The following is a 57,671-nucleotide window of genomic DNA, read 5'->3' on the forward strand; positions in this document are numbered from 1 at the left end:
CCCCGTGCCCGGCCCGCAGGACTCCCCTCGCCCGCGCGCAAAGAACCCGCTGGCGGAGGGCGTCACCGCCACGGATTCCCAGCTCACCTTCGACAGCTTCGTTGAGGGCGAGGAAAACCAGCTGGCGCTCCAGGCCTGCAAGGCCGTAGCCAACGGCAGTCACGGCTACAACCCGCTGTTCATCTACGGCAAGAGCGGCCTAGGCAAGACCCACCTGCTCAAGGCCATCCAGAACTACCTGGCCACGAACGACCCCGAGCGCATCTGCGTCTACCGCCAGGCACGCGACTTCGTGGGCGACTACACGAGCGCCATGCTCGACACTTCGCGCGGGGTCAAGGAGGCGCTCGAGCAGAACTACCACGACATCGACGTCCTCATCATCGACGACATCCAGGGCTTTCGTGGCGCTGCCAAGTCCGTTGACTTCTTCTTCGACACCTTCAACTACCTCACGAGCCACGGCAAGCAGATTGTGCTGGCGGCAGACGAGAGCCCGAGCGAGCTGGGCCTGGCCGAACGCGTGGCGAGCCGTCTGGACTCCGGCGTGACGCTGGCCGTGCAGGTGCCCAACTACGAGCTCAAGTACGGCCTCATCAAGGCCTTCTACGAGCGCATGAAGGCCGATGCCGTGGAGGACGGCCTCGCGGGGTTCGACGGCGTCATCGACGAGGACAACCTCGAGTTCATGGCGTCTCGCGCAGGCACCAACATCCGCATGATCAAGGCGTTTTGCCAGTCATGCCTGCTCTCCGCCACCACGCGCCAGCACCGGGGCGAGAAGTTCACCCGCGAGGACGTGGCGCAAATCGCAGAGACCAAGTGGGGGCGCGAGCAGCGCACCTTTACCATCGAGCAGATTCAGAACTTCATCGAGCGACGCTACGACATCAGCCACGCGGAGCTCGTGAGCAGCAAGCGCAACAAGGGCCTCATGGAGCCGCGCCACGTGGCTATCTGGCTCGCGCGCGAGCTCACGGACTCCACGCTCGCCCAGATAGGAGAGAAGTTCGGCGGCCGCACGCACGCCACTGTCAAGCACAGCATCAAGTGGGTGGAGGACCGCCGCTCGGACGACCGCATCATCCATGACAAGACATCGCGGATGAAGGAGGACCTCATGACGAGCTCATGAGGAGGGGCGCGCACGCGCCCGATTAGTTTTCCCCACGGACTGTCGAAAAGCTTTCGATAGGAGGGGAAAACCCCGCCCCCGGTGTCGAAAGACTCGTCAACAGGCTTTCAACGTTGACGAACAGGCTCGGTTCTCTTCAAGGAAATCTGCGAAGAACTGGGCTCTGAGCGGCAGGTTCTCTCGCTTCTCAACATTTCGACACGGCTTACTAATACCACTAGCCTTTTATATATCTATATAAGAACAGATAGAGGAGAACCCATGCGCTTCACCGTCAGCCAGTCCTCGCTTGCCAAGGCACTGTCCGTGGTCTCCAAGGGCATAGCCACGCACTCCACCATCCCCGTGCTCGGAGGCATCCTCATGCGCGCGGTCAACGGCACCCTTGAGATGCAGGCGACGGACCTGGACACCTCCATCCGTCACAAGATCGCCGCCAACGTCGAGGAGGAGGGTGAGACGGTCATCTCCGGCAAGATGCTCTCCGGCATCGTCAAGAACCTCTCAGACGCTTCGGTGACCTTTGACGGCGGCGAGGGCACCATCCAGCTTTCGTGCGACAAGAGCTCCTTCCACCTCAACACGCTGAACCCGGGAGAGTTCCCGAGCTTTCCCGAGGTTGCCATGGAGCGTAACGTTGAGCTGCCGAGCGAGCTTCTCTCCGAGATGGTGAACAAGGTCTATAAGGTGACCTCTCGCGACGCCTCTCGCCCCATCCTGGCCGGCATCCTGCTCAATGTGGAGCAGAACCTCGTGAGACTCGTGGCCACGGACTCCTACCGCCTTGTGGTCTGCGACACGAACGTCGACACGCCGGACCTCGCCGAGACCTTCGAAATGATCATCCCCGGCGGTGTGTTCCACGATGTCCTCTCGCTGCCGAGCGAGTCCGGCACCATCATTATCGGAGCCACGGCCAACCAGGTGGTCTTCGTCTTTGGCAACACCACCTACGTCTCGCGCCGCATCGAGGGCAACTTCCCCAACTACAAGCAGCTGCTGCCGAGCTCGTGCCTCACGTCCGTGAAGATGCGGGTGGCAGACCTCTCGGGCGCCCTTCGCCGCGTGAGTTCCATCGCCACGTCCAACTCCTCGGTGCGCATTGACGTGGACCCGGACGGCCAGCAGATTACCCTGTCCTCCACCTCGCCGGACCAGGGTGACGCGCGCGAGGTGGTTGGCGTGGCCGTTGAGGGCCAGCCCAACTCGATCTGCATGAACTATCGCTACGTGGGTGACTGCGTGGGCGCCCTCAAGGAGGGCTCTGAGGTGACGCTGGAGCTGCAGGAGTCCATGCGCCCCGGCGTCTTCAAGAGCTACGACAAGATCAACTACCTCTACCTGCTCATGCCGGTGAGGATGTAACCGCCGTGTCGCTTACCGTCCGAAACGTCAGCTTCAGCGGCTACCGCAACCTGGGCGAGCGAGAGCTTGCGCTCGACGAGGGTGTGACGGTGCTCGTGGGGCCCAACGCCGTTGGCAAGACCAACACGGTGGAGGCGCTCGAGTATCTCACGGCCGGCCAGTCGTTCCGCAAGCCCTCGCCGGCCGAGCTGCTGGCCCCCGGTGCCGCCGAGGCGCGCGTGGCGGCACGGCTCGAGGGAGACGGCCGCGTCATAGACGTGGAGTTGCGCGTGACGCCCGAGAAGCGGCGCTTTTTGCGCAACGGCAAGCCGTGCCAGGCACGCGACCTGCCCGGCACGCTGCTCTCCGTGCTGTTCTGCCCGGACGATCTTTCGCTTGTGAAGGGCTCCGCCTCGCGGCGCCGCACGGAGCTTGATGCGTTTGGCGCCCAGGCAAACGCGGGCTATCGCAAGGTGCTCGCCACCTACACGCGCACGGTGGAGCAGAGGAACCGTCTGCTGCGCGACGGCGTGGGCGGCGCTCTGCTGGACGCTTGGGACGAGAGCGTGGCCATTGGCGGCGCCACGCTGCTCTACCATCGCCTGAGCCTATTCGCGCGCCTCTCGGCGCTTGTGAGCGAGGTGTACGGCGAGGTTGTGCCCACGGAGCGGTTGGCGTGCCGCTACAAGGCCAGCGTGGACGAGGCAGGCCCTGACGGCGTTCCCGTGGCTCCAGACGGCCGGCCACTTGCGGAGCTTGGACGAGGCGAGCTGACCGAGGTGCTTCGCGAGCGACTCGCGGCGGCACGCCCGGACGACGTGCGTCGGTGCCAGACCACGGTGGGCCCGCACCGCGACGACGTGCAGTTTGCCATCGACGGACGCGACGCCCGCACCTTTGGCAGCCAAGGCCAGCAGCGTACGGTGGCGCTTGCCTGGAAGATGGCCGAGGTTAGGCTCTGCGAGCGCCTGCTGGGCGAGCGGCCGCTACTGCTGCTCGACGATGTGATGAGCGAGCTCGACGAGAGCCGTCGCGCCTGTGTGACGCGCTTCGTGGAGGGTGGTATCCAAACGGTGATTACCACCACCAACCTGGGCTACTTCACTCCGGAGCTCCTCGAGCGCATGAGGGTCGTCCATTACGGGCAATGACGTGTGGGATTGGGGGCAGGGTCTTCTCCAGCTTTTCCTGAAAACCGCGGGGTTGGTGACAGGCCTCTTCCCGGCTTTCAGGAAAGCTTGAAAGGGCCTGCCCCAAAGTGGGGGGGGGTCGAGATGAGGGTTAGGTCGAAGCGAGGGCTCGAGCGGGCGGAGTATGACCCGCTTGACCCGGCCAAGCAGCATGCGGTGGTCTCTGCCGGAGCGCTCGTGTCCGGCTACCTCGACGGCAAGATGCTCGCCGGTGCCTCGGACGCCTCGCGTGCGCTCGTGACCTGGCGTCGCATCGCGGGGCGCCGTGCCGCCAAGCACACCATGGCCGTGTGGCTCAACCGGCCCAAGACGGGCGAGGGGCTGCCGGAGATGGTTGTCTACCTCGATGGAAACGCCCTCATGCAAGATCTCACCACCAACGCCGAGCTCTACGTGGAGCGCCTTGCCTACGCGGGCCTGCCCGTGGCGCGCGTGCGCTTCAGGCTCTCGCGCAAGGCGGGCCAGCGCCCCGCGGAGCCGCAGGCGGGAGCCGAGTGCGAGCCGCGGGCCCAAGACCTGCCGCCTCTCACCGCGCTCGAGCGCGCGCAGGTGAAGCAGGCCTGCGCCAACCTTCCGGACCGTTTGCGCGCAAGCGCGTCTGAGGCCATGAGTCTGTCACTCCGGCGCAGAAAGGCCGAAGATACCGGAGACAAGCAGATGCCGCCCCAGAGTGGCCGATAGGGCCTAATCGGGCCAAACCGCCTTTCCCATACGTCCTTTCTGTACTTGGGCTGTAACAAATTGAGCCTATCAACTAGAATTAGAAGGCTAAGCAAATCCGCGTCGGGCGGAGGCGCGCCTGGGGCCGTTGCCCAGGCGACGGTTCGGCCGCTCTCGTCGCGGGCAAACGCGAGGGAAGGGAAACGGGTGGCATCCAAGAAAGAGGAGCACGCCTACGACGGTAGCGAGATCAAGGTTCTCGAGGGCCTTGACCCGGTTCGCAAGCGTCCTGGCATGTACATCGGCTCGACGAGCGCGAGCGGCCTGCACCACCTGGTCTATGAGATCGTCGACAACTCCGTCGACGAGGCGCTTGCCGGCTTCTGCAGCGAGATTGCCGTGACCATCCACGCAGACAACTCGATCACCGTTGCCGACAACGGCCGAGGCATCCCGGTCGACAAGCACCCCACCAAGAAGATCCCGACGCTTGAGGTCGTCCTCACGGTCCTGCACGCCGGCGGCAAGTTCGACAACGCGGCCTACAAGGTCTCCGGCGGCCTCCATGGCGTGGGCAGCTCCGTCGTGAACGCCCTCTCCAGCAAGCTCGTGGTGCAGGTACGCCGCGACGGCAACATCTACGAGATGGCCTTTGCCCGTGGCAAGACCACCGAGAAGATGAAGATCGTGGGCGAGTCCAAGACCACAGGCACCACGATCACCTTCTGGCCCGACGCCGACATCTTCGAGACCACGGTCTACGACTATGACACCCTGCACGACCGCTTCCAGGAGATGGCGTTCCTGAACCGCGGCCTCAAGATCACCCTCACCGACGAGCGCGAGCTCACCCCGCGCGTGGACGAGTTCTGCTACACCGGCGGCATCATCGACTTCGTCCAGTTCCTGAACGAGGGCAAGGAGGTCGCCGACGGCCTCAAGAAGCCCATCTACCTCGAGGGCAAAAACGATGCCTCCGACGCGGCAAAGATGGGCGAGGTTGAGGTGGCCATCCAGTGGAACACCTCCTACTCCGAGACCGTCATGAGCTTCGCCAACAACATCTTCACCCCCGAGGGCGGCACCCACATGGAGGGCTTCCGCACGGCGCTCACCCGTGTCGTGAACGACTACGCGCGCAAGCAGAACATCCTCAAGGAGAAGGACGCCAACCTCACGGGTGACGACATCCGCGAGGGCCTCACGGCTGTCATCTCCGTCAAGTTGGGCGACCCGCAGTTCGAGGGCCAGACCAAGGCCAAGCTCGGCAGCTCCTTCATGCGCCCGCTCGTGATGAAGGTGGTGTCCGAGGGCCTCTCCGAGTACCTCGAGGAGCACCCCAAGCAGGGCCGCACCATCGTGAACAAGGCCGTCCAGGCGTCCAAGGCCCGCACCGCGGCCCGCAAGGCCCGCGAGGCCACGCGCCGCAAGAGCCTGCTCGAGACCGCGAGCCTGCCCGGCAAGCTCGCCGACTGCTCCGTGCGCGACGCCGAGCTCACCGAGCTCTTCATCGTGGAGGGCGACTCCGCAGGCGGCTCGGCCAAGGACGGCCGTCGGCGTGACATCCAGGCCATTCTGCCCCTGCGCGGCAAGATCTTGAACGTGGAGCGCGTGGGCGACCACCGCGCCTTCTCGTCCGACACGATTCAGTCGCTCATCACGGCCATCGGCACGGGCGTGACCACGGCCTCCGGAGACGGCGGAGACTTCGACATCTCCAAGGCCCGCTACCACAAGATCATCATCATGACGGACGCCGACGTTGACGGTGCGCACATCCGCATCTTGCTGCTGACATTCTTCTACAAGTACATGCGCCCGCTCATCGACGCCGGCTACATCTACTCCGCCTGCCCGCCGATCTTTGGGATCAAGGTTGGCAAGAAGATCCACTACGTCTACCCCAACGGACGCCAGGCGGAAGACGAGATTCTCCGCGACGCCATCCAGGGCCTGGGCTTCACGTACGACGAGGACGAGGCCGGGGAGAAGGACGCCTCCGGCAAGCTCAAGAAGAAGAAGCGCGGCTACACCGTCCAGCGTTACAAGGGTCTGGGCGAGATGGACCCCAAACAGCTGGCGAGCACCACGATGGACCCCAAGACCCGCATCCTGCAGCGCGTCACCATCGATGACGCCGCCATGGCCGACAAGGCCGTGCGCGAGCTCATGGGCTCGCAGGTGGAGTATCGCCGAGACTATATCGAGCGGCATGCACATGACGCTCGATTCTTGGACGCCTAGGGCGGCCCCCCGGCGCCCCATCCTGTCCTCAGGCCTTCGCTTGTGTACCTCGCTACTCGGCGCTCGGCCTTCGTGACAGTCTGGGGCAAGGGAAGCCCTCGCCGACCTGAAGGGGCCGGGCGAGGTGGGGTTCCGTCGCCTGGTTCGTCGCTTGCGTGCCTCGGTACGCGGTGCTCCTCTTCTGGGCCAGCCTCCGGAGCCTCAGAAACCCTCGCCGAGCTGAGGGGATGCAGGCAAGGGTGACAGAAGCGCCCTGTTCGATGGGGCGACAACGGGAACTCCTGGCACTTTGAGCGTTGCACGTGAAACACCGCAGATGGCCGTACGGCTGGCTGCGTAGCGAGAAAGGCCACATGTGGCAGACGACAACAACAAGAACGACGACGGCCTGATGCCGCCCGCCGCGGGGGCTGGCAACACCTCTGACCTCCCCGAGGACCTGAGGCGCCTGCTCGACCGCGCCCAGGCCGACGACGAGGGCGCCGACGTCTACGTCGAGGGCGACGATGACGAGGACGACGACGATGACGGCGAGCTCGAGGAGGAGTTTGGCCAGGCCGGCACCGGCACCGACTCCGGCGAGACCGACCAGTTTGGTGGCGCCCTCCAGATCAAGGAGTTCGGCCACGAGATGCGCCAGTCCTTCATCGAGTATTCGATGTCGGTCATCACGGCTCGCGCCCTCCCGGACGTCCGAGACGGCCTGAAGCCAGTTCATCGCCGCATTCTCTACGCGATGAACGAGTCCGGCATCTTCCCCAACCGTCCGCACAAGAAGTCTGCGTGGACGGTCGGCGAAGTTATCGGTAAGTACCACCCGCACGGCGACTCCGCGGTGTACGAGACAATGGTCCGTCTCGCCCAGTGGTTCAGCCTGCGCACGCCGCTGATCGACGGCCACGGCAACTTCGGCAACATCGACGGCGACTCCGCGGCAGCCATGCGTTACACCGAGTCCCGCCTCGCCAAGCCCGCCATGGAGCTGCTGCGCGACCTTCAGAAGGACACGGTGGACTGGCAGCCCAACTACGATGAATCGCTCTCCGAGCCCTCCGTCTTGCCGGCGCGCTTCCCCAACCTGCTGGTGAACGGCTGCAACGGCATCGCCGTGGGTATGGCCACGAACATCCCGCCGCACAACCTCGGCGAGGCCATCGAGGCCACCTGCATGCTCATTGACAACCCCGACGCCACCACCGACGAGCTCATGACGGTGCTGCCCGGTCCGGACTTCCCCACCGGCGCCATCATCATGGGCACCGACGGCATCCACGACGCCTACGAGACCGGCCGTGGCTCCATCACGGTTCGCGCCAAGGCCCACGTGGAGACCACCAAGACCGGGCGCAGCCGCCTCGTCTTCACCGAGGTGCCGTACCAGGTCAACAAGGGCACGCTGCAGGAAAAGATTGCCCAGCTCGTGAACGAGAAGCGCATCGAGGGCATCTCCGACATGCGCGACGAGTCCAACCAGAAGGGCATCCGCCTCGTCATCGAGCTCAAGAAGGACGTCATCCCGCAGGTCGTCCTCAACAACCTCTACAAGTTCACGCAGCTCCAGACCACGTTCGGCGTCATCAATCTCGCCCTCGTGAATGGCGTGCCCAAGCTGCTGACCCTGCGCGAGATGCTGCAGCACTACATCGACCACCAGGTTGACGTGGTGACTCGCCGCACGCGCTTTGACCTCAAGAAGGCCCAGGCCCGCGCCCACATCCTCGAGGGCTACCTCATGGCCCTCGACCACATCGACGAGGTCATCAGCATCATCCGCTCGAGCCGCACGGACTCCGAGGCCAGCGCCCGCCTCATCGAGCGCTTTGGCTTCTCGCCTGAGCAGACCCAGGCCATCCTCGAGATGCGCCTGCGCCGCCTGACCGGCCTCTCCCGCGACCAGATCGAGGAAGAGCTGGCGGGGCTGCGCAAGGCCATCGCCTACTACGAGGACCTGCTGGCCAACCCGGTCAAGATTCTGGGTGTCATCAAGGACGAGATGCGCGAGATCGAGCGCAAGTTCGCCGACAAGCGCCGCACCAAGATCTCGGCCGAGGGCACCAAGGAGCTCAACGTCGAGGACCTTATCGCCGACGAGGACATGGTCGTGACCGTGACTCACGCCGGCTACGTGAAGCGCACGCCGGTGGACACCTACCGCTCCCAGAAGCGCGGCGGCAAGGGCGTTCAGGGCGTGAACCTCAAGGAAGAGGACTTCGTCGAGGAGCTGTTCGTGGCGAGCACGCACGACTACGTGCTGTTCTTCTCGAACAAGGGCAAGGTCTACCGCCTCAAGGTGCATGAGCTGCCTATTGGCCAGCGTACTGCGCGCGGCAGCCACATCTCCAACCTGGTGCCCTTCAGCGAGGGCGAGCACTCGGCGGCTGTCATCACCTGCCGCTCGTTCCCCGAGGATGACTTCCTCATGTTCGCAACCAAGAACGGCACCGTGAAGAAGACGGCCATGAGCGCCTACGACCGCACACGCAAGGATGGCATCATCGCCATCAACCTGCGCGACAACGACGAGCTCGTGAACGTGCGCCGCGTGCGAGAGGGCGAGAAGGTCATCCTCGTCTCCACGGATGGCAAGGCCATCATGTTCCCCGAGAGCGACGTGCGCCCGATGGGCCGCGACACGAGTGGCGTCCGCGGCATCACGCTCAAGGGCGACGCCACGATGCTTGGCATGGAGATCACCAACGGCAAGGGAGACCTCTTTATCATCACGGAGAAGGGGTACGGCAAGCGCACGCCGGTTGCCGAGTATCCCGAGCACAAGCGTGGTGGCCAGGGCGTCTACACCATCACGATGACGGCCAAGAAGGGCCAGCTCGCAGCCTGCCGCGTGGTTGGTCCGCAGCACGAGCTCATGATCGTGTCCGGCGACGGCGTCGTCATTCGCGTTAAGGTGAACGACATCTCCAAGCTTGGGCGCTCCACCCAGGGCGTCAAGATCATGAGCGTGGCTGACAATGACAGCGTCTGCGCGATTGCCCGCATGGTGGCCGCGAGGCCTGATGCGAAGCCCGCCGACCCGAACCCGGCCCAGCCGGACCACGGTGTTGCCACGGCGCCGAGCGGCGATGATCCGGTGGACATTGGTGGGGACGAGCAGTTTGACGAGTCCGTGATCGACGAGTAGCGCCATCTTGTAGACGCCTGACGACCGAGCGGCCGACCCCTGCGCTCAGGGTCACTTGCCTCGCAAGTCCCTTTGCCCCTTGCTTCGGGGTTGGTCGCTCGGCCTGTTGGTGACGCTGTAGAGGCTGCTCGCCGAGAGTAGCGATTCTAGCTTGATGAAAAAAGGGGACTGCCGGGTGGCAGTCCCCTATTTACTTTTGGCCGGCGGTGTTGAAATCGGCGGGTGAGAGGTTTTCGACGAAGTCGTGGAAGTCCTGTTCCTCACGGGCTTGCTCGTCGCGCTTGATTGCGTCGAAGTCGGGCATGCCGGCGGATTCGAGCACATCCTCGGCCGCATAGACGGGAACTTCGGCCCGAACGGCGAGCGCGATGGCGTCCGATGGGCGGGCGTCGATGTGGTGCTCGGCTCCGCTCGCGTCAAAAACGTTGAGCGAGGCGTAGAAGGTAGCACCCTCCACGCGGTTGATGCTCGCGGACTCGAGCTTGCCGCCCAGCACATCGATGACGGTGCGCAAGAGCTCGTGGGTCATCGGGCGCGGCCGCTCGACGCCATCGATGCCGCGGGCGATGCAGGCTGCCTCGACCGTGCCCACGCTGAGGGGCAGCACGTTGAGGGACGCCTGCTCACGGTCCTGCTCGTCAGCCACCTCCACCTCAAGGCTGTCCTTGTCGTAGCGATTGCCCTCGCCGGCCTCGGCGGGGCGCAGCACGACGGCGGACGGGAGGGGACCCGCGCCCACGATGACGTTCTTGATGCGCATACGAATCATGGAGTCTCCTCTCGTCTCATAGTCCTTGCCGCGTGCGGGGTCACCATCCTGGCGGGACATGGCTCCGGGCCCTTTGGCATCGTCTCCTGCGGCGCCTCAGGTCTCATGGACGCCTCATGAAGGCGCTCAGTACGTAGTGCTCAATACTACCCGTTGGCGGCGTGCAGCTTACCGTTCGCCGGTAGCGGTGCCAAGAAATCGGGATTTCAGCTGGTCACGGGCATATAAAAAAATTCTCAAAAAAGTTGTTGACCTTTTGGAAGGGCTTCGGGTACTATAGCGGAGCGCGATGTGGAACACGCACCGCACAGGGGCCCGTAGCTCAGTTGGTCAGAGCGTCCGGCTGATAACCGGGAGGTCACAAGTTCGAACCTTGTCGGGCCCACCACCTTTTGTCAATAAACACCCCAGCGTGAGCCGAGTCGCCGCTGGGGTGTTTATTACTTTCTAGCGAGAGTTGCGCGCACGCGGAGCGCTCGAGCGGAGGTTGCCGACGGGTTCCGTCTGGCAGACATCGCAATGCCGAGTTCTTGTGATGGGGCCTTTTGGATGCGTCTCTGGTTTTGACGCGCCAGAAAATGCTTTATCATGTTCTGGCACCTGCGGGGACGTAGCTCAGTTGGGAGAGCGCGGGCTTTGCAAGCCTGAGGTCGTGGGTTCGATCCCCATCGTCTCCACCATGAACGTTGCAGCCGGCGACTTAGTTCGCCGGCTTTTTTGTATCTCCTACCCCGGCCGCTCGGCGATAAGCCTTCTCGGCTCCCGGCGCGAACCCTGGTTTCCCGTTTTTGGGCTCACGGGCCTATGCCCAGGGGGCTTCTAGGAAGTGCCGCGTCTGCCCGGCGGCTCTTGTGTGGAGATGAACAGCCGGGTCGTTTTGTGTGAGGGGTGGGCCAATCGTCTACCATGGACGAAGCCTTTACGAGGGCCTACGCGGTTCTTGCGCATGAGGCCTATCGACAACACCCCTAGAAAGGACGCCCATGCCCATCTCCAAGGAACTCGACCAACTGTCCTGCGAGCTCATGGGCGAGGCTCTTGACATGCTTGCCGAGGGAACCCCCATCGCCGCGGTCGCCAGCGTCATGGATGCGTCGGGGGACCGTCTCACCTGTGCCTTCGAGGAAGACTCGCCCGAGATGTGCCTCGAGGCGGCGCGCACATGGGTGCACTCTGGTGGCAAGGCTTCGGGCACGGCCTCCAAGGCTGGGAAGTCCTTGGCGGGCAAGGCCTGCTACTACGCTATTGCCTACGAGGGTGCCATTGATGATCCCGAGACGGGCGACACCTTCAACGATGCCCTCATCCTTGAGTTTGGCGAGCGTGAGGCCGAGACGGCCTATTCCGCCTATGTGCTCGTGGATGGCATTGGTGCGGGCGATGAGTTCCGCTATACGGACCCCGAGCCTGCGGGCGAGCTTCCCTGCCTGCTGTAGGGTGGGCGCTCTGCGGCGGACCCGCGGCGACGTTCGCAGTCCCTCGCACACCAGACGTCCGGTCCGTATCACGTGGTTTTATGTATCGGCCGTGTGAGCTGCCAAGACTCCGCTCGCCGCGCTAAACTGTACCGTTGGCCGAGAAGCCGGGGCTATGACGCCCGGCTTGGTATCGGCATTCACCACGTTCTGTAGTCGCGTGCCTCCGGGCGCGCGTGTCTAGGATTGAGGAGCCCATGCGCCAGGAGAACCTCCGCAACATCGCCATCATCGCGCACGTCGACCACGGCAAGACCACCCTCGTGGACAAGCTGCTGCGCGCCACGGATGCCTTCCGTGCAAACCAGCAGGTCGAGGACCGTGTTCTTGACTCCAACGACCAGGAGCGCGAGCGCGGCATCACCATCCTGGCCAAGAACATCTCCATTGAGTACAAGGACGTCAAGATCAACGTCATCGACACTCCGGGCCACGCCGACTTTGGCGGCGAGGTGGAGCGCGTGCTCAAGATGGCCGACGGCGCCCTCCTGCTCGTCGACGCCTTCGAGGGCCCGATGCCGCAGACCCGCTTCGTGCTTCGTCACGCCATTGACGCGGGCCTCTCGATCATGATTGTCGTCAACAAGATCGATCGTCCGGGTGCCGATCCCGAGAAGGCCTACAACGACAGCCTCGACCTTATGGCCGACCTCGGAGCCACTGACGAGCAGCTCGAGTTTGCCATGGAGCATGTCGTCTACGCCTCTGCCATGAACGGCTTCGCGCGCCTCGACCCGTCCGACGACAACGACAACATGTATCCCCTGCTGGACATGATCGTCGACGACATGCCCGCCCCCGACGCAGACCCGGACGGCCCCCTTGCCATGCAGTGCGTCACCATCGACCACTCCAACTTCGTGGGCCGCATCGGCATCGGCCGTGTCTACTCAGGTACCGTCCACGACGGTGACCAGATTCTCGTCGTGAAGAATGACGGCAGCCGCGCCACGGCCACGGTCAAGCAGCTCTTCACCTTCGACTACCTTGGCCGCAGGGAGTGCAGCGAGGTCAAGGCCGGCGACATCGGCGCCGTGGTGGGCATCGATCGCACCGACATCGGTGACGTCTACACCGACCCCGAGAACCCCGTTGAGCTCGACCCCATCGAGATTGACCCCCCGACTCTCGCCATTGTGTTTGAGGCCTCGACTTCCCCGCTCGTTGGCCGCGAGGGCGACATCGTGGGTGCGCGCCAGCTCAAGGAGCGCCTCATGACCGAGGCCGAGAACAATGTGACGATGCGCATCGAGGAGCTGCCGGACAAGACGGGCGTCGAGGTTGCCGGCCGAGGCATCCTGCACCTGTCCGTTCTCATGGAGTCCATGCGTCGCGAGGGCTTCGAGTTCCAGGTTGGCCGCCCGCGCGTCCTCATCAAAAAGGACGAGAACGGCAACCGCATGGAGCCGTTCGAGCAGGCCGTCGTCGAGTGCCCCGGTGAGTACTCCGGCAAGGTCATCGAGGTCTTTGGCGATGCCTCTGGCACCATGACCAACATGGAGCAAGGCGACACCGTCTGCCACATCGAGTTCAAGATTCCGACACGCGGCATCATGGGCCTCAAGAACCGCATCCTTAACGTCACGCACGGTGAGGGCGTCTTCTACCACACCTTCCTCGAGTACGGCCCGTTCGTGGGCGAGCTCGACCTGCGCAAGAACGGTGCCATGATCTCCATGACCACCGAAAAGGCCGTTGCCTACGCCCTGGGTACTCTGCAGGAGCGCGGCCAGCTCTTTGTTGCCCCCGGTGACGACTGCTACGAGGGCATGCTCGTGGGCGAGCGCTCCAAGCCGGGCGACATGGTCGTGAACATCGCTCGCACCAAGCAGCTTGGCAACCAGCGCAGCTCCACGGCCGACATCGCCGTGCAGCTCACGCCGCCGCGCACCTTCACGCTGGAGGAGGCGCTGCAGTACATCATGGACGACGAGCTGGTGGAGATTACCCCGAAGAGTGTCCGCATGCGCAAGCGCATCCTCAACGCCACCGAGCGCAAGAAGGCTGCCGTCCGCGCTGGTCTGGTGAAGAAGTAAGACCTGAGGCGGGTCAAAGTCAGGTTTCGCTCGATATGCTCACTGAGCCCCGAGGCGTCTCAAGACGCGCCTCGGGGCTTTTTTGATTGCGAGCCGCCCCTGGCCGGCCTGCCAGTGAGTCAGTCTGCCAGCTCCTTTGACTCATTTTCCCGACAAGGCCTTGTCAGGAAAATGAGTCAAAGGAGCTGGCAGACATGATGGTGGGCCGACTCATATGGGGTGGCGAGTGGCGGGAGGGCACGAGCGGATGTCCCGGCGATCTGTCGTTCCGCGCTCCCCTGGCAAAAATTGCAAAATTTCTCGCGCATATGAGTCCGATTTCCGCTATACTAACCAGCGCACTTGATTGGAGAGTTGTCCGAGTGGTCGAAGGAGCACGATTGGAAATCGTGTAGGCGCCTAAAGCGTCTCCAGGGTTCAAATCCCTGACTCTCCGCCAGAGTTTACCGCGGCGCCCGATGAGGCGCCGCTTCCATATCTCTGGAGAGGTGGCAGAGCGGCTGAATGCGGCGGTCTCGAAAACCGTTTAACCACTTTGTGGTTACGAGGGTTCAAATCCCTCCCTCTCCGCCAGGGTATGACTGCAGGTCGGACAGACGTCCGGCCTGCTATTTTTTTTGCAAGTCGGGGATTTGAACCCGCGAGGGCGCCACAGCCCGCCGATGCTGTGCGGGGATGCCGGGTACACTCTTGTCCTAATCGACGAGGGGAAACTCATGGATGACTCAAAGCGGTATTTCTTGCGTTCCTGGCGCATGCTGACGTGTCGGCGCGGCTGGGTGAAGCCCATTCTCGTGCTGTCTGTTGCCTGGCTCGTGCCCATCGCCGGGCCGCTTGCCCTGCTTGGCTACGCGCTCGAGTGGGCGCGCCTGTCGGCCTGGGGTGTCGACTCGTCGCCAAAGCAGAGCAAGGTTCAGGTTGGGGGCTGCATCGTGTCTGGGTGGCGCACGTTCGTCGTCGCCCTTTGCTGGTCGCTCGTCTGGGGCTGTCTCGTGGGTTTGCTCGGGTCTGCGCTGATGGCTGGATTCGGCTCGGATGCGGCGGGTATCCTGAACGCTGCCGTCTTCGTCCCCTCGCTCTTCGTTGGCATGATCATGGAGGTGGCCATGGTCCGTGCCGCGGTCTACCAGAAGTGCTCGGCGGGCCTCAATCCGGTTCGCGTTTGGGAACTCGTGGCGAGAGACCCCAAGGGGCTGTTCAAGCTCATCGGCATCGACCTTGTGTGTGACTGCATCGTGTGGGCCCTCCTTGCGGCCGGATTCTTCGCGCTCGTGGCGCTGCGGGAAGACCAGTTCACGGGGCTCGTGCAGTTTGCCGAGATTCAGGCGAGCGGCCTCCAGATGATGGGCGGTATCGTTCCGGTGGGCATGAGCGTGCAGATTGTCCAGGTTGTGATAGAGATCCTGCAGGTGGCGATTCCGCTTGCGGTGGTGTTTGGCTTCCCTATCTCTGTGGTGACGGTTGCGGCTCTCCTGCTTCGCGCGAACGCGGTTGGCCTGTGGATGGCGAAGTTTAACGTTCCCGAATGGGGTGGGCCCTCGGATCCGCTGCCGTGCGCCGCCCAGCTTCCTCCCGATGCTGGAGCGACGCGATAGCGGGCCGTTGAGGCGCCCTTGTCTGTTGTTGGACGAAGACCCCGGAATCGTTCCGTTCGATGAAAAACGTCTGCGTTTTCCAGGTGAACGGTAGCCTGGGAGCCTCCGGTGGCTGGAACATAATTCCAAATTCTTGAATTTCACGGAGACCCGGCACCGCTAGCTGCGGTGTCAGGTCTCCGTTTGTGCCAAAGGGGAGTTTTGTCAGACCGGCCTGATAGGCTCGAGACGGTAGGTACGGAGAAGGCCGAGCGTGGCGCGGGGGTTGGAAAGTTTGGAGGGGTGACAGTTGTGTGCAGCCTGTGCGGGGTGACGCTGGCCCGCAGGGTTTTTCTGCCCGCAATTGTCTGATACGTGGTATTATTCGCCACCGAACCTTTCCTGCTCCGGGCGCAAACCTTCACGTCCCGGGGCCATTAGCCCAGAGGAGGTGACCACATGAAGGCTTATGAACTGCTGTTTTTTGTCGACCCCACCATCACCGACGAGGTGCGCGCTGGCGTTATGAAGCGTGTTGAGGTTGCTATCACCGAGAACGGTGGCAAGATCGACAACGTCGACAACTGGGGCAAGCGCAAGCTCGCCTACGAGATCGACAAGCTCACGGAGGGTGACTACACTCTCGTCAACTTCCAGGCTGACCCCTCGCAGATCGCCGAGCTCGACCGTATTCTCCGCATCAACGACGCGGTGAAGCGTCACATGGTCGTGCGTCGTCCGGACAGCGAGTAAGTTAGCAACGGAGCGGGCCCTGTCCCGTAGGGTCGCCGAGCCCGCCAGAGGAAGGTAGTGAGTGCTGTGAGCATCAATCGAGTGAACATTACGGGCAACCTGACCAGGGATGCCGAGCTGAGGGCTACCCAGAGCGGAACGCAGATTCTGCGCCTGGGCGTGGCGGTCAATGACCGTCGCCGCAATCCGCAGACCGGCAATTGGGAGGATTACCCCAACTTCATCGACTGTGTCATGTTCGGCAGTCGTGCCGAGGCAATCTCTCGCTACCTCAGCAAGGGGACCAAGGTCGCCATTGAGGGACGTCTTCGCTATAGCTCTTGGGAGCAGGATGGCAAGAAGCGTTCTAAGGTTGAGGTCGTTGTCGACGAGATTGAGTTCATGAGCTCTCGTCAGGGCGGCCAGGGCGGCTACGGTCAGCAGGACGCTGGCTACGGTGCTCCGGCTCCGCAGCCCACGCAGCCTGCCCCCTACCAGGCACCGGCGCCCACCAACACTGCCCCCGTCGCCGTCCCGCCTTCGCCGGACGTCTACGACGCGGACATCCCGTTCTAGGCCACCTAGGTTCGCGAGCTACGCGGCCAATGGTGGTTGGCGCTCCCATTCGCGGGAGCGTCTCCGAGAGAACCGGCGTCCGGCCGCACGCCGGCCGCACGCCAACAGAAAGGTATTGAGACATGGCTACTGAGTACCAGCGTCAGCCGCGTCGCAAGTTCTGCCAGTTCTGCAAGGAGGACACTGAGTTCATCGACTACAAGGACACTCAGCTCCTTCGCAAGTACATGACCGACCGTGGCAAGATCAAGCCGCGCCGCGTCACTGGCGCCTGCACGCAGCACCAGCACGACATCGCCAACGCCATTAAGCGCGCCCGTGAGATGGCCCTCCTGCCGTACACCGTTCCTGTGGTGTCCAGCCGTGGTGGCCGTCGCAACCGCGACTAAGTAAGGAGTGTCCATGAAAGTCATCCTTCTGGGTGAGCTCAAGGGCAAGGGCGGAGAGGGCGACGTCGTCGAGGTCGCCCAGGGGTTCGCTGAGAACTTCCTGTTCCCCAACCGCATGGCCCTGAAGGCCACCAAGGGCAATCTGAAGCAGCTCGAGGAGCGTCGTCACAACATCGAGAAGCGCGAGGCTCAGCGCATCGCTGATGCCGAGGCTCTCAAGGCCGCCCTTGACGGCAAGACGGTCCTGATCGACGCCAAGGTTGGCGACGAGGGCCAGCTCTTCGGTTCCGTGACCAACGTCATGGTTGCCGATTCCATCAAGAACGAGCTTGGTGTCGAGGTCGAGCGTAAGCGCATCGAGCTCAACCGCGCCATCAAGACTTCTGGCCTGCACACCGTCAAGGTGAGCCTCTACCGCGAGATCGCGGCCGAGATCAACCTTCAGGTTGGCAAGCCCGTCGAGAAGGAGCCGGTTGTCGAGGAGGCCGCGGCTGACGCCGAGGCTACCGAGACCGAGGCTGCTGCCGAGGCCGAGACCACCGAGGCTGCCGAGTAGGCACGCTTCAAGTCTCGAATTTGATTTGAGCTGAGGGCTCGCATCCATTGGCTGCGAGCCTTTTTGCTTGCTTTACGGCTGGGGCAGGCTGGTTCCGGCGGTCGCATTCTGTGCCCGAGGGGCCCGAGCGCAGCTGGCCTCGGTGGCTGAAACTCGCACCTCACGGCGAAGATGTCTCCCTTGGGGGAGTTTCGCGAGTTGTGCGTATTCCCGCTCGTGATGCGGCATCCCGCGGGCAAATCATCGGCGGGTTGCCTTCTTCGACATTCTTTGTGACAAGCTCTGACAATCCTCGTAGGGTGTGTTGCTCACTCGCACTTTCAATCGTGCCGGCGAGTTTTGGTTTGCGGTACGCCTTACGGCGGCTTTACCTCGATAGGTGCATTTACCTGCGACTATACGAAAAGGCTGGTAAAATGGGCGACTCACAAGGCGGCGCTTGGCTTCACGTATGGACGGACGGCAGGTTGTTCGTTCATGTTGAAAACATGCGCTGCCCCCATTTCTCAATTGTTGAAAAGTGTGAAAACTCAAAACGCTCGAGGTAGAAGGCATGAGGAATTAACAATGCCTAAATGGCGCTTACGAAACCGAGTTGCAGTGCCGCCGCCCGGCTATGGCAGAGAAGCGGAGATGCGCACGGACCTGCTGGTCACAAATGGCGCCCATGTACTATAGACGTGCATATTTGCACGTAGGGAACTCCCGAAAGGCCTTATGGACGACAACGCCTACAACTCCGCGCCCTCACCGGCATCCTTCGACTCCATCAAGCGTATGCCCCAAGACATTGCCGCCGAGCGCTCCGTGCTCTCGGCGATGCTGCTCTCCCCCGAAGTCCTGGAATCTGCGCTTGTCGAGATCGGCGAGGACGACTTCTTCCTCGACGCCAACCGCATCATCTTCAAGGCCATGCGTACGATGTTCGAGCGCGGCAACCCCCTGGACCCGATCTCCCTTGCGGACTATCTCACGTCTACGGGCGAGCTCGAGCGCGCCGGAGGCATTGCCGCCCTCGCGCGCCTTGGCGAGGATACGTTTGCCATCGCAAGCTGGAAGCACCATGCTGAGATTCTTCATCGCGACTCGACCCTCCGCCTGATGATTGATGCCTCCGCCAAGATCGCGAACCTCGCGATCAACGCGCCCGAGGACACCAAGGAGGTCGTTGACACCGCCGAGAAGATGCTGCTCGACGTCACGAACCGCGACATCAAGACGACGTACGTCACCATCGAGGACGCGATGGTGAGCCTGCAGGACGACCTGTCCCGCATGAGCCAGGAGGGCGGTCAGGCCGCCGGCATCATGACGGGTTTCCCAACGATGGACCGCATGTTCATTGGCCTGCGCGCCGGCCAGATGATCGTCATCGGTGCCCGACCGGGCGTTGGCAAGACGTCCTTCGCCCTCAACCTCGCCGTGCAGATGGCGCAGGGCGGCACCACGGTCTGCTTCTTCTCGCTCGAGATGAGCTCGGAGGAAATCGCGCAGCGGCTTCTCTCCACCTACTCGATGGTGCCCCTGCAGGACATTCGATCCGGAAACATCAAGCCCGAGGAGTGGACCCAGATCCTACAGGCCACGCAGGACCTCTCCAAGCTCGACCTGCTCATCGACGACACGCCCGGCACCACCGTGACCGAGGTTCGTGCCAAGGCGCGCCGCATGCTCCGCAACAAGGAGCGCGGCGTGGTGATTCTCGACTACCTGCAGCTTGTGAGCCCGCCGCCGTCGAAGCGCTCCGACTCGCGTGCCACCGAGGTGTCCGAGATGAGTCGTGGCATCAAGATCATGGCCAAGGACCTGGGCATTCCTGTCATCGCGCTGTCGCAGCTCTCGCGTAAGAACGAGGACAGAACCGGACACCGCGGCAAGCGCCCGCAGCTTTCCGACTTGCGTGAGTCTGGCTCCATCGAGCAAGACGCCGACATCGTTATCCTGCTCGACCGCTCCATGACGGAGGAGGAGGGCGAGCGCGAGGACCGTCCGGACTACGGCGTGACGCAGTTTGTCGTGGCCAAGAACCGTTCTGGCCCCTTGGGCATCATCGACATGGCGTTCTTTGCGGAGAAGACCAAATTCATGGAGGTCGACACGCACCACGACGACGAATAGCGCCAGACTGCTCTCTCCGGTCAGCCCGGGGCATTCCATACGTTCGGGTCACTTGCTGCGCAAGTCCCTTAACCCTCGCGTACGGAACGTCCCGGGCTGACCTGCGTTAACTCGCTTTCGCTGCTCGTCGTCGTGCTGGCGGGGTCGGGAGCTTGTTAGGGGGAAGACTACGAAACCCCCAGAATGACGTGGGCTGTGTGCCATGCCTGCTGCCGTATACTTTACGAGTTGCATGGGTGGCGCTACGTTGCCCTGCGAGCGGGTGCGGATCGCCCGCACTGCACGGGCGGCGCTCGCTGCTCGGCATCGATGTTTGAGCCGCAAGAGAGGGAGATCTTCATGCCGGCTACTGTACTGGTGGGAACCCAGTGGGGCGACGAGGGCAAGGGTAAGATTACCGACCTCGTCTCCGGTGATTTCGATTGCGTCTGCCGTTACCAGGGCGGCGCCAACGCCGGTCACACCGTCATCGCTAACGGACACAAGCTCGCCCTGCGCCAGATTCCTTCCGGCATCATGCACGAGGATGAGCTGGCCGTCATCGGCAACGGCTGCATCGTGGACCCCGAGGTCGTCATCGGCGAGCTCGACACGCTGCAGGGCCAGGGCATCTCCTGCAAGGGCCTCCGCATCTCCGGCAACGCCCACATCGTGATGCCGTACCACAAGGTGCTCGACGGCGCCCACGAGCAGAAGCTCGGCAAGAACCTCATCGGCACCACCAAGCGCGGTATCGGTCCCTGCTACATGGACAAGATGAACCGCACCGGCCTGCGCATGCAGGACATGTTGGACGATGACACGTTCCGCGAGAAGCTCGAGTCGGCCCTCGCCTACACCAACCCCATCCTCGAGAAGGTCTACGAGCTGCCGACCTACACCGTCGACCAGATCTGCGAGACCTATCTCCCGTACGCCGAGCGCCTGCGTCCCTACATCGTAGAGAGCTCCAAGCTCCTGAACGAGATGCTCGCTGATGGCAAGGACATCCTCTTCGAGGGCGCCCAGGCCACGCTGCTCGACATCGACCACGGCACCTACCCGTTCGTGACCTCGTCCAACTGCACCGCCGGCGGCGCTGTGACGGGTTCGGGCGTTGGCCCCACCAACATCAACCGCGTCCTGGGCATTGTGAAGGCCTACATGACGCGCGTGGGCTCCGGCCCGTTCCCCACGGAGCTCTCCGAGGAGGAGGGTGTGGGCAAGTTCCTGCTGGACAAGGGCCACGAGTACGGCGTGGTCACCGGTCGTCAGCGTCGCTGCGGCTGGTATGACGCCGTGATCGTCAACTACTCCGCCCGCATCAACGGCCTCACGGACATCGCGCTCACCAAGCTCGATGTCCTCGGCGGCCTTGACACCATCAAGGTTTGCACCGCCTACGAGTGCGACGGCGTTGAGTACACCACCGTGCCCGAGCACCAGAGCATCTTCCGCTCGGCCAAGCCGGTCTACACCGAGGTCCCCGGCTGGAAGGAAGACATCTCCGGCTGCAAGACCTTCGACGAGCTGCCGCAGGCCGCCAAGGACTACATCGAGCTCATCGAGAAGCTCAGTGGCGTGCGCGTGTCGCTCGTTGCCGTTGGCCCGGACCGCAATCAGACCATCAATCGCTTCTGGAACTAGCGACGTCCATGACGGGCCCGGCGTGAGCTGGGCCCGCTTTTGTTGGGGGAGGCATCTTGCAGCACGATTTTGAGATTCTGGCCGACAGCACCTGCGACCTGTCGCTCGAAGAACTTGCGAGCCTGGGCGTCGAGATGGTGCCGCTCCAGGTCTTTGTTGGCAACAGCAGCTATCAGGACATGATCGAGATTACGTCCGAGCAGTTCTATGACAAGATGGCAGCCTCCAAGGAGCTGCCGCACAGCTCGCAGCCCTCGCCCACCAGCTTCGTGGCCGCCTACACCAAGATGGCCGAGGCCGGAGCCAAGCAGATTCTCTCCATCCACATCGCCTCCGCGCTCTCTGGCACGACCAACTCGGCCCGGCTTGCCGCCGCGGACTCCCCCGTGCCCGTGCGCGTGTGGGACAGCCGCACCGCCACGATGACGCATGGCATGCTGGTCAAGGAGGCCTGCCGCATGCGCGATGCGGGGGAGACGCTCGAGGCCACGCTTGATCACCTCGAGAAGCTCCGCGAGCAGGAGCTGCTCATCTTTGTGCCCGACACGCTGGAGAACATTGTCAAGAACGGGCGTTGCTCCCGTGCGAAGGGCCTCATGAGCTCACTGCTCAACATCAAGGCCGTGCTGGCCGTGGGCGATGACGGCACGCTTTCGCCGGTGGGCAAGGGCCGCGGCACGCAGCGCGCCCTCGAGGCGATGGCCAAGCTCGTCGAGGACAAGTACGGCAAGGGCGCCAAGCTCACCGCCACGCTCCTGACGGTCCGCAACCAGAAGGGCTGCGACGAGATGGTCGAGATCCTGCGCAAGCGCGGCTTCGACCTCGACATCGTGGCCACCTACAATGCCGGCCCGGTCATCGCCACGCACACGGGTGCCGGGCTCATCGGCTTTGGCTGCGTTCCCACCGACGCGCTCTATACGTAGGCCGGAGGACTTGCGTGTGGGCTGACCAGGCTTGGGTCCCGCGGAGAAGGGCGGAGTTCCGAGGTGGCCTGGCTGTGCCCCTGCCGGCGGGGCTCCCTGCAAGCGGGAACCCACGACTGTTGTTTCACGAGCAACTTCAACGGATAGGAGATTCACCATGAGCACTGCCGAGAAGGTCGACATTCTCCTGCTAGGCGCCGGTGGTCGCGAGCATGCGATGCTCCGCAAGCTGGCCGAGAGCCCGCGCGCGGGCAAGCTCTGGGCCGCACCGGGCAACGGCGGCATCCTCGCCGAGGCCGAGCTGGCCGAGGGCCTTGACCAGAATGACCCGGCCGCCGTGGCTGAGTTTGCCAAGACGCACGGCATCGGGCTCGTGGTGATTGGCCCAGAGGCCCCGCTCGTGGCTGGCGTGGGCGACGCGGTTCGTGCCGCGGGCATCGCGTGCTTTGGCCCGAGTGGCGATGCTGCCCAGATGGAGGGCTCCAAGCTCTTTGCCAAGCAGGTCATGGAGCGTGCGGGCGTTCCCACGGCTCGCTACAAGAGCTTCACCGAGCAGGGTCCCGCCGAGGATTACGTGTGCGAGCTCGCTGGCCCGTGCGTGGTGAAGGCCGACGGCCTCGCTGCGGGCAAGGGCGTCATTGTGGCGCAGACCACCGACGAGGCCCTCGCCGGCGTGCGCGAGTGCTTCGCCGGCCAGTTTGGCGCTGCGGGCAACACCGTGGTGGTTGAGGAGATGCTCAAGGGCCCCGAGTGCTCGCTGCTGGCTCTCACGGACGGCAAGACCGTGATTCCGCTCGCGAGCTCGCAGGATCACAAGCGCGCCCTCGAGGGCGACCTTGGCCCCAACACGGGTGGCATGGGCGTCTACTCGCCGGTGCCTTTCGTGACGCCCGAGGAGCACGAGGCCATGGTCGAGGTTGAGCGCAAGGTCGTGGCGCAGCTCGCGGCTGACGGCATCACCTACTCCGGCTGCCTCTACGGCGGCTTCATGCTCACCAAGGACGGCCCCAAGGTGCTCGAGTTCAACGCGCGCTTTGGCGACCCGGAGACCCAGGTGGTGCTCCCCCGCATGAAGGCCGACCTCGTGGACGTGTTCATGCGTTGCGACAACGGTACGCTCGACGGCGCGGACGTGAGCTGGGACGACGACTGGGCCGTTTCCGTGGTGCTCACGAGCGCGGGCTACCCCGGCTCCTACGAGAAGGGCAAGGAGGTCACCGGCATCGAGGAGGCCGAGAAGCTCGAGGGCGTCACGGTTTACCACGCCGGCACCGCCATGGTGGACGGCAAGCTCGTAACCAACGGTGGTCGCGTGCTCAACGTGACAGCCGTAGCCGGCAGCTTCGAGGGCGCACGCGAGCAGGCCTACAAGGCGTGCGAGCTTATCGACTTTGAGGGTAAGACGCTCCGTCACGACATCGGTGCCCGCGCCCTTCGCGGCCGCTCCGCCTGGGAGCTCTAGCCTGTCAGTGGGGACGGGTTCTTCTGCGACTTTCCTGGTAGTTCGGGAGGTGCGGAATCAGTTTCCAGCCAAAATGTGAGTTGAGGCGTTCTTGAGAGAGGGGCGTATTTCATCCTGGGGGACGCTCCTGCCTTCGGGAGGGCGCGCCGCGGGCCTCTAAAAGGCCTGCGGCTCGAAGCTCGAGGAGAGTGGAGCCCAACCTTGAGAAGGGATGCGGGCCAAAGCTCGATGCGGGCGAGAGCAAACCTCGATGGGATCGCATTCCCAACCTCACGCCAATCGCGAGTGGTCCGCGGGCGCTAGCCGGCGGACCACCTGTATATAGGGGGTAACCATGAGTGAAGAGGCTAAGGACAGCAAGGACATCACGGAGGCGGCCGAGCGGGGGGCGTCACGCGCCGACGGCAATCATGTCGACGTCTCCCCCGCAGCCGAGCGAGGCGCCGGCGTGGCCGAGCCTGACACCACCGCGGCAGACGTGCTCGATGCGGCCGAGGCATTCACCTACGACGGCGACCGCTCCACGCACGACCACGCGAGCGGCGAGCCCCAGCGCCGCGACTTCGTCCGCGGAGACGATGACCCGCGTGATGCCGCCCTCGCAGAGCACCCGCTGACCGAGGAGACTGCCTGGACCGGCCGCATCTTCTCCGTGAGCCGCCTGCACGTGAAGCTCCCCGACGGCCGTGAGGCCATTCGCGACGTGGTGCGCCATCCGGGCGCCGTTGCCATCGTGGCCCTCACCGATGACGGTCGCATCTGCCTCGTGCGCCAGTACCGCACGGCCCTTGGCCGCGTGACGGTTGAGATTCCCGCCGGCAAGCTCGACCCGGGCGAGGACCCGCTGCATTGCGCGCATCGTGAGCTGGAGGAGGAGACCGGCCTCACCGCTCGCAAGATGGCCTACCTCACGAGCATCGCCAGCTCCGTTGGGTTCAGCGACGAGATTATCCACATCTACATGGCAACGGGCCTGGAGTCCACGCGCTCCAACCCGGATGCTGACGAGTTCATCAACGTGGACCTCGTGGAGCTGCCGCAGCTCATCGACGCCGTGCTCGACGGGCGCGTGGAAGATGCGAAGACCGTCGTGGGCGCTCTTGCCTGCGACGCCGTGGCGCATCGTCTCAATCCGCTTGTAGACGGTGCCGAGTCTCCCCTCACATAGAGTCTGGCCAGCGCAAACCATCGACTGGCGCCGGCCTTTCCCGACGATGCCATCCGGCGCTGCCGCAGCCTGGCTGTGCCGTTCGCGTCGCCGCCCTTGCCCGATGAAACTGTCTGGTGTGCCTCGTTGCTCGCCAACGATCTTTCTATCCGGCCGGTCAAGAGCGGAGCCCCCGCCCAGCCACTGAACCAAGAAGGAGCTAGTTAGTGTCCAGCAATACCCGCGGCACGTCCGAGCCGCACAAGAACGGCCACCTCTATCGTGTGTTTCTCTCGTACTACCACGCCCAGTGGCACCTGTTTGCCATCGACTCTGTGGCTGCCCTCGTGATGACGGCCGTCGACCTGGCGTTTCCCATCATCCTGCGAGCGCTTACGGGTGGGCTCTTCACCGAGGGCCCGGCGGCGATTCTCGCCCAGCTCTGGGTCATCGCGGCTGGCCTCGTGGTCATGTATGCCGTGCGCTACGCGTGCCGCTACTTCGTTGGCTACTGGGGTCACGTCATGGGCGCGCGCATGGAGAGCCGCATGCGCCAGGATCTCTTTGACCAGTACGAGCGCTTCAGCTTCTCGTACTTCGACCGCCACAACACCGGCGACCTCATGAGTCGCGTGGTCTCCGACCTCTTTGACATCTGCGAGGCGGCGCACCATGGCCCCGAGTATGCCATCATCTGCGGCGTCAAGATTGCGGGTTCGTTTGCCATCCTCGCCACGATCAACTGGAAGCTATCGCTGGCACTTGCTGTCATCACGGCCGTGCTGTGGCTCTACAATGCCCGCGCCAACCAGCGCATGCGCGCCGTGTTCATGGAGAACCGCACGCGCATTGCGGGCATCAACTCGCAGCTGGAGGACTCGCTTGGTGGCGTGCGCGTGGTGAAGAGCTTTGCCAACGAGGAGGTCGAAAAGCGCAAGTTCGCCCACAGCAACGAGGCCTATCTGGAAAGCAAGGCCAAGATGTACCACGTCATGGGCAGCTACCAGGCCATGATTGCCGCGCTGATGGGTCTGCTGTTCACGGTGGTCGTCGTCTACGGCGGCTACCTTATCGCACAGGGCGAGATGATTCCGGCAGACCTCGCCACCTACGCCCTTTACATCACCACGTTTACGGCGGCGATCGAGCAGCTTCTCAACTTCACCGAGACGTTCCAGAAGGCCGAGGCGGGCTTCCGCCGCTTCGACGAGATTCTCGCCACCAAGCCGGACGTGCTCGACGCACCTGACGCGCCCGCATTGCAGGTTACCGAGGGACACGTGGTCTATGACGGCGTGCGCTTCTCCTACGACGGCGAGCATGACGTGATTTGCGGGCTCAACCTTGACATCAAGCCGGGCGAGACCATCGCGCTTGTTGGCCCTAGTGGCGGCGGCAAGTCCACTACCTGCAGCTTGCTGCCGCGCTTCTACGATGTGGCCGAAGGCTCCATTAGCATCGACGGTCAAGACGTGCGCGACGTGACGCAGCAGAGCCTGCGCGAGGCGATTGGCCTCGTGCAGCAGGACGTCTATCTGTTTGATGGGACGATTGGCGAGAACATTGCGTATGGGTGCCCGGATGCCACGTTCGAGGAAGTGGTCGAGGCGGCGCGGAATGCCAACATCGACAAGTTCATCGAGAGCCTGCCCGAGGGCTACGAGACCGAGGTGGGCGAGCGTGGCGCCCGTTTGTCTGGTGGCCAGAAGCAGCGCATTGCGATTGCGCGCGTGTTTTTGAAGGACCCGAAGATCCTGGTGCTGGACGAGGCGACGAGCGCGCTTGACAACGAGAGCGAGCATGCGGTGCAGGAGTCGCTCGCGCGCCTGGCTCACGGGCGCACCACGCTCGTGATCGCGCACAGGCTCTCGACTATCAAGGACGCCGACGAGATTGTGACCATCGAGGGCGGCAAGGCCGTGGAGCGCGGCACCCACGACGAGCTGTTGGCGCTTGGCGGCACGTATGCCACGTACTACCGCATGCAGTTTGGCGGCTAGCGGCTGCGCTGCGAGAGGATTGTTCGATGAATGGTGTGCCAGTGCTGCGGTCGGGGCGCTCATTGGGGTGCCTCGGCCTTCTTGAGGGGTAGTTGCAAACTCGAATTGGACAGACTCTGTCGTTTGGTCTGCGTACGGCTGACACGTGTGCGCAGGCGGTGCCAAGCTCTATGTAAACTGGACGATAAGCACCGAGATATGTGAGCTGAGGGATGCTTACCCCAGTGAGCTGCCTATACTAATGCAGCTAGCTGTTCGAAGGGGCGCACCGGGGACGTGCGGCACGGTGCATCGAGACGCATGGTGGCAGCGCGGAGCGGTGCGTCGAGACGCACCGCAGCTGCGCAACGAGACACATGGCGCGCCCGCCATTGCTACACGCACGATTTGCGCGGATATCCGCCCGCGCACCCGCCTACCTGCGGGATGACCCGAAAGGCTGAAGGAACACATGGCCAAGAAGGACAAGCAGAGGACCGCCCCAACCCCCGATGAGGTCGAGGCCATATTCTCCGACGTCGACGAGACCGGCCACACCAACGCCTCAAAGGCTCGCAAGGAGCGCCGCCGCCGTAAGGCCAAGAAGGCCGCGGTGGACGTGGACCCGCTGTCGGGCGACGATCCGTCTGGCTCCAACGTCAGCAAGATCATCACCAAGACGGCCGTGAGCTTCGTGGTCATCCTTTTGCTCGTGGTGGTTCTCTCGCAGGTTGCATGCGGTATCGTGCGTCGCGCGGGTACCGCCCAGCTTGCTAAGGACGTCGACGTCAAGAGCGTGGCCTCCGCGCTCAAGAACGGCGTTGAGTGGGGCAACGGCTTCACCCAGTTCCCCGAGGACTTCTCCGTTCAGGAGGCCGACGAGAGCACGGGTCACATCGAGGTCACCGTTGTGGACACGGCGAGCAAGAACGAGATGGAGTGCCTCTCCGGCTCGCAGATTCAGGCCGCGGCGCTTTCGGTCAACGCCCTGCTGAACCCGAATATCAACCAGGTTGTCTACCATGTGAACGTGCATGTGGGCGACGACGGCAAGTTCCAGCAGTCTTCGCTCTTTGGCTTCCTCAAGCCCACAGGCAACATCAAGCAGTTCGCCACCTTCGTGTGGACCAAGAGCACCACGGCCGACGGAGGCTTCAACTTCACATGCATGATCACCGGCCTTGACGCGACGTCTGCCGAGAACCTGCGCGACAAGCTCACGGTTCAGAACAACATCCTGGACGTGATCATGCCGGGCGCAAGCACGGGTGAGGCTGAGACGGATGAGGCCGCGACCACCGAGTCGCTCTCTGCGGCTGACGCGGCTACGGCCCAGGCCGAGGTTGCCGCTGCGACCGCCGGCGACGCCGCGACGGAGCAGGCGGGCAAGTAGGCAAGTGTCGCCGTCGGGCGCCGGGCCTGGAAGCCTTCGTGACATAACGCGCGCCGGGCGCCGTATCGGGAGATGGTTCCTGGTGCGGCGCCTTTTTATATGCGGCGAGCGCTAGATGGCGCGGCTGCCACCACAATGTCTGTGCGGCGTAACTCCAGCAATTGAAGGCGAGCGCTTTGGGAGTTGAAGAAGACAAGCTGAGGTGTGCAAGCGTGCGAAAGCGTTAGGACCAGGGCTTGGAGAGGGTATAGTTTTCTGGACACCAAGTTAAGGGTGAGAGGTGTTCGGAATGACCCAAAGAAGGAAGCGCTACGACAAGCAGTTCAAGGTCGCTGCCGCTCGGGTGGTGCCGGGCGGAGAGACGAGGGTCGTCGGCCTCGCAAGGGAGCTTGGGGTCAAGGATTCCGCGCTCAGGCGCTGGGCCCAGGAATACGAGGAGATGGGCGATGCCGCCTTTCCCGGCAACGGAAGTCCCAAGGCCAACAAGGACTACGAGATCGCGAGGCTCAGGAAGAAGGTCGAGGAGCCGGGGCGCGAGAACGACCTCCTATAAAATTTCCGGGCCTTCTTGAGTCAAGACCATGCGTGAGGTGCGAGCTCATCAAGGCGCATAGGGGCGAGTTCGGCCCCATCAGGAAGGCATGCGAGATCCTCCGCGTTTCCAGATCCGAGTACTACGACTACTCGAACAGGCCCAAGTCGAACGCGCAGATAGAGCGGGAGGCGCCCGAGGGGTTCGTCGTCGAGAAGTTCGAGCCGCGCAAGGGCCGGCACGGCCACCGCCGCATCAACCGCGAGCCCGGGCGCGACGGGATGGTCGTGAGCGAGAAGCGCGTTCTGGCCGTCATGCGCAGGCTGGGCCTCCAGGCTAAGGGCACGGCGAGAAAGCACAGGCGGGCGAAGCCGGTCGAGAAGGGCGATCCGCGCGTGAACCTCATCAACCGCGTCTTCGACGTGGACGCCAGGAACAGGCTCTGGGTCGGCGACATCACCTATATCGACACCGACGAGGGCTGGCTCTACCTCGCGGCCGCGACAGACGCGTGGCATCGCAAGGTCGTCGGATGGTCGATGTCGGGCAGGATCACGGAGAAGCTGGCCATAGATGCGCTTGAGCAAGCCGTCGGAAGGGAGGACCCGCCGGATGACTTCTCGCTGGTGTTCCACGACGACCAGGGGTCCCAATACACCTCGCGCGCATTCCAGAGATGTCTCGAGTCGCACGGGATAGCCCAGTCAATGTCAAGGCCTGGAAATCCGTGGGACAATGCGGTGGCCGAGTCGTTCTTCAAGACGCTCAAGCGAGAGCTGATAAATGACAGAAGATACAAAACCAGGGACGAGGCGAGGCAGGAGGTGTTCAAGTACATCGAGCTCTATTACAACAGGCAGCGACTGCATTCCAAGAACGGATATATGGCGCCTTGCGACTTAGAGCGAGATGCCGCCTGAAGATGCTTAAATAAATGTCCAGGAAACCTTGACCACTCCAGCCGCTCCTTATGCAGGCCGTCCAGGTTTTGGGTTGCAGCTCATTTCTGACGGGTGCCTTTTGGCGTTTAGGTTGGGAATGTGGTTTAGTGCTCTGGCGTGTAGTGGCACTTGGGGCAACGTGAGGACAGACCGAGGATGCTCGGGGACGCTGTGCGCGCGATTAATCTGTGAAGGGGCCGCAAGACGAGCCCTGAGTCTCCCTCGCCCCAAAACCTATCTCAGTAGCTCCGTCACGTCGCCAAGCACGGACTCGAAGCTTACGCCGCGCACCTGGTAATCCGGCTGGTCGGGCGTGATGGTCATGGCATCACGCACGAGCTTTCCGGCGAACTCGACTGCCTCGTAAAGGCTCCTGCCTGTGTAGATGGCGGCCGTGAGACCGCTTGCAAACAGGTCGCCGGTGCCGTGCAGCATGTAGGGGAGCAGCTCGCTCGATATTTCCTCGGGCGCACCGTCGCCCTTGGCCACGGCCACGTAGTTGCGGATGACCGGTTCCCCCGCTCGCACGATGCCCTTGAGCACGACGCTCTTTGCGCCCATGTTGAGCAGGGTGTAGATGGTGCGTCGCACGTACTTGTCGCTCACGTCCTGTCCGGCGTACTCGATACCCGTAAGGATGGAGGCCTCGGTAAGGTTGGGCGTCAGCACGTCGGCCCCGCTCACGAGCCCCTTCATGGCGTCGCAGAGCTCGTCAGTGTAGGTCTGGTACTTTTTGCCGCCGTCGCCCATGACGGGGTCAACGATGCGAAAGGCGCCGGGATACTCGCGATAAAGGCGCTGGATGGCCCCAACCTGCTCCGCCGATCCTAGGAAGCCGCTGTAGATGCCATCCAGGGCGATGTTTTCCTCGTGCCAGGCGTCGAGGTAGGGCTCGAGCATGTCCGTGGTGTCGAGCATATAGAAGGTGTCGAATTTGGTGTGGGCCGAGAACAGCGAAGTGGGCACTGGGCACACGTCGATGCCGGCCGCGCTGAGCACGGGAATGGCGATGCCGAGCGAACACTTGCCGTAGCCGCAGAGGTCGTGGACGGCCGCCACGCGTGGGATGTAGGAGCCGTTTCGCCGATAGGGTGCGAGGTCCTTGGCGCTTGTCATGGGTATTCCTTTCGGACGCGGACTGATGGACCAGCGTGCGAGGTACAGAATACTACGAGGCCTTGAGCGTCTCTCCAGCATTGGATGAGAACGTTCGCGCGCCTGTTGCCCGCACGTTCTACCATAAGGTCTAGGATGGCTCGGATACTTTGCCTGTCCCCTCATGTGGCACTTCGGCGCATCGCGTAAGGCGGCGTATATACTAGTGCGGTACATGCGAAAGGCGCGGCAGCGCCGGGAGTTCGCGTGCGGGGCTCGGCGGCTGCGGCCTGCTGGCTCATGCGCCGAAAGCCTGGGGCTGTCAGTCGATGGGCGTCGCGGCGTAAGGCACGCGGACCCTTCTCGCGCCGCCAATACGCCGCAACCAGAAGGAGCTCAGCATGGCAGAGCAGCCGCTCGTTGGCATCATCATGGGTTCGAAGTCCGACCTCCCCACCATGGAGGGCTGCACCAAGCAACTGGACGAGTTTGGTATCCCCTACGAGCTCGTGATTGCGAGCGCGCACCGCAATCCCGCCAAGGTGCACGAGTGGGCCAGCACAGCGGCCGATCGTGGCCTCCGCGTGATTATCGCCGCCGCCGGCAAGGCCGCCCACCTCGGTGGCGTCGTGGCCGCCTATACCCCGCTCCCCATCATTGGTGTGCCGATGAAGACGAGCGACCTCGGTGGTATGGACTCCCTGCTCTCCATGGTTCAGATGCCCTCTGGCGTGCCCGTTGCCTGCGTTGCCATCAACGGTGCCAAGAACGCCGCCATCTATGCCGCGCAGATCCTGGGTGCTGGTGACCCCAACTGGCGCGAGAGGGTCGCGGAGTTCAAGCGCGCCATGGCCGAGGCCTAAGCCTCGCCGCAAGGGAGGAAGATCGCTCGATGCCGAAGCACGGCAGGCACTTCAACGAAGACATCCGCACGTCCACCTATGGAACGGAGGCGCCGACGACGCCCCGCCCCGTTTCCGTTCCGCAGGGGACGGGTCCTGCTCGCGCGGCGCGCGGGGTGGTCCGTCCCGTGCCGCCTATGCCCGCGGGTCCCACGCCCGCGGGGACAAGCCCATATGGGGCCCACGCAGGTGCTGGCAGGGTGGTCTCGCCCGAGGCGTCTGCCAACGTGAAGCCCAAGCATCCGGCGCGCAAGCGCGGCCTGTTTGGTCGCTCGCGTCGCGATGAGGTTGCGCGCCAGCACGCAGCTGGCGACACGCGTGGCTTTGGCGGGGCGGCGAGCTACGTGGACGCCACGGGTGCCTTTGACGGCGCGGGCTTCGTTGGGCAAGACCAGCGTTCCCGCGCGGCTGGCGCCGCCGCCTACGCGCAGCGCCGCCGCAAGCGTGGGAAGCGAGGATTCCTCTCCAACCTGCTCATCATCGCGGGTATGGCGCTTCTCCTCGTGGCCGGCGGCATGTTTGGCTACGCGCAGCTGCAGTATCGTGCCCAGGACAAGGTGAACGAGCAGCTCGCAGCCTATGCCACCGTCTCTGATGACCCAGCCTCCCGGGTGGGGCCGCAGGTTGACTGGGCGGGCCTCAAGAGCGTGAACCCGGACGTGGTTGGCTGGGTGCAGATTCCCGGGACCGTCGTGAACTACCCCGTCTACCAGGGGTCGGACAACGATGAGTACCTCCACAAGGACGCCAACGGCGACTCCTCCATCGGTGGACAGATCTTCCTGGACTACGAGAACACCGCCCCTGGCCTGGCCGAGCAGCAGACCGTGATCTACGGGCACCACCTCTACAACGGCACCATGTTCACGCCGGTGGATGCCATGGCAGACCAGGCGGAGTTCGATAAGGTCAGCACCGTGTGGTACGTCACCGAGCGGGCTACCTACGAGCTCGAGCCGCTCTTCTTCTACCGCACGCCGGCTACCAACGGCGAGGCCCGCCACATCAGCTTTGCGTCTGATGACGAGTTCCACACCTACCTGAAGGGGCTCCTCGACCAGGCGAGCGCAAAGAGCGTTGACGCTGGCGAGGCGGTTACGAAGGTGTCCAAGGTGGTTACGCTGGCAACCTGCGACTACGACAACAACTTTGGACAGGGCAACGGCCGCGGCCTTGTGGTCTGCGCACTCAAAAGCGAGGTCTCGGGTACCGGGACCTCTGGAAACTAGCACGACGGACACGCGACCCCCCGAAGCGGTTCTGGAGGCAGAGGCCGTGCCGAGGGGCCGCGCGCGAGGCGCCAAGCGGCGCAATGGTATTGGGCACGAGGCACTACTAGGCAAGCGAATCGTACGGATTGCAAACGGAAGGCGCCGCATGATTGACATTGAGACCTGCGAATTCAGCGAGCGGGACGACGACCTCCACGACGAGTGCGGCGTCTTTGGCATCTGGGCACCTGGGTGCGACGTGGCCCGCATGACCTACTTTGGCCTGCACGCGCTGCAGCATCGCGGCCAGGAAAGCGCTGGCATCGCCGTGGGCGACGGCTCCACGGTGATGGTGCGCAAGGATCTTGGCCTTGTGACGCAGGTCTTCACGGACTCCGATCTCTCTGCCCTGCCCGGCAAGGTGGCTATCGGCCATGTGCGCTATGGCACCGCGGGCAGCAAGGGGTGGGAGAGCGCGCAGCCGCACCTCTCTGCCATCAACGACGTTATCATCGCGCTGGCGCATAACGGCACGCTGGTGAACTTTGACCAGCTGCGCATCGAGCTCATCAACATGGGCGTGCCCTTCCGCACGCATACGGACTCCGAGGTGGCGGCCCGGCTCATCGGCTTCTTCACGCAGAAGAAGCACCGCCTGCGCAGCGGCATCGCCCATGCCATGGCCATGATGGAGGGCGGCTACGCGATGGCCCTCGTGCGCGAGAACGCCCTCTATGCCTTCCGCGATCCGCGCGGCATTCGCCCGCTGTGCCTGGGCGAGCTGCCCAACAACCAAGGTTGGGTCGTTGCCAGCGAGACGTGTGCCCTGGACATCGTGGGTGCCCGCTACGTGCGCGACATCCGCCCCGGCGAGATTCTCCGCATCTCCGACGACGGTCCCGTCTCCGAGCAGGCGCTCGATCCCGAGCCGCGAGCCGAGTGCATCTTCGAGGACGTCTACTTTGCGCGCCCGGACTCCAAGTTCCACGGCCGCTCGGTCTATTCCATGCGCTATGCCATGGGCCAGCAGCTTGCCCGCGAGGCACCGGTGGATGCAGACCTCGTTATCGGCGTGCCAGACTCCGGCATGCCGCCGGCGGAGGGCTTTGCCCACGAGCTGGGGCTTCCCTTTGGCGAGGGCCTCATCAAGAATCGCTACGTGCAGCGTACCTTCATCCAGCCCACGCAGGAGCTGCGCGAGATGGGCGTGCGCCTCAAGCTCAACGCTCTCGTGGACAACGTGGCCGGCAAGCGCCTCGTGGTCATCGACGACTCCATCGTGCGTGGCACCACGTCCAAGCAGATCATTCGCATGCTCAAGGATGCCGGTGCCACTGAGGTGCACATGCGCATCAACTCGCCCGAGGTCACGTGGCCGTGCTTCTATGGCATCGATACAGACACACAGGACCAGCTCATCAGCGCGAGCAAGAGTGTGGAGGAGACCTGCGAGTACATCGGTGCGGACTCGCTGGCGTTCCTCTCGCCGGAAGGCCTCGTGAGCTGCGTGCCCGAGATTGCCGACGACGTGACCGGCGTGCCGGGCGCAAGCTGCGCATGCGGCGGCAGCTGTGACGGCTACTGCAAGGCGTGCTTCACGGGCGAGTATCCGGTGGAGATTCCCAAGAGCTTCTCCAAGGGCAAGTTCCTCGAAGGCTACCAGCCCAAGAACCTCAGCCACGCCAGCGCCGCCAGTCAGATGCACGTCGACGCCGTTGCCAAGGCCAACGACGTCCTTTAGGCCCACGTGAGTCAGCCTGCCGTCTACTTTGACTCATTTTCAAACAAACCAATTTGTTTGAAAAATGAGTCAAAGTAGACGGCAGGCAGCGGGGCGAGGTGACTCACGTGGTGGCCGGCGCCGATGTGAGCGCGGGGGTGGCACGAGGGTTTTGTCAGCGACAACCTACATGAGACAACCTACATGACGTAGATAGGAGTTCCGCATGAGCGAGAACGAGCAGAACACCCAGGTAACCTACGCCGATTCCGGCGTGGACACCGCGGAGGGCGCGCGTGCCGTCGACGCCATCAAGCAGATGGTGGCGTCAACGAACCGTCCCGAGGTCATTGGTGGCATCGGCGGCTTTGGCGGCCTGTTTTCCGCAGTCGCAATCAAGGACATGGGTGACCCGATTCTCATCTCGGGCACAGACGGCGTGGGCACCAAGCTCGTGCTGGCACAGCTCCTCGACCGTCACGAGACCGTGGGCCAGGACCTGGTTGCCATGTGCGTGAACGACATCCTCGCCTCTGGCGCCGAGCCCCTGTTCTTCCTGGACTACGTGGCAATCGGTCATATCGAGGCCGCTCACATGGCCCAGATCGTGAAGGGCGTGGCCGACGGCTGCAAGCTGGCCGGCTGTGCCCTCGTGGGTGGCGAGATGGCCGAGCACCCCGGAGTTATGCGTCCGGACGACTACGACCTGGCTGGCTTTGCCGTGGGCGTGGTGGACCGCGCCAAGATGTTGGACCCGGCGAACGTCCGTCCCGGCGACGTGATCTTGGGGCTGGCCTCCACGGGCGTCCACTCCAACGGCTACTCGCTCGTGCGCAAGGTCATTGGTGTGGACGGCGTGGTGCCGGGCACGGCCGAGGCGGACGAGAAGCGCGCCGAGCTCGAACGTCCGCTCGAGGCCCTTGGTGGTGAGTCCATGGCCGACGCCCTGCTGCGCCCGACCCGTATCTACGTGAAGCCGGTCCTGGAGGCCCTGCGCGCTGGCGCCCCGATTCATGCCCTCGCGCACATCACGGGCGGCGGCATCACCGAGAACCTCAACCGTGCGCTCGCCGGTGACGTCGACGCGCTGGTCGACCGCCACGTTGCTGGCGACCCCGATGCCGCCGGCACCGACTTCGGCTTTGGCTGGGACGTGCCGCCCGTCATCACCGAGGTATGCCGCCGCGCCCAGCTCTCCGCCAACGAGGCGTGCAAGACGTTCAACATGGGTGTTGGCCTATGCGTCATCTGCGCGCCCGAGGACGAGGCGAGCGTCCGTGCCGCGCTCGAGGCCGCCGGCGAGCACCCCTTCCGCGTGGGCGAGTGCGTCCCCGGCACCGGCGAGGTTCGCTACACCAACTAGTTACGCCGGCTAATCTGCATGTCAACGAGGTCGGTGCCCTGGTGTGGTGCCGGCCTCATCGTTTTGCCGCGGTGCCTGTGTCCCACTGTCCGCAGCGCTATCCCGCTATCGACGCGTGATGCCTCGACATTGGTCGGACTCGCCCGCACAAACGCCCTGCTACCATGAAGCAAATCGCAACCTGGCCAGGAGGTCGCATGTCTGACGTAGATAGTTCCAAGCCGCTGGATTTCCTCGACGACGAGGCTCGCAAGCTGGTGGAGGCCGCTGGCCTGCCTTCCGAGGCGCTTCCGAGCGACATGTTTTTCAGCAAGGCCGTTGACGCCGAGGTGGACGCGGCGCAGCTCGCCGCCCGCCGCGAGAAGGAGGCTGCCCGCGAGGCTGCTGCCGGCCATGCCGACGCCGAGCGCGCGGCTGCCGAGGCCGGCAAGGCCTTCGCCCCCAAGACGGGCAACGAGCTGCAGGCCGAGATTGTGGCTCGCCGCGCTGCGGGCGACAACACGCCGCTGCGCCTGGGCGTTCTGCTCTCGGGCAGCGGCACCAACCTGCAGGCCATCATCGACCGCATTGCGGATGGCTCGCTCAATGCCACCATCGAGCTCGTGGTCTCTAGCCGCCCCAGCGCCTATGGCCTGCAGCGTGCCGAGGCGGCCGGGCTTCAGACCCTCACGCTCTCCAAGGAGATTTACGCCAACCCGATGGCGGCGGACGAGGTCATTGCCAGCGAGCTCTACTCGCACAAGGTCGACTACGTGATCATGGCCGGCTACATGCGCATGGTCCACGCGCCGATCCTCGTGAGCTTCCCCAACCGCGTGGTCAATCTGCACCCGGCCCTGCTGCCGAGCTTCACGGGAGCCCATGCCATCGCGGACGCCTACGCGCGGGGCGTCAAGGTCACGGGTGTGACGGTGCACTTTGCCAACGCGGCCTACGACGCGGGCCCAATCGTGGCCCAGCGCCCGGTTATTGTTCGTGAGGGCTGGAGCGTAGATGAGCTGGAGACGGCGATTCACGACGTGGAGCACGTGCTCTACCCGGACGCGATTCAGCTGCTCACCGAGGGCCGCGTGCAGGTTCGCCCGGACAACGTCGTGGAGATTGCCGAGGCATAGACGCGCGTTTGTGAGAGCGTGGGGATGGGATCGTGTCGTGGCCTGGTTTACGACACGATCCCAACGTCGATTCATGCTGGCTCGATGCCGCCTCATATCGTGGGCTGCCTTGCGCTGATTCCAATCTCGGGGCGCCACAAGAAGCACGGGAAATGAGGGTGATAACCGGGCGCCGAGCTTGGTGTTCAAAGCTATGAGGTGTGTGTGATGATGGCGGGGGTCGGCGCCGCCCTACCGCCTCCGCAACACCATGACCGTTTCGGCATACTTGGTGTGCGGAAACATGTCTACCACGGTGAGCGACTCGATGCGATACCCGCCGCCAAGCAGCAGCTCAACGTCGCGGCGCTGCGTCTGCGGGTTGCACGAGACGTACACCACGCGCTCCGGCGCCAGGCCCATCACACCGTTCAGGAACTGCGGGGTGGAGCCCGCGCGCGGCGGGTCCATGATCACGGCGTCGAATCCGGTACGGTCGCGGCGCGCATCCTTCATGTAAGCCGTGGCGTCGGCGCAGATGAACCGGCAGCGGTCCTCCAGGTCATTGCGGTCTGCGTTTGCACGGGCGTCCGCAACGGCGCCCTCCACCTGCTCCACGCCCACAACCTCAAGGCCCGCGACCTGCTTGGCGGCGCACATGCCAATCGTGCCGATGCCGCAGTAGGCGTCCAGCACGCGCATGCCTGGTGCCAGCTGGGCGCCCTCGATGGCCAGCGAGTAGAGCTTCTCCGTCTGCTCGGGGTTGGTCTGGTAGAACGAGGTGGGACCAATCTCGAACGTGCAGTCCAAAAGCTTGTCGCTCATGCGCCCGCGGCCCAACAGCGTGCGCGTCTCATGGCCGAGAATCGCGTTCGTGCGGCGCTGGTTCACGTTCTGAGCCATGGCGGTCACGAACGGCGCATGTGCCTTCACGCGCTCCACGAACTGCTTCTCGCGCCCGATGCTCTTTCCGTTGGTGACTACCGTAAGCAGGCATTCGTTGGTGGCGTACCCCATGCGCACCACCGCGTGCCGCAACAGGCCGCGCCCACGGTCCTCGTCGTAGGCGGGAATTCGCAGCTCCTCGGCCGCCCGTGCCACGGCGGAGAGGGCGCGCCTGGCACCCGGTGCCTCCACCAGGCAGTCTCCGCATGGCACGATGCGGTGCGTTCCGCGGGCGTAGAAGCCCGAGCGGATGGTTCCTCGGGTGCCGGGCGCAAACGGCGTGGCGGCCTTGTGACGGTAGTGCAGCGGCGCGTCCATGCCAACGATGGGAACCCTGCGCTCGCGCTCCTCGGGCGAGCGCGCCGGTGGCAGCACGTCCTCGAACAGGTCGAGCACGGCATCGCGCTTGCGACGCAGCTGGATGGGATACGGCACTGCCAGCCACTCGCAGCCGCCACACGACTTCGCGATCGGACACGTGTATGTCTTGAATCCCATGCTGCTCCCAGGCGGTCCCTACTTTTCATCTGCAACCGTCTATTTTGCCATCTCCGCAGGCTGTGTGGTGCTAACGTAGCTGCAACTCATGTGGCACGCGCGCCAGGGGGCACGCGCCGGAGTAAGCGGCCTTCTGGGCGTCGCGCTGTGTCGTCGAGCGCCCTGCCGCCGCGCGAACAGGGGGAGACATGGCACTCATCCGCAAGATTGGTATCGTTGGCCTGGGCCACGTGGGCGCGCACGTGGCGAACGCCCTTCTCATGCAGGGCATTCCCGACGAGCTCTACCTCGCAGACGTCAATGAGCAGAAGCTCACGAGCGAGGCACAGGACCTCAACGACGCGCTCTCGTTCTATCCGCGTACCTGCAAGATCGAGGCCGTGGGCGACGAGTACGAGCGCCTGGCCGAGTGCGACGTCATCGTGAACGCCGCCGGCAACGTCACCTCGAGCGCCAAGGACCGCGACGGCGAGTTGTTCGTGACCACCGACATTGCCCGCACCTTCGTCGCGCGCATCGCCGACGCCGGCTTCAAGGGCGTTTGGGTGTCCGTCTCCAACCCGTGCGACGTGGTCTGCACCGAGATTTGGCGCCTCTCCGGCTGCGACCCGCGCCGCGTCATCGGCTCCGGCACCGCGCTGGACTCCGCGCGCCTGCGCAACGCCATCGCCGGCAAGGTTGGCCTGGACCAGCACTCCATCTGTGCCTACATGCTGGGCGAGCACGGCTTTTCGCAGTTTGCCGCCTTTTCTGCCGTGAACTTTGGCGGCAAGCCTCTGGCCGAGCTCGCCTCCGAACAGCCCGAGCGCTTTGGTTTCGACCAGGCTGAGGTGGAGGAGCTTGCCCGCCGCGGCGGCTACGTGACCTACGCCGGCAAGCAGTGCACCGAGTACGCCGTGTCGCTCGCTGCCGTGCGCCTGGTGCAGGCCGTTGTGGGCAACGAGCACTACGTCACCGCGTGCTCCACGCTGCTCACAGGCGAGTATGGCCAGAGCGGCCACTTCACAAGCCTGCCGTGCGTGATCGGTGCCGACGGTGTTGAGGAGGTCTACAGCCTCTCGCTCAACGAGCGCGAGGAGAAGGCCTTCGCCGCCAGCTGCGAGCACATTCAGGGCAACATCGCCCGCCTTGGCGAGTGGTGGGAGGCCGACAGCCGCGTGAAGTAGCCGCTGGCCTTGCCCGCGCGCGGGCCGCATCGCATACGCCAAGAGCTTTCCGTGAACTGGCCGATAGAACCTCGCGCGCGTAAGCCGGCATGCCCGCGCGGCCGCCCTCGAGCCCATCAAACAGCCGCCCGACCGCCCATACGCCCCGCTCGCCAATATCGATGGCAGAGCGGGGCTTTTTTGTCCGCTCGTTGGGTACCGTGGCGGTAACGAACGGGCGGGGAGGTACTGCGGCCGGGGATTCCATGGTTCCTTGGGCGATGCACGCCAACGTCTGTGACGCCTGCGGCTGGCATGCCGTGCCGCGCCCGCAGCGTCGCGACGCCATGGTCTGCGCTGCCAGCAAAGGCATCGTGCCCGCTGCAACCTTCCCTCCAAGCGCGGGCCGCCGCGTGCGCCTCGCGTCCACCCCCAACGGAGGGAGTCACCATGAGCGAGAAGATCAGGAACGTTGCCCTTGTGGGCCAAGGCGGCGTGGGCAAGACCATGCTCGCGGAGGCCATGCTCCACCTCTCGGGCGTCACGAACCGCCTGGGTGGCCACAAGGGCACCAAGCCCACGCTCGACTACGACCCCGAGGAGGAGAAGCGCTCCTTCTCCATCAAGCTTGCCATGGCGCCCATCCCGTGGAACGGTGCGCGCCTGAACGTGATTGATGCCCCGTGCTACCCAGACTTTATCGGCGACGCCTATGCCGCCATGTCCGCTGTGGAGACGGCCATCTTCGTTGTTGACGCCGCCGGCACCGCCGGTGCCGTCACCACGCGCCTGTGGTATGCGGCAGAGGACCTCTCCCTTGCGCGCGCCGTGTTCGTGAACCGCGTGGACCGCTCCGAGGCTCACTATGACCAGACCCTCGCCGAGCTGCAGGAGCGCTTTGGCACGCGTCTGGGCGCCGTGACCCTGCCGTGGGGCGTTGGCGATGACTTCAAGGGCGTTATCGACGTCATCCGCATGCAGGCCCGCCACCTGGATGACAAGGGCAAGCCCGTGGCGGAGGACATCCCGGCCGACATGCTCGATGCCGCCGCGGAGGCCCGCGCCCACCTCTGCGAGCTCGTGGTGGAGGCGGATGACGAGCTCATGCTCAAGTACCTGGAGGGCGACGAGCAGCTCACTCAGGACGAGCTCGAGGGCCTGCTTGCCAAGGCCATCGCCGAGCGCATCTTCGTGCCCGTGTTTGCCGGCTCCTGCACCATGGAGGAGGGTGTCACGAGCCTGCTCGACGACATCGAGACCTACTTCCCGGCCGCGAGCGACTTTGGCGGCGTGCCGCTGGTAAACGGCGACTACCTGGACATCGACGAGGGCGACGACCGTCCGGTGGGCTTCGTCTTCAAGGTCCTCAACGATCCGCAGTCTGGCCGCCTCGCCCTCATCAAGGTGCTTGCCGGAACGCTCACGCCGGGCCTGGAGCTCACCTGCGCCCGCACCCGCAAACCCGAGCGCCTCGCGCATATCTACCACATGGTGGGCCGCGACCTGGCCGAGGTGCAGAGTGCCGTTGCCGGCGACATCGTGGTGGTTCCCAAGATTGCCGCGATGGCGGGAGACACGCTCTCCGTCACCGGCAAGGTGGAGGCGGCGGCGTTCCGTTTCCCCAACTCGCTCTACCGCGTGGCTATCGAGCCCGACAAGCGCGGCACCGAGGACAAGCTCTACAGCTTCCTCGAGAAGAGTTGCGACGCAGACCCCACGATGCAGGTCACGCGCAACGAGGACACCGGCCAGACCGTGATCTCCGCGATCGGCGAGGCGCAGGTTGCCGTGCTGCTTGACCGCATGGCTGCCCGTGCGGGCGTCACGGCGCACGTGGTGCCCATGCGCGTGCCCTATCGCGAGACGATTCGCCGCACGGCGAGCGCCCAGGGCCGCCACAAGAAGCAGACGGGCGGCGCCGGCCAGTACGGCGACTGCTGGCTGCGCTTGGAGCCCAACCCCGGCGGCGGCTACGAGTTCGTTGACGAGGTTGTGGGCGGCCGCATCCCCAAGGGTCTCGTCCCGGCCGTGGACAAGGGCGTCCAGGAGACCATGCGCGAGGGCGTGGTGGCCGGCTATCCCATGATTGACGTGCGCGTGGCTTGCTACGACGGCAGCTACCACAGCGTGGACTCCAACGAGATGGCCTTCAAGAGCGCTGCGCGCCTGGGCTTCCAGAAGGCGGCCGCGCAGGCCGAGCCGGTGGTGCTGGAGCCCATGGCCGTCCTCAGGGTGACCGTGCCGGAGGACTACGCCGGCTCCGTGATGGGCGACGTGAGCGCGAGCCGCGGGCGCGTCGAGGGCATGGAGGCCGGCGAGCGCGGCCAGACCACGATTCAGGCGCGCGTGCCGTATGCCGAGGTGCTGGACTATGCCACGCGCCTGCGCTCCCTCTCGCGCGGAACGGGCGAGTTCACGCTCGAGCTCGAGGGCTACGAGCAGGTGCCGCACGACGTGCAGGCCAAGCTTGCGCAGGAATGGCAGGAGCGCAGGGCCGCCGGAAGGTAACGAGCGATCGTTTTGGCATCACCTTCGCGGTGGGCGAGTTGGCCGGAGAGGCCGATGGGCCTGAGCGGCCTCCTTGCCGCGCTTGCGGCGAGCGGGGCCAGCGGGGATAGGCCATCCGTGGGCCGGCGCGAACAGGTGGGCGCCGCGGCCAGCACGAACGGCTTTCCCGTAGGGCCAACATAGCGGGATTGGACGCGCGGCGCCCGTGCATCATGTGCGGACGTCGCGCGCCGTTATGGAATGGCGCTGCAAGAGCTGGGGTGGGCGCCTCCGGATTCGATCGATGTCGAATGCTATCCGTCGCATTATTCGGTCGTGATGGAATTGTTAGCAGATAAAAAAGCTAGCGGGGGCATTTGAACATTTTTGAGTTTGAGGCCTATACTGACTTCACCTGTAAGTAGCTGGGACAGCCCAGGAGGGTTGCTCCGTGCCCCGCTAAGGAGAAGAGCGATATGAAGAAGAAGATTGTAGCTGCGCTGAGCGCCGCTCTGCTTGCCCTCGCGCTGCCGACGGCCGCGCTGGCCTGGGAGAGCCCGTCTGGTGACGTCCGCAGCAATACCCTCGAGGTCACCACGGCCGCCGGCGTGCCCGTGAAGGTTGTCGCCGCTGCCAACGGCACCGGCAAGATCACTGTTTCCGAGTCTGACACCAAGGCTTCCAACGCCGAGGTCACCGATGGTTACACCGAGGTTGGCTCCTTCAAGATCACCAAGGGGGGCGAAGTCGAGGCTCCGTACAACTTCTCGTACAACCTGGGCTCCGAGTACGCCAACGCTGACGTGATCGTCTACGTCGACCACGAGGGCGAGGCTGAGAACGAGGTTGTCCAGAAGACCGCCAGCTCCGACGGCACCGTCACCTTCACCACGGACGCCCTGTCCATCCACACGGTCTGCGCCAAGAAGGCCAGCTCCGCCGCTGCCTCCACGGACAAGAGCTCCAAGTCCCCGCAGACCGGCACCAGCACCACGCTCGTTGCTGGCGTGACCGTCGCTGCCGCCGTGGCCGCTGCCGGCGTTGCCGTCGCCCTCAAGAAGGCCCGCAACTAGCAGCCATCGCGCGCCTTTGTGGCGTACGCAAGATTGACCTGATGGGGCCCGCCGCCGTGCGGGCCCCTGTTGTATGAAGAGGGCGGGCCGCCGCGGCCTGTGTGTTGGACCGCCCCGCGTGGAGAGGGAAGTATGGCCAACTCGAAGAAGTCCCGACGTCCGGTCCTAATTGCCGTGCTTGTGGCGCTCGTCCTTGTGGCGTGCGGCGGTGCCGGCTACCTCGCCTGGCAGCAGTATCAGTTCAAGCAGGCCGAGCAGCGCATGCAGCAGGCTGGCACGCCGGCAACCAGCGTCGAGGCGCCTACCACGGACACGACCGAGCTGGCGGACAATCCCATCGACTTCTCCAAGCTGTGGGAGACCAACGTCGACAGCTACGCGTGGATCTATATCCCCAACACTGAGATCAACACGCCCATTCAGCAGAGCACGACGGACGACTCCTACTACCTCACGCACGACGAGGCAAAGAACGACTCCATCACCGGCGCGGTGTTTACGCAGCTCGCCAACAAGCGTGACTTCTCCGACCCCGTGACCGTGGTCTATGGCCACGACAACCAGGGTTACTTCCGCAACCTCCATTACTTTGAGGACGCGGACTTCTTCAACAACAACCCCAACTTCTACATCTACACGCCGGGTCACATCCTCACGTACACAATCGTCTCTGCCTACAAGTACGACGACCGCCACATCCTCAACTCCTTCGATTTCTCCAAGGAGAGCGTGCGTCAGCAGTACGCGGACTTCGTCAAGAACCCGGAGTCGCTGGTGAAGAACGTGCGCCAGGGCGTGGACGTGAACGCAGACAGCAAGATCGTGCAGCTCAGCACCTGCATGTTGAACGAGTATCACGGCCCGTCTCGTTATCTCGTGGCTGGCGTGCTCACCTCAGACCAGGAGACCAAGTAGTCATGGCCAAGCACTTTGCTCCCGGGGCGCAGGTACCCGAAGACGATGAGCCGCAGATGGCGCGCCCAACGGTGTCTGGAGCGCCCACTGATTCTGCTGGCGCCGGCGTCGGGGACGCGTCGTCCGCCAAGGATTCCACCGCGGCTGCCGGAGATTCCGCCGAGTGGCCCTCGCTCGATGAGATGCCGCGCAAGCGCCGTCGCCGCCGGCGCAAGGGACGGCGCGCACTCAAGATCCTCGGCATCGTCGTGGCGGTGGTTGGCCTCATCGCGGGCGGGGCGGCATGGGCCATCCAGAGCTCCATCGAGCGTGGCCGCCAGGCGTTCCAGGATTCCATGCAGAAGACCATGGAGCAGAACGCCAACACCGTGCAGTACAACGGTAAGTCCTATGCGCTCAACGAGCACATGGTGACAGTGGCGTTCATCGGGTTCGACAATCGCACCACAAACGAGACCACCGGCGAGGCAACCGAGGGTCAGAGCGACACCATCATCGTGCTGGCACTTAACACCGACACCGGCGCGGCCGATGCCATCGTGGTTCCGCGCGACAGCATGGTGCCTGTGGACATGTATGTGGACGGTAGCTACACCGGTCAGTCCACGATGCAGATCTGTCTGCAGTACTCCTACGGCAGCACGCCCGAGCAGAGCTCCAAGCTTGTGGCGCAGTGTGCCTCTCGCGTGCTCGCCGGCATTCCCATCGACTACTACTTCACGCTCAACGTCGAGGGCGTGGGCCCCATCAACGACGCCATCGGCGGCGTGACCGTGGTGCCAACGCAGACGGTGGAGAAGGCAAACGTCACCGAGGGAGACGAGGTGACGCTCATGGGCAAGAGCGCCGAGTACTACGTGCAGTACCGCGACATCACTGACCCCGATTCCTCGCTCAAGCGCCAGCAGCGCCAGATGTCGTATCTCAAGGCATTCTCGTCCAAGGTGCTGCAGACGGCCAAGAGCAATCCGGCGCTGATTGTGGACCTCTACCAGACCGCGGGCGACTATACCTGGACCAATCTCGGCGTGGATGAGGTGTCGTACCTCGCGAGCACGATGCTTGGCAAGGGCGTGACGGACTTCAACATCACGTCGCTCCAGGGCACGGCGGGCGCGGGCGAGAAGCACGCGGAGTTCACCCTTGACCAGGACAGCGTGTACCAGACGGTGATCGACACCTTCTACCACGAGGTGGGCGACGCGTCGGCGACAACGGGGGATGCCGCGGCAACAACGAATTAGGCCGTGCGCTTGCGCCGGCGGGAGCGCCGGTGTTAACGGAGGCTGGACTGCCGCTCCCGGGCGTTGCCATGATATGCGGTCAGACCGTCGCTCCCGGGCGTTGCCATGATGGGCGGCTCGCCGGCAAGCGAAGTCTCGACACCGGGGCGTAGCGCCGATGGGCCCCGCGGCGCAGACAACCCTCCTGTGCATGTGTTTCAGCGTGGGGAAACGCTGCACTGTCGGTGTCGTGTGCAAATGCTACTAAATGACTACCAATTGTAATCATCTATCATTAAACTGTTGGTGGCAATAGGGGCGGCGCGGGGTTCACGCCGCAGGACGCGCCGTGCGCGCCCAACAACGAGAGAGAGGGTATCCATGCTCACTGCACGCGAGGTTAAGCCCGGCATCTGGTGGGTTGGCGGCATCGACTGGAACGAGCGTATGTTCCACGGCTACACCACCGAGGCTGGCATCACCTACAATGCCTACCTCATCATGGACGAGAAGGTCACGCTCATCGACACCGTTAAGGCCAAGTTCGCCGACGAGCTGCTGCAGCGTATCTCCCAGATTATCGACCCGTCCAAGATTGACGTCGTCGTCACCAACCACGTCGAGATGGACCACTCCGGCTCGCTGCCCCGCATTCATGAAGTTGCCCCGAACGCCGAGATTTACGCTTCCGCGCCCGCCGGCGTGAAGGAGGTCATGGCCCACTTTGGCATCGAGGTCAAGGGCGTCAAGACCGGCGACTCCATCTCCGTCGGCAAGCGTACGCTCCACTTCGTGACCACGTCCATGGTGCACTGGCCCGACAACATGGTCACCTACTGCCCCGAGGACAAGATCCTGTTCTCCAACGACGCGTTTGGCCAGCACTACGCCACGTCCAAGCACTTCGACGTTGAGAACGACCTCTGCGAGATCATGCACCAGGCACGCAAGTACTACGCCAACATCGTGCAGCCGTACCAGAAGCAGGCGCGCAAGGCCCTCGACGCCGTAAAGACGCTGGATCTCGAGGTCATCGCACCGTCCCACGGCATCATCTGGACCAAGCACATCCCCGACATCCTCGACGCCTACACCGAGTTCACCTCGGGCGAGGTCAAAGAGAAGGCGCTTGTGGTCTATGACTCCATGTGGGAGTCTACGGCCAAGATGGCCAAGGCCATCTGCGAGGCCTTCGTTGAGGAGGACGTGCCGGCGCGCTACATCGACCTCAAGCAGCTGCACCAGTCCGACATCATGACGGACCTCCTCGACGCGAAGTACGTCTGCGTGGGCTCGCCGACGCTCAACTCCCAGATGCTGCCCACCGTGGCGAGCTTCCTGTGCTACATGAAGGGTCTCTCGCCTAAGAACAAGCAGCGCGTGGGCCTTGCGTTTGGCTCCTACGGCTGGGCGCCGAGCGGCCCCAAGAACGTGGGCAAGGAACTCGAGGCCGCCGGATTCCAGCTGCCAGTTGACACCGTCACCTGCAACTGGATCCCGAGCCAGGAGTACCTGGACAACCTGCAGGCCACCGTTCGCGAGATGATCGAGAAGGCCGAGTAGGGCTGGCAAGTTATTGAGGGGCCACCCTGGGGTCGCTCCGTTGGATGATGAGGGGGCCGGACGTGGCGTTTGCCGCGTCCGGCCTTTTTTACTTGGGATGTGATTCTGGTGCGGAGCAAAGCTCTCGTACCTGGAGTTTGGGCTATCGGAGCGGGTGTGGCGACCTCACCGTCCGACGAGGGCCGCGCCTACGCTCAGATGTTGCCGGTGTGGCCGACAAATTCCAATTGCCCTGGGACGAACGTTTGGCGGACGGCCTCGGGTGGGTACGTACAGAGGAAGCGCACGGGGCGGGGGACTCCCCTCGCGTGGCGGGCTTGCAATCGGCAGTCCTAGTGTGGCGGGTGCCCGCGAGGGCTCTGCCGCGCGATGTGCTTGCCTGTTGCGGGGCGAACGAGGGGTGAGGGACATGGGTGAGTGCGGCTTTGGCATTGCCGCGCCGGCAGCCGGTCGCGTGGTGCCGCTCGATACTATGAACGACCAGGTGTTTTCTGCGGGTATGCTCGGTAAGGGATGCGGCATTGTGCCAGCTCCCGGATGCGAGGCGCTTGTTGCGCCGACGGCGGGTGTCGTGTCCGTGACGATGGAGTCGAGCCGGCACGCGCTGTGCCTTACGACCGATGATGGCGTTGAGCTGCTACTTCACGTTGGCATCGACACGGTTGGTATGCGAGGCGTGGGCTTTGCCTATCACGTGGCTCGTGGCGAGCGGGTTGCGGTCGGTCAGCCGCTGATGAGCTTCAGCCAGGAGGCCATCGTCGCTGCGGGCCTGGACAGCACGGTATTGATGGTGGTCTCGAACACAGATGACTTCTCTCGCGTTGAGGTTGCGGCCTCCGGAGACGTTGTCGCAGGTGACAAGCTATTGGTGATTACCCGTTGACCTACTCGCTGGCACGCGCCCGCCAAAACCCGTGAGGAGCCACCATGGCCGCGACACCCCCTGTGATAGTTGGTTTCGAATCCGGTCTGGAGTATTGGCGCAAGGCGTGGGTGGCGGGCAACGGGTCGGCCGAGGGGCCGTTGGGCCAGGTTGCCCCGGACGCTCTACTTGAGGAGTTTCGCGTCAACCCGCTCCTACTCGAAGATTCCCCCTTTCTGAGTCCGTCCGCGGCACGGTCGGCGGGCGCGGGATGCGTAGCCGGCCTACTTGGCCTCGACGCGCCCGTGAGCCTTGTTGTAGACAGGCCGGAAAAGCGCGCGTCGGGCTCGGGCGTTCTGGCGAGAACCTGGTGCCGTGGGCTGAGCCAGGCCATGCTTGCGCACGTCGAGGACAACATATTGTGTGCTCGCCCGAACTTGTGCTTCTGCAGCTCGCGAGCGAGCTCTCGTATGCAAGCCTGCTGGATGTGGCCTATGAGCTTTGCGGTGACTTCGTGCGGCTTGGCACGGCGCTGCATGAGGGGAGACATTTGGAGGAGTATCGGCCCCTCACCTCTCCCGAACGGCTCGCGGCGGTATGTGGCCTGTTTCGGCATGCGCGGGGCATCAAGAACGCGCGTTTGGTAGCCAAGGACGTAATCGCGAACTCTTGGTCGCCCATGGAGTCTCGCCTGGCGGCACTGCTGAGTCTGCCGAGGTCGCGTGGTGGGTTTGGGTGCCCGAAGCCGGTGCTTAACAAGCGCATCTACCTGCCGGATGAGCTTGTGGAATTGGCGGGCCGCGGATATGTGATTCCGGATGTTCTGTATGAGGATGCGGACCTGTGCCTGGAGTACCAGGGCAAACAGCATGGTGAGACTAGCGACAGAAAGAGGGACGACTCTAAGAGTAACGCACTGTTGATGATGGGTATCGAGACAGTGCGCGTGTGGGATGAGCAGCTCTGCAGCCCCTCGGCGATGGGTGAAATAGCGAGCTATATCTGCAAGAAGCACGGCGTGAGACTGGGGCCGCAGAGTGTGCGCATGAGGATTCGCCAAGGCGACCTTATGGTGGCGTTCAAGGCAATGTCAAACAAGGTGGAGCGCGGGGGCTGTTAGGTACTTGCGCGTGAATTCTGGTACAAGGCTCACTGCGACTTGTGTGTCTGCTTGATGCTGACGATAACGGCCGAACGAAATCGCGGACAAGCAGCATCGAGTGGCGCGCAGGGACTGAGAGAAGCTGAGCGCGTGAGGGAGCCGTGGGATAAGCGAAAATCTGGGCCATCTGCAGAGCCGTGGCTAATGCGCTGACAGGTCAAGCCGGGCGTTTGGGCCTCTCAGAAGGCTTTCTCCAGAGTCTCTTGTTTAATTTTTACGAGTGTGAAGCTACTTTTTGGGGTTCCTCGAGTATTGGGACAAAAACACGACTCATCTACCTGCCCCTTTACAAAGCTCATATATGGCCAACCAGGAAAACCCGCTTCACACTCGTAAAAATAATACAAGGGGCTCTTGTGAGGCGGGGCAGATGCGGTGAGACGGGACGAGGCACAGGTCGGGCTGGTGCTTGGGTCGAGCACGCACAATAAGTTAATCGTGCGTCTGATTGTCGTATACTGAATTAGCAACGCAGTGTCAGCTAAGTATAAGCACCAGGTGATAGACGTCATTTATCTGCGGAAATGCCATTTGCGGATGCCCAGCTAACAAAGAATAGAGGTATACATGGCTACGTCGAAGGTCTACTTCAGCGATTTGAGAACACACGGCAAGACCAATCTTCCCAAGAAGCTCGACAAGCTTGTGCGCAAGGCGGGTATCGAGCAAATCGATTTCGAGAACAAGTACGTGGCCATCAAGATGCACCTTGGCGAGCCCGGGAACCTCTCCTACCTGCGCCCCAACTACGCCCGCGTCATCGTTGACCTTGTGCGCGAGCTGGGCGGCAGGCCCTTCATCACGGACTGCAACACGCTCTACGTGGGCGGTCGCAAGAACGCCCTGGACCACCTGGACAGCGCGTACGCCAATGGCTTCAATCCGTTCCAGACTGGTTGCCACACCATCATCGCCGACGGTCTCAAGGGTCTCGATGAGGTTGAGGTGCCCGTCGTGGGTGGCGAGTACGTCAAGAACGCCAAGATCGGCCGTGCCCTCATGGACGCAGACATCGTGATTAGCCTCACCCACTTCAAGGGCCACGAGCAGGCGGGCTTTGGCGGCTGCATGAAGAACCTGGGCATGGGTGGCGGCAGCCGCGCCGGCAAGATGGAGCAGCACGCTGCCGGCAAGCCAAGCGTCGACGTGACCAAGTGCATAGGCTGCCGCCAGTGCTCCAAGATCTGCGCCCACGACGCCTTCAGCTTTGACGAGGAAGGCGAGCACATCGGGGTGGACGGGCGCAAGCGCATCGTGCACGTTGCGAACATCGACCACAATCGCTGCGTGGGCTGTGGGCGCTGCATCGCCGCATGCAACCAGGATGCCATCAAGCCCGGCTACGACCATGCTGTCGAGGTGCTCAACTACAAGATCGCCGAGTACACGAAGGCCGTGGTGGATGGCCGCCCGAGCTTCCACATCTCGCTGGCCATCGATGTGAGCCCCAATTGCGACTGCCACAACGAGAACGACGCTCCCATCGTTGGGGACATCGGCATGTTCGCGAGCTTTGACCCGGTGGCCATCGATCAGGCCTGCATCGACGCCGTGCTGGCCCAGCCCGCCCTGCCCAACACCGAGCTCACGGAGATGCGCGACAAGCTCGAGGCGGCCGGCGAGCTGGATGAGGAGCACGCGCACGACCACTTCTACGTGACCCACCCCGACACGGACTGGAAGAGCTGCATCGACCATGCGGAGAAGATTGGCCTGGGCAGCCACGAGTACGAGCTCGTTCGCGTGTAGGCCGATTCCGCGCCGTGACATAGGGCAGCTGTTCAGCGGCGTGGGGAGCAGCTCCCCGCGCCGTTGCCGTATACTGACCATTACGTGTATCGCGGCACATGGGTGCCGCGACACTCCGTTAAACGAGGAGAACATGAACGCAAAGAAAGACTCTGGGGACTGTCACAGTTGCACCTGTGACCTGAACCTTACGCACTGCCGTCCTGTCGAGCACAAGGAGGCGTGCGCATGGATGTCTTGCTAAGTATCGTTCTCACGTTCCTGCTCACCCTGGCCAATGGCTACTTCTCCATGAGCGAGGCCGCCCTCGTGGCCGCGAAACGCGCCGTTCTCGAGCATGACGCCGAGGGGGGAGACAAGAAGGCCAAGGTTGCCCTCGAGCTCTCGAGCGACTCGGGCCAGTTCCTCGCGGCGATCCAGGTTGCCATCACGCTCGTTGGCTTCTTCTCTGCGATGGTCGCCTCCAGCACCCTGTCCGACCCGCTGGCCTCTTGGGCCGTGTCGCTTGGTGCCCCCGATGGCCTGAGCTACGCCATTGCTCCCTCCGTGGTCACCATCATCGTGTCCTATGTCTCCATCGTCTGCGGCGAGCTGGTGCCCAAGCGCATCGCGCTCTCCAACGCCGAGGGCGTCTCCAAGTCCGTCGCCAGCTTTCTGTCCGGCTTCTCGCGCGTCGTAAAGCCGCTGGTCTGGCTCACGAGCGCCTCCGCCGAGGGCCTCTCCAAGCTCTTGGGCATCAAGAGCGCCGACGACCGTCAGGAGGCTTCCGAGGAAGAGATTCGTTACATGGTCACCGACGCGGACGGCCTCTCCGACAAGGAAAAGTCGATGATCCACGAGATCTTCGACCTGGGTGACGCCGTGGCGCGCGAGGTCATGGTGCCGCGCGTGGACATGACTGCGGTGGAGGATACCGAGACCCTGGGCGAGGTGCTGGGCCTCATGCGCCGCACGGGCTTCTCGCGCATTCCCGTCTATCACGAGGACGTCGACCGCATCGTGGGCGTGGCACACATCAAGGATCTGCTGGGCCCCATCGTCGACAAGGGCGCCTCCGACGTGCCCGTGCGCCGCTACGTGCGCGAGCCCATCTTCGTGCCCGACACCAAGGACATCATCCCGCTGCTCTCCGAGATGCAGAGCAGTCACGACCAGATGGCCATCGTGGTGGACGAGTACGGCGGTACGGCCGGCATCATCACGATTGAGGACATCGTGGAGGAGGTCGTGGGCGAGATCGAGGACGAGTTCGACCCGGATAACAAGTACCTCACGCGCCTCTCCGAGCGCGAGTGGCTGGTGGACGGCCGCTTCTCAATCGATGATGCCATCGACCTTGGCTGGCCCATCGAGGACTCCGACGAGTACGAGACCGTGGCTGGCTTCATCCTTGAGCTCGCGGACTCCGTGCCCGAGCCGGGCGAGGTCTTTGACGTGGAGGGCTATCGCTTCCGCGTGCAGTCCGTGCGCGGCCGCCGCATCGCGCTGCTGCGTGTGACCGCGCCCGAGCCCGAGGCCGCTAAGGCCGCGGAGAATGAGGACGAGGACGGCCATGACGGGGCGGCCGCGGGCGGGCACCGCCGCCAGCGTCGCCATGGGGATGCCGATGAGGGCCGCTCGCGCGAGAAGGGCCAGGCATCGGATACCATGGCTGATACGGAAACCACGAAGGGCTAGGAGTGCGCATGGCTCAGCTCATTGAAATCGAGAAGGTGGCGGTTGCGCCAAGGCACTTTACGGCGCGTGTGCGCATTGCCAACGGCGGGCCGCTCACGACGGACCAGGACCTCGTGGGCACCACCCACGTCTATCGCCTCCTGCCCGAGATTTGCGACCACACATGCCTGGGCGACGCTGGCACCACGTTCAAGGACGCCATGGGAGCCACCGAGGTGGCCCACCTGCTTGAGCACGTGGCCATCGAGCTCATGGCGCGCACCGGCCTCGCAGGCGACATCTCGTGCGGCCGTACTTGGGACGTGGTTGGCGAGCCGCGAACGTTCGACATCCAGCTCGCCTGTCCGGACGACGTGCTGGTGGCCTCAGCGCTCTCGAGTGCGGCATGGATTCTCCAGTGGGCCTACTCCGGCGGCGCCGACCCCAAGCCGGACGTGGATGCCATTGTCTCCGGCATTCGTGAGCTCGTGAACCACGCGGATGAGGTGGCTAAGGCCGAGGAGAAGCGCGACGAGCATGCGGCGGAAGTCGCGCAGTAGGCGCGTCGCAGTCGAATCTCTGGGTTGTTGGGACCATGCGATGCGGGTCAGCTGCCTGGGCCGGCGCACATGGTTGGTGCCGACTGTTTTTGCGGCCACGGAATAGGCTATGCCATACCCGTGAGACGTAGGGCCCCGCGGGTATAATCGCGTGCAACGCAAGCAGGAAACGACGCGCCGCATCTTGCGGCGCCGCCACAAGGAGGCTGCTATGAGCAAGGGTGGAATTGGGTTCGTTCTCGGTAGTGTCTTCGGTGCCGCCGTGGGAGCTGCTGCCGGCATCCTGCTGGCTCCGCGTTCGGGCGCCGAGAGCCGCGCCATGGCCGCCGACGCCATGAACGACGCGTGGGACGCCGCCGCTGACGCCTACGAGAAGGGCGGCAGCGTCGTTGCCGACCGCCTCAATAACGTCCGTCCCGCCGTGGATGCCACCACCGATGAGCTGCGTGCCAAGATCGACCTCGCGCGCGAGCGCATGGACCAGCTGCGCAATACGCTCTCCGAGAACGTGACGGCTGCCTCCAACTCCGTAAACGACGCCATGAGCGCCGTTGCCGACAAGGTTGGCGCCGCCGTGCCGCAGGCCCCGAGCACCGAGGCCGCCGATGTGCGCGTCGAGACTGTTGAGGGCGAGAAGTCCGGGGACGAGGCCACGGAGGCCTAGCTCGGCCGCAAGTACATGAAGTGACTTGGGGCGCCGGCGGGAAACCGCAGGCGCCCCGTCGCTATGAAGGCCGGCAATCAAGGGCGTCGGGCGGGTCTCACCACGACCTCGTGGCGCCCCGGAGCCTGGCATGAAGGGGCGTGCGCTGAATGCTCACGATGGACCAACTGACAAGGATGCGCGTCTACGTTCCGCGCAAGCCGTCGCGCAAGGATGAGAAGAAGGGTGTGCGACCCGAGCCCAAGAAGCTCGGCAAGGTGCATTGCCTGGTCTTCTCTCCGGATAGTCGTCGCGTGGTGGGGCTCATGGTGAAGCGCCCGGACATCGCGGGCATGATCAAGCAGGAGGACCGGTTCCTCGCGCTCGACTCCATCGAGCTGCACGAGGGTGGGCTCGTTTGCGTGCGCGGCGAGGAGAGCTTCGATGTCCCTGCGTGCAGGCGCATGGACATTGACCTGGACCAGTGCATCATTTGGGGCGGTTGTGACGTGGTGACGCAGTCTGGCAAGCCCCTTGGCCATGTGCTGGACGCGCGGTTCTCCGAGGCCGCGGGTGACGTGGACTGCTTCTGCGCGCAGGAGGGTGCAACCGCCACGGCCATCGTGGGCAACTTTGAGATTCCCGCGGCTTGGGTGGTGCGCTATAGCGCCGGCAAGATGATCGTGCGCGACGAAGCCGCAACGTTGCAGCCATCTGGTGGGTTGGCCGGCAAGGCCGGCGAGGGCTACGCGGCCGCGAAGGAGGGCGCCAAGAAGGCGGCCGAGAAGGCAGGCGCGGCGGCCACCGTCGCCGTGGACAAGGGCAGCCACGGGCTTGGGCGCATGATTGGCAAGGCTCGCCAGGGCGCGCGGCGGATGGCGTCGGACTTCAATGAGGGCGCGGGTAACGATAAGGCTTCGGCGGCCACGGCGGCCGTGCCTGGGAAGTCCGACGGCGCCCGTAAGGGCGTGGCGTCCGGGAAGCCTTCGGCTGGAGGCTCCCCCGCAGCCCGCGGTGGAAGCTCCGCAAAGAAATCCTCCACTGGCAGAAACAAGGTGGCGACCAAGGGTTCCGTTGCCGATAATGGGCAGAAGGCCGCGAGGGCGGTAGGAGAGCAGCTCGGTAAGACCAAGGGCATGTTCTCCAGCTTCCTGAGCGAGTTCAAGGACGCGAGCAAGTAGGGTCACCCGGCGCGAGCGAAGGCTCCTGCGGCGCCGGAGAGCGTTCGGACCTGCTCGGCTGGCCGGAACCTGGGCCGGCTGGCTTCCGCGCCCACGCCAGGACCCCAACCTCCGCCTGCAAGAACGTACCTCAAACACACCACGCTGACCTGCGGTGCCGTGGCGCGCCGCTCGTCTCGCAGCAGAAACGAATGGATTGAGATGGCTCGGAACGACAACCGCTACGCTCCCAATTCCGGGAACGACCGCTACAGCTATCGAGACTCGTACACCCCGGCGAACAGGCCCATGGCGAACGGCCACCGCGCGCCGGCCCATCCTGTGGCGCATCGTCGTCGCGAGGCCCCGTACGGCCAGGATGCCGTGCGCAGCGAGTCCTTCGACGCGAGCTCCCTGCGGCCCACCCCGCGCGCGGTCCATCAGGGGCGCGACTACCGCGAGCGACCGGAGCAGATGCGTCGCCGTCGGGCGGCGGTCGAGCGTTCCGAGCAGTTTGATGCGCCGCGACGCTCCTCGAGCGAACGTCCTCGCAGCGATGCCTATGGGGAGGGCCGTGAGCGCGCGGGCACCTATCGCTCCCGCCGCGATACCGCCTATCGTCCGGATTCGACCCTCGAGCACCCCGTGAGGCGCCCGCTTGCCCGTGGCGGCTCCAAGCCCCGCAGCCCGCGCGGCGCAGGCCTGCCTCTGCCACAGATGGGCGGCGGCCTGGGCGGCGTGTCGACGCAGCCCGTGCGTCCCGCGCTCGACGGTGGCTCCCGCAGGCGTGACACAGGTGTGACCACCGCGATCATCGGCATCTGCGTGGTGGCTGCCATCGTCATCGTGGGCATCCTCATGTGGACCAACCGCACCGTCACCATCACACTTAACGGCAGCTCTACGAGCATGCGTGTGGGCACCACCATCGACCAGGTCATTCAGGAGAAGGGTCTTGCGCCCACCGCCGGCAACCTCATCTCGGTCTCGGGCAACAAGCTGCAGGATGGCGCGGGCTATCCCTACATCGCCAAGCTCGGTGGCAACGAGCTGGACGGCGCGGGCACGGCCGCCTATCGCGTGGCCGACGGCGACGACCTCTCCATCGAGGACGGCCGTGACCGCACCGAGGACTATGACGTGCAGGTGGTGGACGACCAGCCGCAGCTCGAGATGGGCGGTGATGCCTGGGGAAACCTGAGCTACATCTCCCAGTGGCCCAAGGCCGGCAAGTATGAGATGCGCACTGGCAAGCAGTCTGGCGAGACGGCCCGCGGCGACACCCTGCAGGAGACGCAGAACGCCGTGGTGAGCATCCACCAGATCAAGCCCACGGACGGTCGCAAGCTCGTGGCGCTCACGTTCGATGACGGCCCGGCGGAGAAGTACACGGAGGCCTACCTGGACATCCTCAACCGGTACGGCATCCACGCCACGTTCTTCAACCTTGGGCAGAGCATCGAGGAGTATCCGGACTTGGCCAAGAAGATCGTGGACCAGGGCAGCGAGGTCATGAGCCACACCTATCAGCACCAGCAGCTTTCCAAGCTGGACGCATCGGCGCTGCAGAGCGAGTTCTCGAACGCCTTCTCCATGATCAAGGAGAAGACCGGGGTTGACACCACGGCCTTCCGCCCGCCGTACGGCGACTTCAAGGAGAGCACGTGGCTGAACTCCGGCGGCCTCGCCAGCGTGTCGGTGCTGTGGAACCAGGATTCGCTGGACTGGAAGCGCCCAGGCGTGGACGTCATTGTGAAGAACTCTGAGAAGAGCGTTACGTCTGGCAGCATCATCCTCATGCACGACGGTGGCGGCAACCGCGACCAGGACGTCGAGGCCCTGCCGCGCATCATCCAGGACCTGCAGGGGCAGGGCTATGAGTTTGTGACCGTGACGGAGCTCATGAAGTCTGACAACACGATTCCCGAGGACATCGCGAACGGCGACGCGCAGATGCCAGACGACTCCGTGTGGCCCACGCAGATTGTGCAGAAGGACGAGACGAGCTCGTCTTCGACGACAACCACTGCGGCAACGACGTCGAGCAAGTAGGCTTTTAGCCGATATTGCTTGGTCCCACCCGGAAGGCCCCGCCAGCGCGCACCACCGCGCCGCCGCCGGCGCCAAGGAAACCCGCCGGCAAGATAAACGGGTGCTTGCGCAGAAAAGATGCGCACCATAACACCTTGTTTGGGCGAGAACCTATGTGCACCGAGGATGTGGCTACCATCTGGAGCACATGCGGAGCCACGAGGCCCGAGCGGGCGCACGGGCGAGCGGCGCCGTGCGCATGAGCGGCGCCAGCTCCGTGTTCGAGGCAATTCCGGAGAGGGGCTAGCCATGCTGTTCGAAGCCGCCGGCTACTCGTGCGTGGGTACCACGCGCGATTCCAACCAGGACAGCTTTGCCATCAAGGTCGCCACAACCGAGCTCGGAGACGTTGCCCTTGTGGCCGTTGCCGACGGCATGGGAGGTCTCGACCACGGCGAGCTGGCATCGGCCGAGGTCATCCGCATGCTTTCATACTGGTTCGACCACAAGCTTCCGGATGCGCTGGAGACCATGGGATTCTCGGACGCGGGCTTTGAGCGCCTTGTGGACGGCCAGTGGGCGGGCCTTATCCGAGACATGAATATGGACCTCATCCGCCGCAGCATGGCGGCCCACATGAACATGGGCACCACGCTCACGGCGATGCTGTT

The 57,671-nt window shown here is 64.0% G+C and carries 45 protein-coding genes and 4 tRNA genes (2 of these 49 cut by a window edge); 46 read left to right on the top strand and 3 right to left on the bottom strand.

The features are described from left to right. From EFAMC2_RS07650 to gyrA, 6 genes are all read left to right on the top strand, one after another. On the top strand, window positions 1–1,135 hold the 3' portion of the coding sequence (locus EFAMC2_RS07650) for a DnaA ATPase domain-containing protein (protein WP_154028260.1). The gene continues 431 nt to the left of window position 1, outside the view; the window shows 1,135 of its 1,566 coding nt (coding positions 432–1,566); its start codon lies off the left edge, out of view; the stop codon is at window positions 1,133–1,135. A 261-nt stretch (window positions 1,136–1,396) separates the two neighbouring features. Next, on the top strand, window positions 1,397–2,500 hold the full coding sequence (dnaN, locus tag EFAMC2_RS07655) for a DNA polymerase III subunit beta (protein WP_154028262.1): 1,104 nt from the start codon (window positions 1,397–1,399) through the stop codon (window positions 2,498–2,500). Window positions 2,501–2,505: 5 nt separating this feature from the next. Continuing rightward, entirely contained in the window at window positions 2,506–3,630 is a 1,125-nt protein-coding gene (gene recF, locus EFAMC2_RS07660; protein WP_154028264.1) for a DNA replication/repair protein RecF, read from the top strand. 123 nt (window positions 3,631–3,753) lie between these two features. Then, on the top strand, window positions 3,754–4,350 hold the full coding sequence (locus EFAMC2_RS07665; protein WP_154028266.1) for a DciA family protein: 597 nt from the start codon (window positions 3,754–3,756) through the stop codon (window positions 4,348–4,350). 186 nt (window positions 4,351–4,536) lie between these two features. Then, window positions 4,537–6,573 (top strand): DNA topoisomerase (ATP-hydrolyzing) subunit B, encoded by a 2,037-nt coding sequence (gyrB, locus tag EFAMC2_RS07670; protein ID WP_154028268.1) that lies wholly within the window; start codon window positions 4,537–4,539, stop codon window positions 6,571–6,573. Window positions 6,574–6,964: 391 nt separating this feature from the next. Beyond that, the gene (gyrA, locus tag EFAMC2_RS07675; RefSeq protein WP_154028385.1) at window positions 6,965–9,712 is read left to right on the top strand and encodes a DNA gyrase subunit A; all 2,748 of its coding nucleotides are present in this window, start codon (window positions 6,965–6,967) and stop codon (window positions 9,710–9,712) included. Between the two features lie 190 nt (window positions 9,713–9,902). On the opposite strand, the gene EFAMC2_RS07680 is transcribed toward gyrA, so the two are convergent. Further along, a complete protein-coding gene (locus EFAMC2_RS07680; RefSeq protein WP_261980195.1) occupies window positions 9,903–10,541 on the bottom strand; it encodes a bifunctional nuclease family protein in 639 nt (212 codons plus the stop codon). 251 nt (window positions 10,542–10,792) lie between these two features. On the opposite strand from EFAMC2_RS07680, the gene EFAMC2_RS07685 reads away from it, so the two are divergent. The 20 genes from EFAMC2_RS07685 to EFAMC2_RS07780 all read left to right on the top strand — a co-directional run bounded on the left by EFAMC2_RS07685 (window position 10,793) and on the right by EFAMC2_RS07780 (window position 29,922). Further along, window positions 10,793–10,869 (top strand) — tRNA-Ile (locus tag EFAMC2_RS07685). A gap of 216 nt (window positions 10,870–11,085) precedes the next feature. Next, window positions 11,086–11,161: transfer RNA gene (locus tag EFAMC2_RS07690), tRNA-Ala, on the top strand. A 303-nt stretch (window positions 11,162–11,464) separates the two neighbouring features. Beyond that, a complete protein-coding gene (locus tag EFAMC2_RS07695; RefSeq protein WP_154028270.1) occupies window positions 11,465–11,917 on the top strand; it encodes a hypothetical protein in 453 nt (150 codons plus the stop codon). A gap of 236 nt (window positions 11,918–12,153) precedes the next feature. Continuing rightward, complete coding sequence (gene typA / locus EFAMC2_RS07700) at window positions 12,154–13,992, top strand: translational GTPase TypA (RefSeq protein ID WP_154028272.1); 1,839 nt, start codon at window positions 12,154–12,156, stop codon at window positions 13,990–13,992. Between the two features lie 348 nt (window positions 13,993–14,340). Beyond that, a tRNA-Ser gene (locus EFAMC2_RS07705) sits at window positions 14,341–14,431 on the top strand. 43 nt (window positions 14,432–14,474) lie between these two features. Beyond that, a tRNA-Ser gene (locus EFAMC2_RS07710) sits at window positions 14,475–14,565 on the top strand. A gap of 143 nt (window positions 14,566–14,708) precedes the next feature. Further along, window positions 14,709–15,587 carry a DUF4013 domain-containing protein gene (locus tag EFAMC2_RS07715; protein ID WP_187325229.1) on the top strand — a complete coding sequence of 293 codons (879 nt, stop codon included), beginning with the start codon at window positions 14,709–14,711 and terminating at the stop codon, window positions 15,585–15,587. Between the two features lie 438 nt (window positions 15,588–16,025). Then, on the top strand, window positions 16,026–16,319 hold the full coding sequence (rpsF, locus tag EFAMC2_RS07720; protein WP_154028276.1) for a 30S ribosomal protein S6: 294 nt from the start codon (window positions 16,026–16,028) through the stop codon (window positions 16,317–16,319). Between the two features lie 66 nt (window positions 16,320–16,385). Then, window positions 16,386–16,874, top strand: a complete 489-nt coding sequence (locus EFAMC2_RS07725; RefSeq protein WP_154028278.1) for a single-stranded DNA-binding protein — start codon at window positions 16,386–16,388, stop codon at window positions 16,872–16,874. A 122-nt stretch (window positions 16,875–16,996) separates the two neighbouring features. Continuing rightward, window positions 16,997–17,263 carry a 30S ribosomal protein S18 gene (gene rpsR / locus EFAMC2_RS07730; protein ID WP_154028280.1) on the top strand — a complete coding sequence of 89 codons (267 nt, stop codon included), beginning with the start codon at window positions 16,997–16,999 and terminating at the stop codon, window positions 17,261–17,263. Between the two features lie 13 nt (window positions 17,264–17,276). After that, entirely contained in the window at window positions 17,277–17,819 is a 543-nt protein-coding gene (rplI, locus tag EFAMC2_RS07735) for a 50S ribosomal protein L9 (protein WP_154028282.1), read from the top strand. Window positions 17,820–18,536: 717 nt separating this feature from the next. Continuing rightward, window positions 18,537–19,937, top strand: coding sequence for a replicative DNA helicase (dnaB, locus tag EFAMC2_RS07740; RefSeq protein ID WP_154028284.1), 1,401 nt, complete (start codon window positions 18,537–18,539; stop codon window positions 19,935–19,937). 339 nt (window positions 19,938–20,276) lie between these two features. Beyond that, window positions 20,277–21,563, top strand: a complete 1,287-nt coding sequence (locus EFAMC2_RS07745) for an adenylosuccinate synthase (protein WP_154028286.1) — start codon at window positions 20,277–20,279, stop codon at window positions 21,561–21,563. A 56-nt stretch (window positions 21,564–21,619) separates the two neighbouring features. Continuing rightward, the gene (locus EFAMC2_RS07750; protein WP_187325230.1) at window positions 21,620–22,489 is read left to right on the top strand and encodes a DegV family protein; all 870 of its coding nucleotides are present in this window, start codon (window positions 21,620–21,622) and stop codon (window positions 22,487–22,489) included. Between the two features lie 157 nt (window positions 22,490–22,646). Beyond that, window positions 22,647–23,951, top strand: a complete 1,305-nt coding sequence (purD, locus tag EFAMC2_RS07755) for a phosphoribosylamine--glycine ligase (protein ID WP_154028290.1) — start codon at window positions 22,647–22,649, stop codon at window positions 23,949–23,951. Window positions 23,952–24,285: 334 nt separating this feature from the next. Further along, entirely contained in the window at window positions 24,286–25,119 is an 834-nt protein-coding gene (locus EFAMC2_RS07760; protein ID WP_154028292.1) for an NUDIX domain-containing protein, read from the top strand. A gap of 206 nt (window positions 25,120–25,325) precedes the next feature. Then, window positions 25,326–27,098, top strand: coding sequence for an ABC transporter ATP-binding protein (locus EFAMC2_RS07765; protein WP_261980196.1), 1,773 nt, complete (start codon window positions 25,326–25,328; stop codon window positions 27,096–27,098). A 451-nt stretch (window positions 27,099–27,549) separates the two neighbouring features. Then, window positions 27,550–28,470: a hypothetical protein gene (locus EFAMC2_RS07770; protein ID WP_154028294.1), complete on the top strand. Its 921-nt coding sequence runs from the start codon at window positions 27,550–27,552 to the stop codon at window positions 28,468–28,470. A gap of 289 nt (window positions 28,471–28,759) precedes the next feature. After that, entirely contained in the window at window positions 28,760–29,023 is a 264-nt protein-coding gene (locus tag EFAMC2_RS07775) for a transposase (RefSeq protein WP_154028296.1), read from the top strand. 32 nt (window positions 29,024–29,055) lie between these two features. Continuing rightward, window positions 29,056–29,922, top strand: a complete 867-nt coding sequence (locus EFAMC2_RS07780) for an IS3 family transposase (RefSeq protein ID WP_187325231.1) — start codon at window positions 29,056–29,058, stop codon at window positions 29,920–29,922. 255 nt (window positions 29,923–30,177) lie between these two features. On the opposite strand, the gene EFAMC2_RS07785 is transcribed toward EFAMC2_RS07780, so the two are convergent. Next, window positions 30,178–31,059, bottom strand: a complete 882-nt coding sequence (locus EFAMC2_RS07785) for a bifunctional hydroxymethylpyrimidine kinase/phosphomethylpyrimidine kinase (RefSeq protein WP_154028298.1) — start codon at window positions 31,057–31,059, stop codon at window positions 30,178–30,180. 380 nt (window positions 31,060–31,439) lie between these two features. On the opposite strand from EFAMC2_RS07785, the gene purE reads away from it, so the two are divergent. The 5 genes from purE to purN all read left to right on the top strand — a co-directional run bounded on the left by purE (window position 31,440) and on the right by purN (window position 37,349). After that, on the top strand, window positions 31,440–31,901 hold the full coding sequence (purE, locus tag EFAMC2_RS07790) for a 5-(carboxyamino)imidazole ribonucleotide mutase (RefSeq protein ID WP_154028300.1): 462 nt from the start codon (window positions 31,440–31,442) through the stop codon (window positions 31,899–31,901). Window positions 31,902–31,930: 29 nt separating this feature from the next. Further along, entirely contained in the window at window positions 31,931–33,169 is a 1,239-nt protein-coding gene (locus EFAMC2_RS07795) for a class B sortase (RefSeq protein ID WP_154028302.1), read from the top strand. 148 nt (window positions 33,170–33,317) lie between these two features. Next, window positions 33,318–34,892, top strand: a complete 1,575-nt coding sequence (gene purF, locus EFAMC2_RS07800; protein WP_154028304.1) for an amidophosphoribosyltransferase — start codon at window positions 33,318–33,320, stop codon at window positions 34,890–34,892. 205 nt (window positions 34,893–35,097) lie between these two features. Further along, window positions 35,098–36,234: a phosphoribosylformylglycinamidine cyclo-ligase gene (gene purM, locus EFAMC2_RS07805; protein ID WP_154028306.1), complete on the top strand. Its 1,137-nt coding sequence runs from the start codon at window positions 35,098–35,100 to the stop codon at window positions 36,232–36,234. Window positions 36,235–36,692: 458 nt separating this feature from the next. Further along, window positions 36,693–37,349, top strand: a complete 657-nt coding sequence (gene purN / locus EFAMC2_RS07810; protein WP_410054804.1) for a phosphoribosylglycinamide formyltransferase — start codon at window positions 36,693–36,695, stop codon at window positions 37,347–37,349. 231 nt (window positions 37,350–37,580) lie between these two features. On the opposite strand, the gene rlmD is transcribed toward purN, so the two are convergent. Then, window positions 37,581–38,771: a 23S rRNA (uracil(1939)-C(5))-methyltransferase RlmD gene (rlmD, locus tag EFAMC2_RS07815; RefSeq protein ID WP_154028308.1), complete on the bottom strand. Its 1,191-nt coding sequence runs from the start codon at window positions 38,769–38,771 to the stop codon at window positions 37,581–37,583. A 188-nt stretch (window positions 38,772–38,959) separates the two neighbouring features. Between rlmD and EFAMC2_RS07820 the strand changes: the two genes are divergently transcribed. The 15 genes from EFAMC2_RS07820 to EFAMC2_RS07890 all read left to right on the top strand — a co-directional run. Beyond that, window positions 38,960–39,937 carry an L-lactate dehydrogenase gene (locus EFAMC2_RS07820; protein WP_154028310.1) on the top strand — a complete coding sequence of 326 codons (978 nt, stop codon included), beginning with the start codon at window positions 38,960–38,962 and terminating at the stop codon, window positions 39,935–39,937. 429 nt (window positions 39,938–40,366) lie between these two features. After that, window positions 40,367–42,424, top strand: a complete 2,058-nt coding sequence (locus EFAMC2_RS07825) for an elongation factor G (RefSeq protein WP_154028312.1) — start codon at window positions 40,367–40,369, stop codon at window positions 42,422–42,424. A gap of 455 nt (window positions 42,425–42,879) precedes the next feature. After that, the gene (locus EFAMC2_RS07830; protein WP_154028314.1) at window positions 42,880–43,476 is read left to right on the top strand and encodes a hypothetical protein; all 597 of its coding nucleotides are present in this window, start codon (window positions 42,880–42,882) and stop codon (window positions 43,474–43,476) included. A gap of 132 nt (window positions 43,477–43,608) precedes the next feature. Next, window positions 43,609–44,391 carry a class B sortase gene (locus tag EFAMC2_RS07835; RefSeq protein WP_154028316.1) on the top strand — a complete coding sequence of 261 codons (783 nt, stop codon included), beginning with the start codon at window positions 43,609–43,611 and terminating at the stop codon, window positions 44,389–44,391. 2 nt (window positions 44,392–44,393) lie between these two features. Beyond that, complete coding sequence (locus EFAMC2_RS07840; RefSeq protein WP_154028317.1) at window positions 44,394–45,635, top strand: LCP family protein; 1,242 nt, start codon at window positions 44,394–44,396, stop codon at window positions 45,633–45,635. Between the two features lie 360 nt (window positions 45,636–45,995). Next, complete coding sequence (locus tag EFAMC2_RS07845) at window positions 45,996–47,177, top strand: FprA family A-type flavoprotein (RefSeq protein ID WP_154028319.1); 1,182 nt, start codon at window positions 45,996–45,998, stop codon at window positions 47,175–47,177. 409 nt (window positions 47,178–47,586) lie between these two features. Continuing rightward, on the top strand, window positions 47,587–48,060 hold the full coding sequence (locus EFAMC2_RS07850; RefSeq protein WP_154028321.1) for a PTS glucose transporter subunit IIA: 474 nt from the start codon (window positions 47,587–47,589) through the stop codon (window positions 48,058–48,060). A 418-nt stretch (window positions 48,061–48,478) separates the two neighbouring features. Continuing rightward, window positions 48,479–49,159 (top strand): hypothetical protein, encoded by a 681-nt coding sequence (locus tag EFAMC2_RS07855; protein ID WP_187325232.1) that lies wholly within the window; start codon window positions 48,479–48,481, stop codon window positions 49,157–49,159. 609 nt (window positions 49,160–49,768) lie between these two features. Continuing rightward, a complete protein-coding gene (locus EFAMC2_RS07860) occupies window positions 49,769–50,950 on the top strand; it encodes a DUF362 domain-containing protein (RefSeq protein ID WP_154028325.1) in 1,182 nt (393 codons plus the stop codon). A gap of 228 nt (window positions 50,951–51,178) precedes the next feature. Beyond that, entirely contained in the window at window positions 51,179–52,627 is a 1,449-nt protein-coding gene (locus EFAMC2_RS07865) for a hemolysin family protein (RefSeq protein ID WP_154028327.1), read from the top strand. Window positions 52,628–52,635: 8 nt separating this feature from the next. After that, the gene (locus EFAMC2_RS07870) at window positions 52,636–53,166 is read left to right on the top strand and encodes a cyanophycin synthetase family protein (RefSeq protein ID WP_154028329.1); all 531 of its coding nucleotides are present in this window, start codon (window positions 52,636–52,638) and stop codon (window positions 53,164–53,166) included. 211 nt (window positions 53,167–53,377) lie between these two features. Beyond that, a complete protein-coding gene (locus EFAMC2_RS07875; RefSeq protein WP_154028331.1) occupies window positions 53,378–53,830 on the top strand; it encodes a YtxH domain-containing protein in 453 nt (150 codons plus the stop codon). Window positions 53,831–53,988: 158 nt separating this feature from the next. Beyond that, window positions 53,989–54,990, top strand: coding sequence for a PRC-barrel domain containing protein (locus EFAMC2_RS07880; RefSeq protein ID WP_261980197.1), 1,002 nt, complete (start codon window positions 53,989–53,991; stop codon window positions 54,988–54,990). A 201-nt stretch (window positions 54,991–55,191) separates the two neighbouring features. Further along, window positions 55,192–57,021 carry a polysaccharide deacetylase family protein gene (locus EFAMC2_RS07885; RefSeq protein ID WP_154028335.1) on the top strand — a complete coding sequence of 610 codons (1,830 nt, stop codon included), beginning with the start codon at window positions 55,192–55,194 and terminating at the stop codon, window positions 57,019–57,021. Window positions 57,022–57,309: 288 nt separating this feature from the next. Then, window positions 57,310–57,671, top strand: the 5' end (the start) of a protein-coding gene (locus EFAMC2_RS07890; protein ID WP_187325233.1) for a PP2C family protein-serine/threonine phosphatase. 526 nt of this gene lie beyond the right edge of the window; 362 of the gene's 888 nt are visible here — the first part of the coding sequence; the start codon lies at window positions 57,310–57,312; its stop codon lies beyond the right edge, outside the window.

It is taken from the genome of Olsenella uli, assembly GCF_901212655.1.
GTDB classification, from domain to species: Bacteria; Actinomycetota; Coriobacteriia; order Coriobacteriales; family Atopobiaceae; genus Parolsenella; species Parolsenella uli_A.

Excerpts from the sequence above, each read along its gene's own strand:
- EFAMC2_RS07880 (WP_261980197.1), top strand. The coding sequence starts at position 53,989 with ATGGACCAACTGACAAGGATGCGCGTCTACGTTCCGCGCAAGCCGTCG.
- EFAMC2_RS07845 (WP_154028319.1), top strand. The coding sequence starts at position 45,996 with ATGCTCACTGCACGCGAGGTTAAGCCCGGCATCTGGTGGGTTGGCGGC.
- EFAMC2_RS07715 (WP_187325229.1), top strand. The coding sequence starts at position 14,709 with ATGGATGACTCAAAGCGGTATTTCTTGCGTTCCTGGCGCATGCTGACG.
- EFAMC2_RS07820 (WP_154028310.1), top strand. The coding sequence starts at position 38,960 with ATGGCACTCATCCGCAAGATTGGTATCGTTGGCCTGGGCCACGTGGGC.
- EFAMC2_RS07860 (WP_154028325.1), top strand. The coding sequence starts at position 49,769 with ATGGCTACGTCGAAGGTCTACTTCAGCGATTTGAGAACACACGGCAAG.
- rpsR (WP_154028280.1), top strand. The coding sequence starts at position 16,997 with ATGGCTACTGAGTACCAGCGTCAGCCGCGTCGCAAGTTCTGCCAGTTC.
- EFAMC2_RS07875 (WP_154028331.1), top strand. The coding sequence starts at position 53,378 with ATGAGCAAGGGTGGAATTGGGTTCGTTCTCGGTAGTGTCTTCGGTGCC.
- rlmD (WP_154028308.1), bottom strand. The coding sequence starts at position 38,771 with ATGGGATTCAAGACATACACGTGTCCGATCGCGAAGTCGTGTGGCGGC.
- EFAMC2_RS07870 (WP_154028329.1), top strand. The coding sequence starts at position 52,636 with ATGGCTCAGCTCATTGAAATCGAGAAGGTGGCGGTTGCGCCAAGGCAC.
- EFAMC2_RS07840 (WP_154028317.1), top strand. The coding sequence starts at position 44,394 with ATGGCCAAGCACTTTGCTCCCGGGGCGCAGGTACCCGAAGACGATGAG.
- EFAMC2_RS07770 (WP_154028294.1), top strand. The coding sequence starts at position 27,550 with ATGGCCAAGAAGGACAAGCAGAGGACCGCCCCAACCCCCGATGAGGTC.
- EFAMC2_RS07695 (WP_154028270.1), top strand. The coding sequence starts at position 11,465 with ATGCCCATCTCCAAGGAACTCGACCAACTGTCCTGCGAGCTCATGGGC.
- dnaN (WP_154028262.1), top strand. The coding sequence starts at position 1,397 with ATGCGCTTCACCGTCAGCCAGTCCTCGCTTGCCAAGGCACTGTCCGTG.
- typA (WP_154028272.1), top strand. The coding sequence starts at position 12,154 with ATGCGCCAGGAGAACCTCCGCAACATCGCCATCATCGCGCACGTCGAC.
- gyrA (WP_154028385.1), top strand. The coding sequence starts at position 6,965 with ATGCCGCCCGCCGCGGGGGCTGGCAACACCTCTGACCTCCCCGAGGAC.
- EFAMC2_RS07680 (WP_261980195.1), bottom strand. The coding sequence starts at position 10,541 with ATGTCCCGCCAGGATGGTGACCCCGCACGCGGCAAGGACTATGAGACG.
- rpsF (WP_154028276.1), top strand. The coding sequence starts at position 16,026 with ATGAAGGCTTATGAACTGCTGTTTTTTGTCGACCCCACCATCACCGAC.
- EFAMC2_RS07835 (WP_154028316.1), top strand. The coding sequence starts at position 43,609 with ATGGCCAACTCGAAGAAGTCCCGACGTCCGGTCCTAATTGCCGTGCTT.
- EFAMC2_RS07775 (WP_154028296.1), top strand. The coding sequence starts at position 28,760 with ATGACCCAAAGAAGGAAGCGCTACGACAAGCAGTTCAAGGTCGCTGCC.
- purD (WP_154028290.1), top strand. The coding sequence starts at position 22,647 with ATGAGCACTGCCGAGAAGGTCGACATTCTCCTGCTAGGCGCCGGTGGT.
- EFAMC2_RS07825 (WP_154028312.1), top strand. The coding sequence starts at position 40,367 with ATGAGCGAGAAGATCAGGAACGTTGCCCTTGTGGGCCAAGGCGGCGTG.
- dnaB (WP_154028284.1), top strand. The coding sequence starts at position 18,537 with ATGGACGACAACGCCTACAACTCCGCGCCCTCACCGGCATCCTTCGAC.
- EFAMC2_RS07760 (WP_154028292.1), top strand. The coding sequence starts at position 24,286 with ATGAGTGAAGAGGCTAAGGACAGCAAGGACATCACGGAGGCGGCCGAG.
- EFAMC2_RS07885 (WP_154028335.1), top strand. The coding sequence starts at position 55,192 with ATGGCTCGGAACGACAACCGCTACGCTCCCAATTCCGGGAACGACCGC.
- rplI (WP_154028282.1), top strand. The coding sequence starts at position 17,277 with ATGAAAGTCATCCTTCTGGGTGAGCTCAAGGGCAAGGGCGGAGAGGGC.
- EFAMC2_RS07745 (WP_154028286.1), top strand. The coding sequence starts at position 20,277 with ATGCCGGCTACTGTACTGGTGGGAACCCAGTGGGGCGACGAGGGCAAG.
- EFAMC2_RS07785 (WP_154028298.1), bottom strand. The coding sequence starts at position 31,059 with ATGACAAGCGCCAAGGACCTCGCACCCTATCGGCGAAACGGCTCCTAC.
- purM (WP_154028306.1), top strand. The coding sequence starts at position 35,098 with ATGAGCGAGAACGAGCAGAACACCCAGGTAACCTACGCCGATTCCGGC.
- EFAMC2_RS07830 (WP_154028314.1), top strand. The coding sequence starts at position 42,880 with ATGAAGAAGAAGATTGTAGCTGCGCTGAGCGCCGCTCTGCTTGCCCTC.
- EFAMC2_RS07850 (WP_154028321.1), top strand. The coding sequence starts at position 47,587 with ATGGGTGAGTGCGGCTTTGGCATTGCCGCGCCGGCAGCCGGTCGCGTG.
- purE (WP_154028300.1), top strand. The coding sequence starts at position 31,440 with ATGGCAGAGCAGCCGCTCGTTGGCATCATCATGGGTTCGAAGTCCGAC.
- EFAMC2_RS07865 (WP_154028327.1), top strand. The coding sequence starts at position 51,179 with ATGGATGTCTTGCTAAGTATCGTTCTCACGTTCCTGCTCACCCTGGCC.
- EFAMC2_RS07665 (WP_154028266.1), top strand. The coding sequence starts at position 3,754 with ATGAGGGTTAGGTCGAAGCGAGGGCTCGAGCGGGCGGAGTATGACCCG.
- purF (WP_154028304.1), top strand. The coding sequence starts at position 33,318 with ATGATTGACATTGAGACCTGCGAATTCAGCGAGCGGGACGACGACCTC.
- EFAMC2_RS07795 (WP_154028302.1), top strand. The coding sequence starts at position 31,931 with ATGCCGAAGCACGGCAGGCACTTCAACGAAGACATCCGCACGTCCACC.